This window comes from Mesorhizobium sp. B2-4-17, from assembly GCF_006441275.1.
In the GTDB taxonomy this organism is placed as follows: Bacteria; Pseudomonadota; Alphaproteobacteria; order Rhizobiales; family Rhizobiaceae; genus Mesorhizobium.
Genome location: NZ_VFUX01000016.1, coordinates 1 through 57,671 on the forward strand (window position 1 = coordinate 1; position 57,671 = coordinate 57,671).

Below are 57,671 nucleotides of genomic sequence, written 5' to 3' on the forward strand. Positions count from 1 at the left end.
TTTGGGTGTCAGGGGTATGCCGACGCGGGAGGGGGTCGACGTTTCGCACTATCAGAACGGAGCCGGTGGCGGCGGAGCTAGCGCAATCAAATGGGCGCGTGTTCGCAATGCTGGGGTCACGTTCGCGTTCATCAAGATATCCGACAAGACTGTCAAGGATGCATTCGCGGTCCGCAATGTTTCCGATGCCAGGGAGGCGGGATTGCTGGTGGGGGGATATCACTTTCTGCGCAACACCGCTGCGGGCGTCGACCAGGCGCAGGCCTTTCTCCAGACCGTACCATTCGGTAGCGGGGATCTCATTCCCTCTCTGGACATCGAACTCATTCCCGCCACGCCGGCGGCGCGGAAAGCCTATGTACAGAAAGCCCGGGACTGGGTCGCGGCGGTGCGGAACGCCCATGGCGGCCGCTGGCCTTTTCTTTATACCCGCGCGAACATCTGGCAGGCGCTGGGTAACCCGACCGGCTTTGGAAATTGTCCGCTCTGGCTTGCCCGCTATGGTTCAAATCCGCCACCGATCCCTCAAGGTTTCACCAGTTATCTAATCTGGCAATACAGCCAGTCGGGCACCGTCGATGGAATCACGGGCAACGTCGATGAGAACCATCTGGCGATCTCCTTCGCCGATTTTCGCGCACGCTACAGCCTGTAGTTAAAGGGCGGCGATCTGGCGTGAGATCGCTGATGGGGACGTCAAATGTTCGAGGTGACCAGACCGTGACAATGTTCCGTATCTATCGTTTCGCATTTATTTTCGCAACCGTGGCCGAACCGGCCTTCGCGCAACAAACCCCTGTCGTTCCGAATGTCGGTCAGTTGGGGATCGAGCTTGTCTCGCTCGCTGTTGTCGTGCTGGTGGTGGAAAGCGCGCTTGCCACCATCTTCCAATGGCGGTTGTACAGGATGCTGTTCAACAATCGCGCCATGAAGACCGTTGTCATGGTCGCCGTAGGGCTGACAGTCGTGCTGGGCTTCCACTACGATATTTTCGCCAGGTTGATCGTGCTGGTAACGCCAAACACCTCTCTGGAGACCTGGAGCGGCAAGGTCTCGACCAGCCTCTCATCCTTAATCATCGCCGGCGGTAGTGCCGGCGTGAACACCTTGCTGCAGCGATTGGGTATTCGTAATCCTGTGCAGGCCGAACCTGAACGGCCTGTGCTCAACAATGATCAGGCCTGGATTTCTATCCGGGTGAAGCGAAATACGGCGGTCGGACCGGTGCAGATCGCCTTGCGTGAACTGGCCGACGACGCGCAGGCGCCAGCATTGGCCGGCACCGTCGTCGAACGCAGTTTCTGGGAAACGGCAAAGGAGGCATTCATGGCCGACGCGATGCGGTTTCCCAGCTATGGCGGGCGTACGGTGACGGCCGGAAAAACCTACGAGATCGTTGCCATTGGCACGCGGCAAGTGCCGATCGACGGCGTCAGTCAAAAAGAGGAATTTTCGCAAACGGTCTACAAGGGCAGCTTTGCCCCTCGGGCGATTATCGACTTCAGCGCCACCCTGTAGCGCAACCCATTTGAGGAGACAGTCATGACCAGCGCTATGCAGGATGCGATGATCTGGATGAACAAGAATTTCGGCGCCGACATCGACGAGGCGGTCGTCGGCACACCGATCACCAAGAACCTGCTCATCTCCATCGGTATCCAGGAGACGTTCTACATCTGGGCAAAAATGTACAAGACGGCGACACCGGAGGCGGTGCTTGCTGTCTGCGTCGGTGACACAATCGACTTCCCCAAGCGCGCGTCTGCCTGGCCGAAAAACCGAGCTGACCTGGAAAGCCATGCCAAGGGCAAGGAAATGTTCAAGGTCGCGCGCGCCGCTCTGGTGCGCATCGCCGCAATCAATGCCGGCTACAAGACCGCCGTGAAGAACCCAAACAAGTTCTGCCATGGATTCGGGATGTTCCAGTACGACATTCAGTTCTTCGATGGTGACAAGGAGTATTTCCTCCAAGAGAAGTGGGCGACCTGGAAGGGGACACTTGGCCGGGGGATGTCGGAACTGACGGCGCAGACGAAGGTGCTCTATGGGGCGGGCAAGAAAAGCCTGACACATGACGAGAGTGTGTATGTAGCCATCGCCTATAACCAGGGCGCGACGAAAACCAAGAAGAACATGGCCACCAGGAAGTTCAAGCAAGGCTACAAAGACGAACAGGCGGTCTTCTATGGCGAGCACATCGACACCAATCTGAACGCCACGAAGGGGCTTTGGTGAGGACTACCCTGCCCTGGGCCTGCTGACACGCGGAGCGATCAAAGCGGAGGACGCGAAGATGGTGGATAACGTCGAGGCTGAAACGGCAACCGTCGACAGAAAGGCACCGGCACTGGCGCTTTCGGGCGGTGGATTTCGAGCCACACTCTATCATTGCGGTGCGCTTATTCGGCTCAATGAACTCGGCTACCTGACTAAGATCGCCCGCATATCTAGCGTCTCCGGAGGCTCTATCACCAGCGGCATGCTGGCGGCGGCCTGGCCGCGGCTCGAGATCGAGAACGGTATCGCCCGCAATCTTGACTCGGAAGTCATCGGACCACTGCGAGCCTTCTGCCGCCGGTCCGTCGATATGATGGCAGTCGGCTGGGGCGCTGTGCTTCCCGGCAAGTCGATCGGGGATGTGCTGGCCGACGCCTATGACGACATGTTCAAGGGCATCACCTTGCAGAATCTGCCCGACACACCGCAGTTCGTGTTCAACGCCACCAATCTGCAGACCGGCCGCCTGGTCCGGATGATGAAGGTACGGTTGGCCGATTTCACCATCGGCGAAATCGTTAGACCGAAGGTGCGGCTGGCCGTGGCAGTTGCCGCTTCCAGCGCCTTCCCGCCTGTCCTTTCACCTGTCGAGATCAAGGTCGATCCCGACAGCTGGGCAAAATTGAATGGCGCCGTGCACCATGGCGATCGAGCCTATACGCGCACGCTTTCGCTTACCGACGGTGGTGCTTATGACAATCTTGGGCTGGAAACTGTGGACGATTTCAACCCGGTCATTGTCAGCGACGCGGGTGCCCCCTTCGGTACCGAGGAAACGACGGCCGCCTTGTGGCCCACGCAAGCGCTGCGGGCGCTCGATATCGCCACCGACCAGGCGCGGGCACTGCGCAAGCGGCTCTTGTTTGCGCAATGCGCGGTTCAGAAGCGCGTGCCAGCCTTCAGCGGCATCGACTGCGATCCGGCCGAATATCCCGCCGTTCAGGTCCTGAAGGCCGATCTCAAGCTTACCAGACGGCTAGCGCGCATGCGCACCCGGCTCAACCCTTTCTCCGACAAGGAGCAAGGACAATTGATCAATTGGGGTTGGCTAATGATGGACGTGGCCATGCGCAGTTATGTTACGACGACCGCGCCGGCCCCGAACGCACTTCCCCTTCCCAAATTCGCACTGGTGTGATCGATGCTGCTTCCGGGCGATGATCCGCTGCGCAAGAATGGCCTTGTGTATCTCGACGCCGCGAATGCGGCCGGCCCGGCTGCCCATGTGCTGATTGTCGGCGTCGGCGCCTATCAGTCGCCGAAGTTCAAGGCGCCGTTGACGACGACCACGATCTCTGCCCGCGCCGTCGCCGACTGGTTTGTCGATGGCGCCAAGGCCGGATTCCGGAACGAGACGTATCCGCTCGGAAGCGTTGCGGTGCTTCTGTCGGAGCCTGCCGTCGCTGGGGGGGGTAACTTCACATCCTATGCTGGCGGCGAGGTTCCCAGAGCGACGCTCAAGGAAATCGCCGAGGCAGTGAAGGCCTGGGTGAGACGCATCAACACGAGCAAGGACAATCTCGCGATCCTCTACGTCGCCAGCCATGGCGAGAGCTTCCTCAGTCAGACAGCGTTCCTGCTCGAGGACTATGGTCTCGATGACCTCGACAAAACCTCGGGCATGTCGAGGATCGAACAACTCGCTGGGGCGCTCGAGAATGCGACGCCTGTCGCTCAGCTCCTGCTCTTCGATTGTTGCCGCGTCCCGACCGACATGCGCCTGCCCTGGAACGAAGAACTGGGCACAAAGCTGATCTCTCTGACCCGGGCCGATGACGACCACGGCGAGCCGAGGAAGCAGTGGGTGATTGCGGCCACCTCGCTTGGTGAGGTGGCGGTAGGGCGCACCAACAAGACCACTTTGTTTGCCGATGCCTTGATCAACGCACTTGATGGCGTGGCCAGCGATCCCACCGAGGACGGTTGGCCGGTGCGGCCCGGAACGCTTGTCGACAAGATCGACAGCTTGCTCGCGCTACACCGGCTGCCGAGCGAGAGGGCGCAGACGCCGGGCGGGAAGATGGCGGGATCGTTCGACATTACCTTTCCCGGCGAAAAGTCGGAGGTACCGGTCTTCGTCTCCTTCAACAATCCGGCCGAATGGCCGGACAGCGTGATCACTGTCACGGCCAGTCCCGGAGAAGGCGCTACTATAAAAGGCTTGGAGAACGAATCGCCGTATCGGATGATGGCAGTGCCGATGATGGCGGACGTTCAGGCCACCGCCGTCAGGGATGGTCAGTCTATCGGCAGCGCAAGGAAGAAAGCCTATGCGCCTGCCATTTTCCTTGAACTGAAGAACGTACCACAGGCGGCCGGCACCGTCGTCGGACAACTGGATACCGGGCGCAGCTTGAAAGGGCGAGGAGAGTTGGTCATCGCGCTGGACAGTGCGGTGCAGATCGGGGCCGGGGCGGTCGCCGATATCATATGGCGGGGCGAGGCGAAGAAGCCAGTCAAACAGCTCACCGTTCCGATTGGTGGAGAGGCCTCGCTGGAGGTCCAGGACGGAGACTATACGATCGTGCTGCGCACGCCAGATGGCCGCGCACAAACAAAAGATGTCAAGCTGGCCAAGGACGTGATCCTCAGGGTCGCGTTTTCGACACAGAGTTCGCCGCATGAATGGCTAACGACAGCGTCCGTGTCCGGATCCGTGTATGAAGCAGCCGCGTCCATATACCTGGATGAGGCGTCAGGTCCACCGCCGCCCATAGGTCGTGAGGATTTGCTCAAAGGCTTCAAGGATATTCTCAACAAGGTGCGGCAGAACCTAGACCAGTACCCGGGGCGTGACATAGATTTCGACGTTGAAGCTTCAACGGAAACCGCCCCACCAAACGAACCGGTCACGTCGAAAATTGTCGGTCACGTCGAGATCGACCTCCGCCAGCTATCGGTGCCGGACCCGCGGCTGGAAATGACCACTGACCGCGACGATGGGCGGTTGGTGCGGCTCGGCATCCGGGATCATTTTCGGGTGCGGTTCAAACCCGCCGGAACGAGGCCTGAAAATCGTCCGCTGTTCGCGCTGATCAACGTGGCGCAGCGCCGGGAACTTGTGGTGCTTCCAAGCCTGGGGTATGCAAGATTTGATGGCGCTCCTTCCGATGGTGGTTGGAGCCCTTACGTGCTCGTGGACAAGGCGGCGCCGAGCGAGGCGATGCTGAGCACCGTCATCGTCGAGGACCGTATCTGGGCGGGTCTGCTAGGCTTTATCGCCTCGCGCGACATGATCACTGCCGACAGATTGCTCGACAGCGGACTAACCGACATGGCCGTGGCAGCAATGTCTGGCAAGCGGAACAACCCTCTGGCAGCGCTGGCGGGCGGGCTGGTGGCGGTTGCGGCCTCCAGTTCCGACGTAGAGAAGCGCTGGGATCCATGGCTGAGGAACCTGGCCAAATGGTTCCCCGGCATCCCGGATGGACCGATCATACTTGGCCGCCGGCTCCTGGTGCGTGCACGCAATGCAGACGAGATCGCCGAGGCAAAAAACTGGCTGTTCGAGGGCTTCGGCCGGGGTGTCCCTGTCTATTCGCTTTCGGTCGAGTGGCTGGCCCGTGGGTTGGAAAGCCTGCCCGGCAAGGATGCAATGCTTGTGGAGAGGCGGCTTGCCACCCGCGGGCTCGCCAACCGCGTCGACCCAACGCGCGCCTTCACGGTAATCCGTCTTGACGATTGAGGAGAAGACCACACCGACGTTCAAGCTCGCCATGCATCCGGCATCAGAAGGTGACGCGCTGATACTGACATGGGGCCGTGATGCTCTGCATCGCGCGCTCGTCGATCTCGGGCGCACCGGCGACTACCGGGCGCTCAAGTCGCTGCTTGAGGATATCGGGACTTTCGATCTGTTCACGATCTCCCACATCGACGTCGACCACATCGAAGGGGCGGTTCCGCTGTTCAAGGAAAACGCGCTACCCATCCAAGCCAAGCATGTCTGGTTCAACGCGCATGCGCAACTGGTCGGTGCCAAGACCCGAAGCGCGCCGCAGGACCGCGAAGTTCTGGGGGCCGCCCAGGCGGAAAAAGTGACGGCCGGCATCGTGAAAAGCAAATGGCCGTGGAACGCGCACTTCAAAAGCGGCATCGTTTCACTCGATAGCCCCGAGGCGGCGGCACCTCTGGCATTTGAAGGCGGTCTCAAGCTGACCATACTGTCGCCATCCGATTTGAAACTGTCGCAACTGCTGCCAGTCTGGGACGCGGAGTTGGAGAAGACTGGGCTGCGAACCGTCGATCCGGACGAGGTGGCGGCTGCGTTGGTCGAAGGGCGTGAACACCTTGGCGGTCTCAATGTCGATGCGCTCGCGGCCCAGCCGTTCGCCATCGACAGCACAAAGCCGAACGGCAGCAGCATCGCCTTCATCGCTGAATTCGGCGGTCAACGGGTTCTGATGGGCGCGGACTCGCATCCCGATATCGTCGAAGCCTCGCTACGCAAGCTAGGCGCCAGCGAAACGGCTCGCTACAGGCTCGACTGCCTGAAGGTCTCCCACCATGGCAGCAGGGCCAACACCTCGCCGTCGCTTCTGAGCATCATCGACTGCACGCGTTTTGCCTTTTCCACGGATGGGTCGCGGCATGGTCATCCGCACGCGGAAACTATTGCCCGCATCCTGAAAGCCGATCCTACGCGCAAGAAGACGCTTGTTTTCAATTTCCGGCAGAAAAGTACCGAACAATGGGACGACGTCGAGCTCAAGAAGCGCTGGAACTACGAGTGCCTGTTTCCCGACGCAGGGAAAACTGGCATAGAATTTGACATCTGAGGGAACGAACGCGGGTGCCTATCCAGGAAGCAGGGAAAGCCAAGGCTGGCGCAGCGGACGAACGGCGCGTTGCGCTGGTGATTGGTAATGGCGGCTACCTGAATGCTTCCACGCTGACCAATCCGCCCAAGGATGCGAGCGCCATTGTCAAGGTATTGACCGACCTGCACTTCGAGGTGATCGAAGGACTGGATCAGACGGTCAGCGGTATGGACGAGAAGATCAGTCTCTTCGCGGACAGGATCAAAAACGCGGACGCCGCGCTTCTCTTCTACGCCGGCCATGGGCTGCAGGTAAATGGCGAGAATTATCTGGTGCCGGTGGATGCGGAACTGGACAACGAAGGTCAGCTCAACCGACAGACGATCAAGCTCCAGGACCAGCTTGACATGATGGACCAAAGGGCGAAGATCAGTATTGTTCTGCTCGATTGCTGCCGAGACAATCCCTTCGTTCGATCGCTCTATCGAGGCCAACCCGGCAAGACAAAGGGTCTTGGGATCACTCGCGGCCTGGCCAGGATGGAAATCACGCAGGGCTCTTTCATCGCCTTTGCGACCGCGCCCGGCACGGTCGCACTGGACGGCGAGGGTGGGCACAGTCCTTTCACCGCAGCGCTTCTCGATCATATCAAATCGCCTGGAATGTCGATCAACGACATCATGACCGATGTCACGTCGGCGGTTTTGGCCGCGACGGACAACCAGCAAGTTCCGTGGTGTAATTCGTCGCTGAGCAGAAGGTTCAGTTTCAACCCTTTGCCGTCAGGTCTGCTCCGTGAGACAGCGGTTTTACCACCGCCGGAGCCCACACCAATTGTGAAAGAGGTGATGCCTTCGCCATCGCCGGTGGGTAAGCTACTAGGGCATCCAGCCGATAGAACGATAGCGGGCGCGGCGGGCGCAGATACTGTCGCTGGTGGCGCGCTAGGGGAAGCAGAAGGGCCATTGACGCCGCCGTCAGTCATACCGGACATTGTCGATCCGCCCAAAGACGCAACCGGGACGTGGGGTGGAAAGGGAATCAGGATCGCGCTGTTGGCGGTGGTCATTGGTGTGGCGGCGGTACCGGCTTTCATTTTTTTGGATCGGTTGGGGGCGCGGTTGCGTACCCCATCACCTCCCAACTATGGCGAAGCTTCGCAAAAGCTGGTGGCGCGTATCGATTCGCCGGCCGGCTGGGATGATGGCCTGCGAAATGACGTTGTAAGTTTCCTCGTCAGCGCAGCACCCGACGATCTCACGCGCAATGTCATTCACACGCTGGTGGCGATGGCGCAGTTTCATATCATGCAGATCGCCCCAAGCGATCCCGTGCCAGACAATTGTCGCGCTCCCACTCCAGTCTTGCGCCCCGGCGATCTGATACGGACGGTGGTCTGCGCCGGCCTCGATCTGCCCGGCCAGCAACGGCTCGTGTCCATCCTAGCAGCCTTGCCGGCGACGCTTTGGGCCGAGCGGGTGTTTGGCGAGCAAATCAGAACCGCTCGTTTGGCCGTGGCGGATCTCGACGCGGAATTCACAGCAAAGCACATCATGGACCGCCAGGCTCTCGACCTGCTTAAGCGCAATCTGGGGCTTGGATCGCGGCGGGCGAACCCGGTTACGCTTCAGTTCGCCGGCAATTTCCAGCGCGGCAACGCGCAGGCGATCATGGACAGGCTGGTGTCGTTCGGCTGGCACTTGGGCGGTGTGCAGCGCGACGGCGGCGCGGCCGGCCTCAATGAAATCCGCTATGGGAGCCAAGCGCTTGTGATCTCGGATGCGGCGTGGTTGTCGGACGATCTCGTAGTGCAGGGCCTGACAGTCACGCCCAACCCCAATGCTGCGATCACCACCAACCAACTTGACATCTATATCTCGACGCCCTTGGCTCTGTGGGTTGACCAACAGCCGCAATTCGCTTGGTGCTATCAGGAATATGATCCATCGAAGGGCGCCGGCACACGCTATCTGGTGGCCTGCCACCCCTCACAATCGGCTTGCGCCAATGCGCGCGGCAACCCAACGGCAAAGCGCCAGTCACCATGCCTGTTTCGCGAAGATCTGGGAGCGGGCGGTTCGGTACTGAGAGCCGGCGGCTGGGCGAATTCCTGGTTCGCCGAAGGTAGCACCGAATTCGAGTCGCCCTTTCCGGCAGTGCCGCAATAGGCGTTCTCGTAGTTTCAGAATCTCATATTTGTAAGTGACGGAGGGAGAGAAGTGCTTACATATATGCTACATCGAGCGCAAATGACGCACATCTTACGATCAGCCGAACACTCCAAGTGCTGAACGAAATCCTCTTCGAGAGACAGCCGCGCCGGCGCAGCTTTGAATGGCTTCCTAAGAACGCTCGGGGAAGGGTATTCGTTGTATCGCGCTTCACGATGCAGCAAAACGTTGACGATATGTCTTGAAAATTACTTCGTATCTAGAACTTCGGGAGCTTGTGGAAATTTTGGCAAAGCGGTAATTTGCTATTGGAGGGGGATCACAAAGATGGCGAAGGACTGGGAATTGCGGATTACCCGCGCTGGTGAGCAGCCGCGGAAAAATCGGCGCAGAACAATCGGGAGATACGAAGTTTTTCATGACGGAGTCAAAGTAGTCGGTCTATCCGGCGCGATGGCCGAGACGAAGGGGCCTGGTGACAACAAAACAGCTGGCAATAACCGGTGCGTCGAAGCCGGCACCTACGGTCTGTTTACTCAGGACGGTGAGAAGTACGTGACGATCGGCTATACGGCGAACGTCAATCCGGCGGCGTTGAAACGGCCGGGCCTGCTTTTGCTGCCAACCGGCAAACGCGTCGGCATCCTTATCCATCCAGGGCGCGGGTTTCTTTCTTCGATCGGTTGTATAAATCCGGCATCCAAGCTTGGAGGGGCAGACAATGACATCGACTTCATCGACAGCCGCAAGCGCGTCATCGCCATCATTGATGACTTGAAGGCGTTTCTTGGTAGCGCTTTTCCGGCGAGCAACGGCAAGAAAATCCCAAACGCTTCGGTCGTAATACAATAGGCATCCGCCGAACTGCGTCGGAGGCGATGGGATTATCGCCCCGTGGCAATCGGGAGAGGCCATGACGGTCTGGGGAGAGAGCATGGGCAAGACAGGGAATCCCAACGGAGCGGCCGAGGGTACCGAAGCTCAAAAGCCGGACCGAAAGCTTCCGCGAGAGGTGATGATCGACCTCTACGCAGCGCAGCGCTACCTAGGGCTCGAGACCGAGATGGTGACCGGCCTACGCATGCCGGTGGAGGTCTACTTCAAGGACCCGCTTGTGGCCAAGCTGCACGAAGACATCGCTCTTGACAAAGATTTTACAACACCTTGGGAGCCGGGTCTGCGTGATGGTCCAACCAGCGCCCGTTTTACTGTCGTTGATTACGATTCGACAATGAACGTTTTAACGGCTCCCGCGAAATGGGATCGCGATCGGAACCGTTACCTCGCGCCCGGCGACACTTCGCTTGACGAAGCGGCAAAAGATCTCTTCCAATTCCACCAACTGAGCGTCTGGGCGATCGTCCAGAATACGCTCGATTTCTTCGAGAGCGGCATGGCGCTGGGCCGGCGGATCAGTTGGGGCTTTGAAGGCAATCGACTGATCTTGCTGCCGCATGCTGGCTACGGTGAAAACGCGTACTATGACCGAGAGAGCAAGTCACTCCAGTTTTACTGGTTCGACGGCGAGAATGGACGCGTCTACACCTGCCTTTCGAGCGACATCGTCAATCACGAGTTCGGCCACGCCGTGCTCGATGGATTGCGGCCCTATTTCTACGAGTCGACCGGAGCGCAGGCAGCCGCCTTCCACGAATTTGTCGGCGACCTCACCGCAATCCTCATGGCATTCAGCAACAACGAGTTTCGCATCAAGGTGCTCAGAGAGAGCAATGGCGATCTTGATACGGCAACCCTCCTGGCCGGCCTTGCCGAGGAATTCGGAAGCGCCGTGAGCGATGCTCCTTACTTGAGGAGCGCGCTGAACAACAAGACGATGCAGAAGCTCGCGGGCACCCTCGAACCGCACGTACTATCCGAGGTGATGACCGGAACGATGTTCGACATCCTCAAGGGAGTGTTCGCCAAACAACGTCAGGCAGAGCTGGATCGATACCAGGCGGACCCAACGAGGAAACCGAGCGACCGGCGCGCACTTGCCTTCACTGTCCCTAGAATGCAGTCGCTGGCGATTCAACCGCTCGACTTCCTCCCGCCCTGCGATGTCACCTTCAAGGACTATGCACTGGCCCTGTTGCGCTCCGAACAGGTGGCCAACCCAACCGACCCCAAGGGCTACCGGGCGATGATGCTCGACGTCTTCGTCAAGCGTGGCATACTCACGGAGGCTGATCGGACAGCGATGCTGGCGCGCGCGCCCGTGTTCAAGCGGCCAGCGCTCGATGTTTTCCATTCGGTCGACACCATCTCAGCATCCCGGGGCGGCGCATACCGCTTTCTCGACGATAACCGTGCGAAGCTATTGATTCCTCCCAATGCCGACCTCGTCGTTACCGAACTCGTGCGCGCCAGCAAGCTGGCCACTGACCGTCGGTCGCTCCCCGAGCAGGTCGTGCTGCAATATATCTGGCGCGAGGAAATGGTTCTGGAAGGAGAGCGCTTCGGCCGCTTTGCCAATGAACGGACCTCTATGCTGTGCGGCGCCACCATGGTGCTGGACCAGAACGGCAACCAGATCCATTGGGCCCGCAAGCCTGGCAGTGTCGCTGTTGGCACCAGCGCAAATGCAGTCGCAGAGCAGGCGGCGGGACAGAAGCGGCGTCAGGACGTTCTCGACACAATCGAGGCGCGCGTCAAAGCCGGCATGATCGGTGAGGCAATCGGTGGCGAGGTTGGCCTCATCGAGCGCGCCTCACCTCCCTTCGGAGTGAGCAAGGCCGATGGTATTCTGCGCTTCCGGCTCTCTCCGCATTTCTCGATCCGCGGCGATGCCGAGAACGATCACACCGGAGACCGACAATGGCAGATAAGCTTCTGATCCGTCTATTCGATGTCGGCCTCGGCGACTGTGTCTACTGCCGTATTCCCAAGGTGCACAAGAACGGCCGCGACTTTCACATCCTGATCGACTGCGGCACGCTGAGCGGCGCAGACAATCTTTCGCAGGCGATGGACAAATTGAAGCCCATGCTTCCGCTGATCGACGGCAAGCGCCATGTCGACCTTCTGGTCGTGACCCACGAGCACAAGGACCACATGACCGGCTTCGGCTTGAAGATTTGGGATGACTTCGCCTTCGGAGCAATCTGGATGAACGCGGCGATGGATCCCGATCACCCGGAGGCGGAAAAGGCAAAAAAGCTGCATAGCTTTGCAACTGAAGCCATGGGGCAAGCCCTGCGGCTCAACCTGGCGCTCGGCCCTCAACTGACGGAACTGGCGAGCGCAATGGCGCTCAACAACGACGCCATGAACACCCTGCGTGTAACGCTGCCTGCCGCGAGCAAGATCAAACCGACCTATGTGCACGCCGACTCGAAGGCTGATCAGGCCCTGCCACTCGAAGGAGCAAGCATCAGCGTGCTCGGCCCTGAACGCGACATCGATCATTTCTATCTGGGCGATCCGGGCAACCCATCATTGCGAAGCGCCCTGGGGTTGATCGACAAAGATCTGCCGCCGGTTGCCACCGCAGTACCCGATCCGTCCGAGGTCCCGACGCCGACCAATCTCGATCCGGCCGACTTCCGGCGGCTCCGTTCTCGGATGCTGTCGACGGCTCTTGCATTCGCTGACCTCGACGGCAAGGTCTGCAACAATACCAGCGTCGTTCTGTTGATTGAATGGAAAGGCAAACGGCTGCTCTTCGTAGGCGACGCTGAGTGGGATCAGGGTTTTAAAAAGGGTAAGGGCAATTGCGCTTGGAACGTGATGTGGAATCTTCGCAAGGAGCGGTTGAACGGACCGTTGGCATTCCTGAAAATCGGCCATCACGGCAGCGTCAACGCGACCCCATGGCAAATGCCCGGGGCGTCCAAGGGCGAACCGTTGGACATCCTTGATGCGATCCTACCGGTCCCTTTGAAGGCCAGGGCCAAGGCGGTCGTTTCAACGCGCCGGGGCAACTATGAGACGATCCCACGTTCCGACCTGCTGGCGGAGCTCGGCAGGCGCGTATCCAATACGAAGAACTATGCCGCAGCCTTTGCAGACGCAGGACTGAAGACTTCCGTCGTGCCAAAGTTCGATGACTTCGAGAGCGAGTCGTTCGCCAAGCCGCAGCCGTTTCGCACCGATCTCGAGCGTATGTTGGGTTCTCAAGGGTTCATCGATGTGGAGATCGACCCGTGACAGCGCGGAAACCTCAAGATGCCCAGAGGGCTGCCACTCATTCTTGAGCGTCGACCCGTCAGCGACAAGATCGCCTAAATTCAGGCAGAAGCAACGCTATTCCAAGAACCATGAATGGCAAGCAAAGTAGCTGCGACAAGGAAAGCAGGTGACCCGCCGATCGCAGCGGATCGTCATCCGTCCGCAGAGTCTCCAGCAGAAAGCGCAGCACTGTGTAGCCGCAAAGGAACATCCCAGTCGTGCGCCCCGGAAATTTAAGGTTTCCGCCCCACAACGCGGCTGGATAGAGCAAGAGAAAAAGCAGTGCACCTTCAAATAAAGCTTCATACAACTGTGTCGGATGACGTGCTGGAACTCCGGAGGTTACAGCTATAGCCCAGGGCAGATCCGTTTGCGGCCCAAACAATTCTCCATTCATGAAGTTGCCGATACGGCCAAGACAGAGGCCGGCCGGTGTCGCTGCCGCGGTTATGTCAGCGAGCCTCAGAAGTGAAACGCCCGACTGCCTTGTGTAGAGCACAAGTGCAAGGATCACCGCCAGAAGCCCTCCAAAAAATGACATTCCGCCGTGCTCGACGTTGAGGATCATCCAAGGGTTCGAAACGAATTCGCCGAACCGGTAGAAGAAAAGGTCGCCAGCTCGACCGCCGCCTACGACAGCGAGAGTGATCCAGAACATTACCGCATCAATGTGGGCAGGGTCGATGTCCGTGCGGGCCGACTGAGCCAGAGCGCGCATCAGTAGCCACGTCGCCGCGATCCCGCCGGCAAAGAGGATTCCGTACCATCGCAGTTCCAAGGGTCCGATGGTAAACGCGACTGGGTCAAGGAGAGTCATCAGCGATCCGGCCCCCTTTGCCGGGAAACGACGATCCGGCTTTTCCGATCCCTCGGCTGGCCTTCGGCCCTGCGCCGGGGTGCGGCACTTGGAAGATTCAAAGCAGATCGACGATCGTTGGTCTGTCGACCGTCGGGAACAACGGCCTGTATCGGGCCGACTTTGCTAGATCGGGCTCGCCCCATGCCCTGTTGAAACCGGTCTGGTAGTTGAAGACGATCTGCTTGTCGGGACAGGGGGCGAGCACGATGCGCGCGATCGCTTCGGGATCGGGATGGCCATGCCGTGACCCATTGGACGAAATCAGCCACAACGGGCTTGCCAGACGGTCTATCAGGGCGGATGTGTTGTTGGCCGCGCTGCCGTGATGAGCGACTTTAATGGCGTCGAAATAGACGCGGCCTTCGCCGTCGTAGTGTGCCACCGACGACGCCAGATCATCGGGATGAGCATCGGCACAGAACAAAGCACGCTTGCCCCCGTGCTCGACCACGAATGTAATGCTGGTGCCGTTCGGTTTAGCGGTATCGGGCGTGTCGCGGGATTTTGCGAAAGCCGCGAGCGACGTCAATGTCGGCGCCGTCTGGCCACCACCGCCAAGCGCCGGCGTACGTTGGCCAAGCTTGGCAAACCAGAATTCCCACTCCCGGGCGAAGGCGCCGAGTTTCGCCCGCGGTGGCCCGAGCAAGGTAATTCTCCCGCCACTCGACAGCGGTATCGCCGGTAGCGGTCCGCCAGGCTCGACCATGGCCACGCCACCGGGAAGCGATCCGTTCCAGCACCAGCCAAGTGCCTCGACCGCTCCGGTAAGATCCTGGCCCTGCCTGATGCTGAGAACCGGTACGGCTGGTCGCATTCGCGCGTCGACCGCGACAGTTTTGCTCGGCGGCTTCTGGCCATCGGCGATGCGTACATGCTGAAGGCCGTTGAACCAGATTTCGCCCACGTCGAGCTTGCTCATCTTGGGGATCATCGTCAGCAGACCTTCGATATGGTCGGCGTCGACGTGGGTCAGCACCATGAGATCAATCAGCGGTCCGGGACGTCTAGGAAGCTCGCAAAGAAGCGTCGCCAGATAGGCGGTGGCCGTGGCATTGCGGCCGCCATCGATCAAGATGCGGTGCGGCGCGGTCCCGGTCTCGACCAGGAAGCAGTCGCCATCCTCGGCGGGAAGCATATGGATGCGAAACATTTCCTGTTTCCTCCACGTCAGATGGCCGATCCGGAGGCCGGGAACCGGGCCGGTGGCGCAATGGCGCCGAGCAGCAAGTTTTCAGGGCCTGCAGGCGGCCTTTGGGGTTCATTGAAGTCGCCGCGAAGTGACAGGACGATGCTGCCCGTCAAAAGCACGGCGATCCAGACGGCGAGCAGGTCGAGCACCCAGCGCGATGGCAGCCGGGTGGGCGCGCGGCGCTCATCGAATTCCCTGACGAGCGCCGCGAGTTCCTGTTCCTCGTCGAAGGAATCGCTTCTCTGCTCCGTCTTCAGTCTGCGCAGATCGTCCTGCGCCTCGGCGAGTTGACGCTGGCGGGCGCCTTGCCCGCCGAGACCCCCCTGCAGAGCGTCGAGCCGGGCCTGGAAGGCAAGCATCGGCCCGCGCGCCGCGAAAAGGTAGAACCCGAAGGAGACGACCCACAGCGCGATGAACAGCACCCAATAGTCGATTTGGTAGCCGCGGCCATCGCCGATGCCGGGGATCCATAGGCCGACGGTCCAGACAGCGAACCATAGCGCGAACCAATGGCACATCCCGACCGTGACGAAGAAGGCGAAACGCAGCACGTTTTCCATCTGCGAGATCGCTGTTCGGGCCTGCTCGGTATCGATGCGACCGATCGCGATCCCGGTCTCGCGCATGACGATCAGGATCTGCCCATAGCCGAGGAGGCGCCCAAGCAGCATCCCGATCACGAAGCCGACGCCGACACACACGATGAGCAAGAGCGCGAAAAGATATAGGTTGTCGAACGGTTTGTTCACATTCGACCAGAACAGAAAGCCTCCGAAGCAGAGCGCGATGGCGGCGCCGGAGACCACCGACCAAAGCCTGACCCGCCGGTGGAGCGCCAGTTCGAAGGCGGCGATATCGCCGTTCAAATCGAGGCCGGCGCCGCCGCTTAGACCATCCACGGCAGTCTCGATCCGGCTTTTCGTTCGCAGGGCCGGCCATCCGGCAACGATAATCGGTACCCCGGCGGCGACCGGCAGGTAGTCGAACCCAACGAATTCATTGCCGCTGAGCTTGTCGACAGTTATGAATACCGCCCATGCAATGGTCAGCCAGCCGAAGCCGACGAAAACCCAATCTCCCAAGGTCGGCCACGTCAGCGGTTCGGAATAGCCTGCAGGCCGCGCCGCGTCGCGCAACTTCGGAACGGCTTGCAGGACCTTGCGAATCGTGGATGCAACCCGATAACGCAGCGGCGGCGATTCGGAACCAACCGGTGCCTCGCCCGTAGTCATCGGCCGTTGCCGCCGGCGGGGTTTTTCAGCGAATTTTCGAGCGCTGCCAGATCCACTTCCGCGAAAAGCGCCTGGTTGCGGAGCTGTTCGCAATGGAGATTGTTGGCCTGAAGTTCCTTAGCCAGCCCCGCCAATTCGACCGACGTCCGTAAGCCGTAGGTTGCCAACGCGAGCCAGCGCCAGAATTCATCGATCGTGTAGTTTCGACCGAGCTTCGTCCGTTTCACCGCTCCCCAGACGGGAAGCGCCGCGTCGATGATCGCCGTTTCGGCTTCGGCGACCGCTTTTTCCTCGGCCGGCTTGAGTGCTGGGCCTGACATCATTCGGACGACACTCATATGCGTGCTCAAGATCTTGGCGATCGTATCATCGTCCAGTTTGATTTCATGCTGTACGCAGCGCCGGAGAAACGGGTCTGGCAGTCGACGCTCCTGGTTAGAGGTTATGACGACGACGGGCCGCCTATCGTCCGGGCACACCACCTCACGGTCATCGTCCTCAGCGATGCGAAAGCGCATCTGGTCGAGTTCGAGCAGCAGGTCATTGGGAAAATCACGTGGCGCCTTGTCGATCTCGTCTATGAGGACGACCGCTACGCGCTCAGGCGGCTCCTTCCAGCCGAAGGCGCGGCCAAGCACACCGGGGTGGATGTGCTTTGTCTTGTCGATCTTTTCCTTCGAGCCGGCGGCGGCCGCGGCCTGCGATTCGCGGAACCAGGAGACGGCGTCGAAATCATAGAGAAGCTGCTGCGCGCGCGATTCCGACTTGACATTGAACTCCAGCACGCCCCCGAGATCGAGCACGTGGGCGAGCCAATAGGCGGCGAGCGTCTTGCCGCTGCCTGGCTCGCCAGTCAACAGCAGCGGCCGTCCGAGCGACAGTGCGACATTTGCCGCCGTCAGGAACGGAGCCGAGGCGACATAGCCGGGCGCGAAATCCTGATGACTTCTGACGAACGGCTTGTTGCGTTCGGAACGGCGGACCAAGGTTTCCCCGGCAAGTTTCGCCAGCCTTGCCAATTCGGCCTTTTGCGCCGGGCTGTCCTTGTTTTCCTGTGCCGCCTTCGCGGCAGATTCGTATAGGGGTCCGATCAGGTCGAAATCGTTCACTGCCGTCTCCTTGTTTCAGCCTTGCTTTAGCGTCCACCACTCGAATTGCAGCTTCTCTTCCAGCGCGAGATGGAGGTTTCGAAACGAACTTCCGTGGAGTTCGATCAAATCCTCGACCTCCTTGTCGATGTTGTTCTTCGAGACGCTGTACAGCGGATAGTATTTTTCGAGGTGCCAGGCGAGTTCGTCGCTCAACACTGGACCGAGGGGCACCTGCACGAACAGCGGGCTGTCGGTATCGAGCGAAACCGGAGGGCCCTCGCGGACGAAACGCAGGCCCAGCAGGATTTGTGCCCGTTTCGGATCCAACTCGAGGGTCGGAAATAGATCGTTCCAGAAAGCCAGATAATCCCGCAGCATCTCGATATGGCTGTGATCGAATGGGCCGTGCGAAAGTGTTACGAAAGTCGGCTGCCCATCGTTGAACTGCTGCAGCGTGGTCTTTATGTTTTCATCCCTGATCTTGCCGATGATTGCCGTTGCTGGAAGGTTGTTCAATGCCCGATAGACCGATTCCAGGAAGGGGATTTTCCCTTTTGACTGCGACTGGGCCTGCAGTTCGACGTTGTAGCTCACCGAAGACCAGTTGGAAAAACCCTCGGATGCATAGTCGACGAAGCGTTGCGCAAAGACATCGGTGCTGTCCTCCGCCGAGCCATGCCAGAGGATGGCATGGGCGGTGTTGGCCGGTGCTTGCAACGCCTTGTCCAGATATTCCCTGATCTTAAGGAGCGGAACCGTGCGGTCGAGCCGCATGGGGATGTCGCCACCGGATTCGGCGTCATCTATTTTTCTCTCTTCCGTGCCCAGTGGGGACCAGAGCTTGTATTGAATAGCGACGATGGTCGTCGCCCATCGCGCCGACTTGACGCTGTCTTGCGGAGCGTCTTCGACCAGTTGCGCGATGGCATCGCGCAATGCCAGCGGCGGCGCCTTGCCGTCGATTGCAATCATCGGCAAGGCGATGGTCCCGAGTTTCAGGCTGTCCTCGACGACCGCCAGCGTCCGCGTCGCAATCACGGCGGCGGTGGTCGGGCCGAGCGCGCGCAGGGCGCTGTTGCGCTTCGCCGCGGCGCCCTTGCATGCGTTTATCCAGACGATCGGCGGAAAATTGGTACGGGCGACAAGATTGAGCAATGGCTGTTGAAGGGCGTCGATACTATGCCAGCCGCTGTCGTCTTCCGTAGGACCGAACTGGAGAACCGTGTCTTCTCCCTGCGCGGTCGCATGGCCGTAAAAATAGATGATGTGCGGACTGAAGCGTGGCGTCTTGTTGAGACATGTCACGAACTCGGCAAAGGTCTCAACTTTCACGATGCGGTCCGAGCGTTCGGCGGGATCGTAATGCGACTTTAGGATTCTTTCGAGATCGGCACCATGCTGTTGTCCGCCGGTTGGCGGCACACTCTTGCTGGGGCAGATAAGCAATATCTTCGGATAAGGCGGCAGCTTTACCTCGGTGACCCTCGGTTCGCCGTTGGCAGGGGCTGCATCCACGGTTATGGCGGTCGGGTTTGGCTCGCATAAGGCCAGGAACCTGGCTGCGCCGTCGTTCCTGTCGGTGAGCAGCATCCAGGGAAGGCGCAGAAAAAGGTCGAAGAAGTTTTCGCTTTCCGCGCTTTCGTCGTCGGAAACGATCGGAACGAGATGAATGTGCGGGTGGCCGATGGGTGGGGACGCGGGCCCGAACAGGCCGGCGTTGAGTTTGCGCCCAATCGCCTGCTGCCGCCTGTATGGCAGGTCTCTCTCAACCTCCTCGATCTCCTCGATTCTCCCCAGCGTGTCGAGCAACTGCCCGAGCGTTTCGGCGGTGATGCCGTCATAGACGGTTGCGGCCGAGAGCCCGGTGTCCCGCCAGGTCTTCTGGTCGACGCTGCACTCCAGCGTGCCGCTGCGGGGCCGTATGTAAATCACGTAATGGTAGGGCGAATTCATGCCACCCGATCCCTGCCGGACGAAGCGGCCTCCAGGCTCGCCGCTTCGGCATCGGAAACGATCGGTGGAGGCACATCGCTTTCGGTCCGCTCGCCTTTTTTTGACAGCGTGCCTGGGGCGGTTTCCCGGCTCGGCAGCTTGTAGTCAAGCGGCCGAATTTCGATCCGCGCCGGGCCCCCGGCGATCCCCGCCACCATGATGGCGACGCGGCTGCTTTGCGCGGCGATAGCCAACGCGCGCCGCCTGTCGTCATGCGCCGGCACCGGCCGGTCGAGCAGCGACATGGCGGTGAAGACGGCCGATCTGCCGCTGGCGAAGGTCGGATCGGCGAGCGGCATCCCGACGATGTCGAAGGATCCGTCGCGGCCGAGCAACGCGACCGACAATCCGGCTTCCCTGGAAGGCTCGGCACTGCCGACAGGGATGACCAGAGCCGCCTTTTTGTCGGCGAAGGGAACGATCCTGCGGGGCACCGCGTCGATAGGTATTTCGGAAAGCCGGCGCTCGCTATCATGGCAGACCAGGACCCCATCCTCCCGTGCAGCGACAACGATGTCACGCGTTTCGAAACCGGCCGCGTCGCGGCCATCGGCCAATTCGCTTGCCGCGAGTCTTACGACGGCCATCGCCTCGGGATATCCACCGATATGGAATGGTTTACCCAGACCGCTTTCGCTAAATTCGGCCGCATCGATCGGCTGGCTGTGGATGGCGCCACCTGCGAGCCCGACGAAGATGGTCTCCTCGACAAAGGCAAACGCCGCGACAGCTGCCGGAAACCGCCATACCGTCGGCCTGTTGGCAAGGTCGCCGAACTGGCAGCGCAGGAGTTCACGCTGCCCCGGCCAGCCGACGAAGAGGAAGCGCCCGCTCGGATCGATGCCGACCTGCGGCGGCCGGCCCGCGCCGTCGCCAGACGAGCCGAACATACTCAGCTGGACGTTCAGGATTTCCGGTTGCAGTACGTCCGGAACAGTGGAAGCCTCGGGATCGAGCCGCAGCAGATACCATTGCCCGCTCGACGAGGCGAACACCGCGACGGGCACCCGCGCCGCGGTCGCGATCGCGGTGATCTCGGTCGAATCGGCGGGCGTGGCGACCGGAGTCATCGTCCCGAGCAGTGTATCGAACAGCCGCAGCCTTGCTTGCTCCCGTGGCCTGCCGCCGGCCAGCAGAACATGTCGCGCTCCCATATAGAAAGCACCCAAGGTCCACTCCGGCATTCCTAAAGATCCGTCCGGCTTGCCAGGGTCCGCAATGCGTATGCGCGTCGAGGGCAGCCCGAGCGACCAGCGGGCCGGCGTAATTTCAAAATTTCCCGACCGGTAGCTGTCGGTCTCGGCCGGAAGGATGCCGCGCGAGATGCCTGCCGGCAGGCTGCCGGGGTCACTGGTCGCGGCGAAGAGGCGGCGCCGGGTCGCCGCGCTGCGCGGCTCCCCCGGTAACAGGATCGATCCGGCGTCAGGTTTCGAGGCATCTGGCACGCGGAGCCTGGTCACGAAATTCCGAATTGGCGCCTCATACAACAGGCCCTCCGCTTCGATGTCCAAAATCGTTCCAAGCGCTGCATCAAGATCGTCGGCGAAGACATGGACCTGGCCGCGGGCATAGCGGTGAACGATCGTCGCCGAAACGCCGTCGGGCTTCGCCTCGGCAAAGGCGCGGTCCATCGTGGCGATGGTCCGCGCGCGGTCCGCGGCCTCCCGCTTCGAGAATTCGCTCAGCAGACGGCGGCGCATGGGCGGTTCGAAATGAAGCCCCTCCGGCCCGCTCCATGTTCCCGGCAGCGCCGCGAGGCGAGAAAATGCAAGCGAGGGATATGGGGTGGCGAGTTGAGGGTAACGGAGCCGGAGGCGTTCGGCCAGCGCAAACGAAATCGGCTCGATCAGCGCGCAATCGCTCGCCCAAAGGCGGCCGTCCTGACCAAGCGTGGCCAATGCGGTATCGTCGGAAGGCAGCTTTCTGCCTTCGAAGGCCGGTTTCAGCGGCGGCTCCACCGCGCGGGTACGGTCAGGCGCAAAAATGCTTGCCAGAACATCGCGCAGCCCGGCAGCCGTGGCTTCAGCCAGCTTGATGCCGGCCTGCTGCAATGCCCAGTGCCGCCTGTCCCACAGCGTCCGATCGCGAAGGTCGAGGAAGACCAGCGGGCCGTTCTCGGCCAACCGCTGCAGGAATTCGATATCACTGCGCGCCAGCCGGTGCGCCTCGCCGAACACCACCGTCACTGTCCAGCCCGAAGAGGTGACCGCCTTCTCCATGGCGATCGATTCCGGTCTTGGCGTAAGCATGCCGGATCGCCTCACGAAGAAGGTGCCCGGAAAGTCAATCCATTCCGCCGCGATGCCGCGTCCCTCCAGCACGGTACGAAACTCTGCAGCGAGCCTGTGCCATGTGCGGGCGCCTGCGCTTCGGTCGACGAGAAGCAGTAGCGTCGGAAGCTCGCGCCGCCGCTCACCGATGAGGAGCGACGAGTCGCATCCACGCACATGCGCCGCAATGGTCCGCCGCGCATCCAGCCGGCTCGGGTCAGGGCCGCCCTGGCGGTAGCCGATCATCTCGGCGATTTCCGTGCCGATGGCGGCCGGCAGGAAATCTGGCGGCTTTCCGCCAAGCGACCCAACGCGGAAGACGGTGCCGTCCGGCTGCGGTGGCGGCGCTCGTTCCGGTGCCTGTTCCTCCGCGCGGTCACGCCGCCACCACGCCAGGACGATGGCGCGCCAGACAAGCAGTGCGAGTCCGGTGACCGCGATCGCCGAGATGGCGGCGTCGATCCCGACGGATATGGCGATTTCGGTGGAAGGCGTCGATGGGTCAGTGAGATTGGGCTGATTATAACTGGGCAAGCCCGGTATGAAGGTAATAACCGCCCAGCCCACCAAACCGGCTGTCGCGAGGGTAGCCGCAATACCCAAGAGACGCGGATCCGCACGCGGGGCCTTTCCCCACAGTCTCACCAACGCCGCGTATGCCTTTTCTGTCAGGCCGCGAATACGCTGCGCCGAGCGTTCCAGCCAATCCGGCGGAGGCCGAGGTGGCGGAGGTGGCGGAGGTGGCGGAGGGTTAATCCGTGGAGCTGTCGCTACCGGTCCGGACCGTCGAAACAACTCCGCGAATACCTCGTCGAAGATTTTTGCGTCGCCTGGCCGCCGCACTAGCGCCGAGGCTAGCACCCCGGCGATTTCGTCGCGCGTCCAGGCGGTTTTGGCACACGCCAGGGTCAGGCATGCAAGCGCGTCTCCCGGCGATGCCAGCAAGCCGCGGGCGCGCAGGCGTGCGGTCAGAGCAATGACGAAAAAAACGGCATTGAAGGAAAAGCTGTTCTCGTCCTTTTCTCTCATGGCGATAAGACGCCCGCGCGCCCGCCCTCTTTGTCGGGACACGCCGCGCTCCTGAAACGCAACGGATCGCAGCCTAGTTGTACCATAGCGGCAACATCCTACAGTCGATCATCAGTAAGACCGTCATAGTCACAAAAAATGCGACAAGGCCGGTATGCGGAACGGCATCGGAACTGTCTGATTTCGGCTGCTCTGGACCGTATGGCAGAAAGGCGTCGAACCCATCGGCGAGAGCGGGTGCCAGCTGCGACGCCGTTGGCGAAACGCGACGCCTGGACAGCAGCCGCCACAGCAGTGGCGCAGCGGTCTGCGCGGCGACAATGAGGGCGCCCGCCAGGACAAGAACCTGATAGAGGGCATCCGGCACGCGATGGATCACGACGATCTCAGCGAGCATTCCGAAGATGACGCCAAGCCAGGTTCCACGGCGGCGCGGATCGAGCCAACTGGCAATGCAAAGCGCAATCGTCATGGCAAGGGAAAAGGGCCATTTGGTAATGACCAGCGCCTCTTTTACAGGCTCGGCTGGGGATTTCGCGACGACGCCTGGCTTGCCGTTGGCGGGGTTCTTGGTGCTATCTTTGGCATCGATGCCCGTAGCTGGCGCCGCTGGTGTCGCGGGCCGGTTCGGCTTCATAGTGCACCCGTAAACAATCATGGCGGTTACGAGCCACAGAGCAACAAGCCGCAGAATCCGACTGTATGAAGCGCGATCAGACATTCTCGTTACCACCACGTGGCAACCATTGGAAACACTCTGCGTTTGGTGCATCGATCAAGGCCAGCCAAACAAGCGTGGACAAATAAAGCGGACAGGCTTTATTTTTCCGTTCTTCCCCTTTCAATGTTTTTTTGTTTTCGAACATTCGAGTCGTGCGGAATGATAATTATTAAACGTGCCATCATCATACGCTATTTGAACGAAGTAAATATCAAGTGCCCAACTTTTCGGCGATGGTCGAACTGTCTCCTAGTCCCCGTCGCGCTGCTGTTGCGGGCGTTGTTCCCTGCCAGTTCGGCACTCGTCAAGCAGGGAACCTCCTCCGCGAACCTTACGCTCGCTCGGGTGTTGTCAGCCCCGATCTTCGAGCGGATAGCCGACATTGGATCGTTGGCGGGCAAGTTGCGACCTTACTTGAGAGCCAAATCGGCTCGTCGCTGTTTCCGTGGTACCGTGCACATTCATCCTCGCGGCGGCGGCGGTCAAGCTTGGCCAATTACCTGGTATCGAAATAGCGCCTATCGCCGGGCAGCGGATGCGTATTCGGCGATTGCGAGTTTAACCTGCTGTTGTTGTGCTACATTAATCCCCGCATTTCGACTGCGGATTTTACGGTCGAGTGAACTACCCCCATCGCTCATTCCCTTGGGTGCGGTAGAATTGACGACGGTGCCATCCTCGTCACGCGAACGTTCACCAGCAGTATCTCGAGATAAGAGAAAGGATGCCAAGCCTGTCGAATAGATTTCCACTCTGGGTCAACGCCGAGTCCCAGCTAGATTGGGAATGCTGTGAACCGCGGCTCGTTCCGATCGACGAGACGACTGGCAACATTCCACAACCAACGCAGAAATTCGCTCGAAGGCGGTCGAATTTACACCGTCATTGAGCTGAGAGTAAGGGGGCTTCAGGTGACCATCGCGTGCTGGAGTCTTGAGCAAATATCGCCGCAATCCCGGTCTGCCGGACTTTCTGCATGCGCAACGCGCCTTTGGTCAAAACAAAACCTGAAGCACCGTTGAATAGGCGGAGAAAAACTTTATCGTGCTTCTTGGCGGCACAAACTTGTGCCGGGGGGATTCGCCGTCACTTCCGGCGAGATCAGGGGCAAGAGTTACGTGCGCACAGAAATAAAGCACATGCAGGAAGCACTCGCTTCCTACATCGAAGCAACTTATCATCTTTCTCATCCCAAGATTGTGGATCTTCGGCGCGCCCTCTTGATGAAGGGTGGCATCGCTCAAGTCCCTTATATCGAGAGCACCCCAGCCTACGTTGGCGAACGTAAGTTTGCGTCGTTGGAACTCGATGGGCCGGTTCGCGACTTTCTAACAAGCCTGGCATCGAAGGGGTCGGACCAACTTCTCTTCGATCCAGCCTACTCCCACCAGGCCGACGCGCTTGAGGCGACGATGCGCCCCGATGCTGGGGGTACCGCCATTGTAGTCACAACTGGGACCGGTTCCGGAAAAACGGAGAGTTTCCTGCTGCCAGTGCTGGCGCGGTTAGCAGATGAGGCTGTCTATCGACCGACGCATTTCTCGGAACGGGCGGTGCGGGCACTGTTACTCTACCCCATGAATGCGCTGGTGAATGATCAACTCGGTCGCCTTCGTATGTTGTTTGGCTCGTCGGCTGTACGCAAATGGTTCACGAACACTGCCAGCCGGCCAGCAAAATTTGGACGCTATACTGGCAGGACGCTTTATCCCGGAATGCGCGATGGTAAGCGCGACCAGGTACGTCTTAAGACGCTAGAATACTACCTTAAGATCGAAGACGGCGCTCGTGACGGAAACGTCAAAGACCAAGAACTCGTTCGAACGCTCAAAGAAAAAGGACGGTGGCCGGGTAAGCCTGACAGTTTCATAGGCGCCTTCGATGGCCTGCGCAATTGGTACGGCAAACCCCACCAACACTGGGAAGATTCGAATGGCGATCCAATCCGCGCCATCGAGCGTGCCGACGACCCGGAACTGTTGACTCGTCACGAGATCCAAGAGGCGAGCCCCGATCTGCTCGTGACAAACTATTCGATGCTGGAATACATGTTGCTGCGTCCAATTGAGCGAAAGATATTCGCGGACACCCGGACGTACTTCGAAGATCACCCTGAAGAAAAATTCTTCCTGATCCTTGATGAGGCACACCTCTATCGAGGAGCCAACGGTACCGAAGTTGCCTATTTGATCCGTCGACTGCTCGACCGCCTAGGTCTTCCAAAGTCGCGCGTCATTGTCATAGCGACCAGTGCATCATTTTCGAACGCCGAGGCGGCAAAGATCTTCGTGGCCGGCCTCACCGGAATCGAAACGCATGCCATCACCACTCTGGTCGGTGAGAAGCGCGCGTTCGAGCCGGCGGCCGGTGGATCGGTCGATCTTGCAGCGGCATTTGCCGCTGTACCGCTCGGGGCGCTTCAATCGTCGTTGCCGCACGACCGCTCGGCCGTGCTCACCCCCCTTGCTGCGCATGCCGAAGGTGTACCCGTTGCCCCAGTTATCCTCTCAAGGATCGATAGCAGTGCGACCGAGATAGCAGTTACCGTTCAAGGACTCGATCCTCACGGCGCTCGCATAGAGGAGGAGGTGCTTGTGCCCAGTGGGGGCACCGTTCAAACCGAAACACACTTCCTCGTCGTCGACGATGTTCGTTGCCCGGAAGGTAGCGTCGCTTTCTCCCGCGCTTACGATCTCGGCACTGCTAACGAATTACAATGTGAGTGGAAGGAAGACGATCTTCCGTCGGCGCTGGCCGCAGTGCTCACCGACCTGCCGGTAATCGGTCGCCTGCGCAACATAACCTCGGGAGCGGCATCCAAATCTGATCCCATCTTTTCTCCTGGGGATGCCTGGGCCCTGACGCTCTTGCCGGAGGCACTGTTCCCAAAGAGCGATTTGGCGACGGGTACGGCGGCGGTCGACGCACTTCTCGAATTGGCGTCGCTCGCAAAACCTGTCCCGGGCGCGCCGCCAATGCTTCCCGCCCGCGTGCATATGCTTTATCGTGGGCTTCCCGGATTGTGGGCTTGTGCAAATCCACAATGCAGTGAGATTGGACCTGAGCAGCGAGGCGGCCCTACTGGGGCCCTTTATGCAGAGCCGAGGCAGAACTGCACATGCGGTTCGCAAATATATGAACTTCACAGTTGCCGCTCCTGTGGTCTCTCAGTTGCCCGTGCCAGCATCGGATCGCCGGCGGGAATCGAGCATCTCTGGCAAGATAATGGCCGTGCTTATGCGGGCGATACGGGTCTTATCAACCCGATTCATGTCTGCTTAGAGGATCCAATTCCGCAAGCGCCGGGAGTTGTGCGGCCCGCGTATCTCGATTTGGGGTCGGGCCGAATTGATGGATCAGGATCGTTTAAGCGCGAAGTTTGGTTACCGGCACAAATGGGGCCGAATCTCTTTGATAGTTGTCCTCGCTGCGGGGATGCATGTGGTCCCACCGCTTCAGGTGGCATTTCCGACCTACAGACGAAGGGAGAGCAGCCATTCCTACAATTGATCTCAGTCCAGGTACTCGAACAGCCTCCGCGACCGCAAATCCAGACACCGCTTCAGGGTCGCAAGGCGCTCGTTTTCTCCGACGGGCGACAGACCGCGTCGCGCCTCGCTGGGACGCTCAAGACTTTCTCTTTTCGTGACAGCCTGCGGCCCCTTTTGCTGAGAGGCATGGCTGAACTCAAGCAGCCAGCTTACAGACCTTCGCTTGACGATGCGCCGCTCGCAATCGCCCTCGGCGCCGCTAAGCACGAGGTTCGGCTTCGGCCGGCTGGCGACGACGACGGTAAGATGAATCGCGCCGGCCGGCTCGCGCTGGGGCTGGTCGACAATGAGGATGCTGAGACCGACGATTTCCGTGCGCTCAGCAACCAAACCTCCGAACAGACGCCTCTTTCGGTCTTCCAGAGCATCTACGCGGTCCTCCAGGACGATCACACAGGCCTATTTCCGCTCGCGCTGGCGATGCTGCGGCCAAAGCTCACGAAGACGGAGCAGCAGAAGCTGCATGAGGGGCTGAAACTCCCAGTACTTCAGGGCATGAGTGTCGAGGACACTCGCACTGCGCTCGTCGAACTCTGGTTGTGGCAAGCGATGCGCAAGCAGGCAATCAAGCTCCAGCATACGCCGGACAATGTTGTCGGTGCACGGGGGGCAGTCGGGATCCGCGAGTGGAACGGCCGCTTTTCGCAGAAAGTGTCTAAGCTGCTGGAAGAGCGCGGCTTGAAGGCCTGGCTGAAAGGCGACTATGTCAACGCCTGCGAACCTGCGCTGAGAAGCATTTTCAGCCCTGGGGCGACTGGGCCATTCTTCATTCAAGCAGCGAAGGTGACGCTCGATGTCGGCGACAAAGCCGAATGGATCCGGTGCGAGCGTTGCACGAGCGTTAGCCCACGAAACGCGCTACTGGGCAATCGTTGCGGCTACTGTAGCGGCATCGCAAAACAGATCGATCCCTTGACCGATAGCGTCTTCCGGAGCCGCAAGGGTCTGTATCGGCAACTCTGGGAGCGGTTGAGCGACAAAGATGATGCGTATGCGCCTCACCAACTTGTTGCCGAGGAGCATTCTGCTGCACTCAATGACTCAGGTATGGCAAACGCGATGTCGCGAAATGAAGCCTATGAGTTGCGCTTCCAGGACATCCCCATCGAGCAGGATGGGCAAGTTGGGTCGTCGATTGATATCCTAAGCTGCACGACGACGATGGAAGTAGGCATCGACATTGGCGGTCTGACCGCGGTGGCGCTAAGGAACGTGCCTCCCGGTCGCGCTAACTATCAGCAACGTGCCGGGCGCGCGGGGCGTCGCGGTGCGGGCTTGTCGACGGTGGTGATGTTCTGCGGCGCAGACAGCCACGACCAGAGCTTCTTTCGCAATCCTGCGCCCATCGTTGCCGGCCCTGCGCCCGATCCTATCCTTAACCTCGACAATCCCGTAATCGCACGGCGCCAGGCGCTTGCCTATCTGATCGGTCGTTTTCAGCAGGATCGGATCGAGACCGTTGGCGGCAGTTCGGACGTGTTCTCCTCGCTGGGAAGCGTCTCGGATTTTGTCGGGGGCTCTGATGATATGTTCTCGCTCGCTGGCCTAAAACAGTGGATCGCCGACGGGCGGGACGGTCTGCGCGACGACCTCGATCGTTTGTTCACCTCTTCGTGCCCGGCGCTTGATGCGGATGAGATGCTCGACCAGTTTCCGAAGGCTCTGGAGCAGCATCTTTCAACGTCCGAGGAGACCCAAGTAGCCGCCGCTTCGCCGTCAGCGTCCGTGGTAGACCACGGAGACGTCGAGGACGAGGTTATGGAGGATAGCAGCGATGACGATCACGGCGTCCTCGACAGTGGCAAATTGCTCGACCGATTGTTCGACGATGGCTTGCTCCCAAAATATGCTTTTCCTACTGATGTTGCGACATTCAGCGTGTTCGAAGAAGGAACTGATCCGTGGAATCCCAAGCGGCGCTACTCGCCGCAGCAAAGTCTAAATGCGGCACTCAGCCAATATGCACCTGGCCATGAGGTCTGGGTCGACGGCCAGCGATATCTATCGCTTGGACTGTACGCGGAGCGCGAGGACGACCGACTCGACGCTTACCGTGAGAAACGGCTCTATTTTCAATGTCGCGTCTGCAATTATGCGGACCTTAAGAACTGGGGCGACGGCTACCCTGAGCAGACGCGCAATTGCCCCGCCTGCAGCGGCCGCGCCACGTTGGGGCCAGCCAGGCGTTGGGTCCGACCGCCCGGCTTTTCGCATCCGCCGAGCATTACTGCCTTGCCGCCAGACTTCGATGCCGGCGTCCCCCTGCGTCCCACCAGAGCAACGCTCGATTCGCTACAGTTTGCTAACGAAACGCGAATTGGCGGCGAAAGTTGGCCGATTGGGACTGGTTGGGATGGCTGGAGCGACAGCACCACGCTCGTGATCACCAATCGCGGATCGCTCAGCGCGACCGAACCTGGTTTCAACTACTGCACTCAGTGCGGACGCATCGAACCGGGTGAGTTCGACGCAACGATCCGACAACTTGGTAGGGGCCAGCCGCACAATCGGCCGCGCCCTAAGGGGCCAAAGGAGCCCGATCAGTGTACCGGCACGGTCACGAAGATCGTCTTGGGCAATGAATTTCGCACGGACGTTTCGGTTTTCCGCTTGGCACTTCCGTCCAGTTGGCAACTCGACCCCGACAAGCCCTCAACTACCATCGCCGCTCGCTCTGCGGTCGAGGCCTTACGGCGTGCCGCCTGCACGCTCGAGGACCTCGAACCCAATGACATCGACGGCGACTTCCGTTTTGCACCCGGCGACGGTATGAGGCAGTTCATCGATCTTTACCTTTATGACCAAGCCGCAGGTGGCGCGGGCTTCGTGAAGGCCGCTGCGCGCGATCCCCACCGCTTGATCGATGCGGCACTTGACCTGCTCGACACCTGCGACTGCGACGATAGCTGCTACCAATGTCTGCGTTCCTACAAGAATCGGTACGAGCACGCGCTCTTCGATCGCCGGATCGGAGCCGACCTTCTGCGCGCCTGCTTCAAGGGCGCGAAGCTCTCGATCGATCCGGCCCGCGAGGATTACGCGCTGACGCGGCTTACAATTGATCTAGAGGAGAGCGGCGCTAAGGTGACACAGGCCGACGGTGGGCTGGTCAACGCGGACGGCCAAATCATCTGCCTCTCGCACCCGTTCGTTGAGAACGAACCATGTTCGGAACGCGCGCGCAGGCTTGCGGACGGGAAGGACACAGTCGCTATCGATATTCTACTTGTACTTCGTGCCCTGCCGATCGCGTCGAACGTCGCCCTCTCAGTCCCGAACGTCGATCCGGCGGCGGGCTTGAAGCCCGCTGCTGATGGCGTTCCCGAGCTTACGCCCGCGCAAGTAGCTGCCGGCGTCATGGAGCCTGGTGAGAGTGCGCCCAGGTTTGCCGTGCTTGGTTCCGAGGTTAACGACATCCTATTCCGGCTAACCGCCAACACTCTGAGCGGCAAGAGAGGTGACGGCAATGGTGAGGTGCCAAAAGGTACAATGTGCCTGTTCCGGCCATTCAGCGGCGAGATCGTCAAGACCGATGCGTATCTCGTCCGCCGCACAGATGACCAAGCTTTTGGTGCTACTGGCGCGGCATGGACCGTTGGCCTACTCCAGCCGGTCAGTAACGGCGGTATGCGTGTGCGTTACCGAGCCGCCTCACAGCACATGGAATGCGCTAGCGAACTTGTCATGCCGGCTGATGCCGTCGTCCCGATCGCCGTGTTCGTCAAGGCCGTGCACTGATGGCATTGTTCATCCCGCCGATTGACCCGGAAACGATGGAGCATGGGTCAGAGGCCGACATTGCGCGCGCTATGCAGAAAGGCTTGCCTGCCGGGTTCCTCGTCATGCATTCGCTGCCTTGGGTGAATCCGGCTCGCGATGACATCGGCGAGCCAGCGCGGGAGGGCGAGGCTGATTTCCTGATTCTCCATCGCCATTACGGCTTGATGATTTTGGAGGTGAAGGGCGGGGAAATCACACTCAAGGGCCGGGTCTGGTATCGCCACGTCAAATCCGGCCTAAAGGAGATCACTGATCCGGTACGGCAAGCTCACCGCAGCCTTTGGACATTCAAGAAGCGGATTGAGCATATCTGCGGCAAGGTCGTTGCGGATCAAACTTTTATCTCGGTTGCGGTTGCCTTTCCACACTGTCTCTTCAAAGACAATCCACCGCCTGATCTGCCGGCCGACGCCATTCTCACCATGGACGATATGGATTCGATCGAGGCAGCAATACTTCGGGCATATCGCGCGAACGGCGGAGGGAGAAAGCAGCTTTCTGTCCAGGAATTTGACGAGATCAGGCTCGCACTTGCTCCCGAGTTCCGCATTTACGAGCCGTTGCGCGTAAGCGTTGATGCAACAACTCAGACGCTCGCACGCCTTACCCGGCAGCAGCTTCAGGTGCTACGCGGTTTCGATGCCAATCCACGCGCAATCATCGAGGGAGTAGCGGGCTCTGGAAAGACGCTGCTCGCGATACAGCGAGCACGATCCTTTGCTACAAAATGCCCGGCGGTGTTGTTCACCTGTTTCAATGCTGAACTAGCCAAATGGGTACGCGAGGAAATTGCAGGCGATCTGGTGGAAAACGGTGGCAAGATCACAGTCTTGAACTTCCACAGGCTCGCCGCTGACCTTTGCAAACAAGCTGGGATCGACTTCATTGCCAATGCTCAAGACCCTGCGCGCTGGTGGGACGAGATCGCTTCCGATCTCCTGGCGCAGGCGGCGATGGACCTTTTTCCAGACAAACAACCATTTGCCGCGATTGTTGTTGATGAGGCGCAGGATTTTAGCCCGAGTTGGTGGGACGCCCTGGATTACCTTTGGGACAGCAAAGGTCCAATCTGGGCGTTTCTCGACAAAGCCCAAAGCCTTAGACGAGATCCCGTCGAGCCGCCGATCGAGGGCGCCTTTCGCTTCGCGCTCGATGTGAATTGCCGCAACACCCGCCGTATCGTCGCCTGTGCGAACATCGCGACAAATGTTGAGAGCGAGCCCTTCGAACTGGCTCCGCTGGGGCCGCCTCCCAAGGTGATCGTTCCGCAGAGCCCGGTGGCAATCAGCGGGATCGTCCAGCAAGAAGTCCGCGCGCTTTTGAGGGAGCATCGCCTTGAGCCGCGGCAGATTGCCATTATCGGCCCGGCGAGCAAGGCCAAGGGACCGCTCGCGAGCGTCAACAGCATCGACGGGACACTGCTTTTGGACGACGCGGTGGCCTGGCGGGAGGGCAAGGGCCTGCTTTGTAGCACCGCACGCAGTTTCAAGGGGCTCGAGGCGGACGTTGTGATTCTCTGCGACCTCTCGGGCCTCAGCAGTTTGTTCACCATCAGCGACCTCTACGTCGCGCTGACGCGGGCGCGATCGTACCTTATCATTGTCGCCCATGACCGAGCGGCTCGGGAAAGCATCGACGCGGCACTCGCAGCTGCAATTGCCGTGGGTGCGGGCGAATGAATGCGCTGGATGCCTGGGCGGAAGCAATCGAGTTCAAGCGCGACGAAGATGGGCGACCTTCGCTTGACACGGTTCTCAATCATATCCGTGGCGCGATTATCGAAGCCGGATTCGTAAGTCGCGGACGCATCACCAGCGGCCTCAAGGAATCGTATCGGCCCTTCGCTGTGGACGACACAGTCTTGCGTGAGATTACCGAAGAAGCGCTACGCATCCTTCTGCTCAGTGGCGACATCGATCAGTTCACGACCTCTCTTGGCCGTGGCTATGCGGCAACCCCGCCTCGTCGCATTGGTTGGCGCGGAGACAAGACGGCGTTGTTGGGCGCGGTCTCGGACGGCCGATTGAAAACGATCGTCAGACAGATCCCTGTCTCCGAAGCGCTGAGCGACGCGGTTGCATCGGTCGATCTTGCTGACGAGCTTGGTTGGGCGGAATGGCGCTCCATCTTGCTAGAACTCGGCGGCGCAGATTCTCCCTCAGGCAATGCTACCGGGCTGTTTGCACATGCTAGGTCATGCGCGATAGGAGGCGATCGTTTCTCGTTAGATGAACCCGACAAAATCGCAGTCGTAAGTGGCCGTGGCGAATTTTTCGGCAAGGCGGAAGATGCGCCGTCAGGTCGATGGCAACGCGTGACAGGTGATGGGTGCTTTCCAGCTGCAGTCCGCGCGGGTTACGCGATGCGGGGCGTGTTGCTTCATATTTCGGGAACGGAGGCGACGGCTTGGCAGCCGCCGACCTGGGACATCTGGCGGTGGCTTGTGGTCGGCCACACGCTCGAACAGGGCGATCCAGTGCTGCGTTATGATCGGGTTTCGTCGACCCTTGACTTCCTTACTCCACCGCCCCGACAAGCGGAACGTGCTGCTCTCATCACTGGCGCACAGCGCAGTGCTTGGTCCTGGACCGTTGACGAGGACGCCTATGCTGTGATCGCTGGGCTCATGGGAGTTCCTCGCTAGCGGCGCGCGGCACCACCCAGAACATCTTGGCCCTTCTCAGCGCTACCACAGTGCCAAGTGCGCCCTCGACTCCTCGCAGGCGCGCGGCACGCGCAGCCCATGTCGTTTCGGCTAAGTTGAGCATCAGTGCGGCGCCCCGCTGCGCAGCACGGTTGAATTCCAGTTTGGAATCCAGCGCCGCCGCCACCTTGATTTCGGAACGCGCGGCATCGGCAAAATTGGTGGCGTCCGCTTCTGCGGTGAAGCATCTGCGTTCGCCCGCATTGCGGATGGCGATACGGGCCTGCGCGAGTTTCTCCTCTCCTCGCTTTCTCAGTTGAGCGGCGACAGTTCCACGCGCAGCCTTCAATCGAGCATCTGAGAGGGTGGAGCGGCGTTTGCCGATTTGGCGCGCACATTGGCCGTCATAGATTGGATTGAAAATCGCGGCTGCGGCATCGGCGGCGACCACTTCCTCGCCGACTTCAACAAGGGTTGCGAATAGAAGTTCGGGCGGGCAGAGATCGATCATCCAACGCCGATCTGCCTGGAACTGGGTTAGCACTGCGCGCCCCGCGACGGTGCGTGCGTCCTGTTCGGCCTTGGATGCTTGGGGATCCGCAATGCCCAAAATCGCGTCAACATCGATGCTGAGTGCATCGCGCAAGTCAAACTCACTCACACAAAGCAACAGCCGTCGTCCCTCCCACCGCAAGATTGGATGACCGGACGGATATTCGACCGTGAACTCGGTGGTGATATCTGTTGCGGGAGTTTGTCGCTCGAACGCAGCGATCACGCCGTCGTGGAGACTGCTTCCATGGTCGAAGAAATGAAGGCGGCGCTTCCGCTCGTCACTTTGAGCGACATAGGTCCGTGGGGGGCATTCAAAAGCAGCCCGCCGAGAAATATACGCCTGGCGGTAACCGGAAGATCGAGCGTCTAGATCCGGAATGATCAGATCATTCTCCCTTGGCCGCGCTTTGTACCACACCGTGCTGAAGCGTTGATCCCCCATCTGTCCCTTTCGCAGATCAAGGTAGTCCTCACGCGAGACTTTCATCATTGCTTCTGCGGCCAATTCGCGAGCCTGAAACCAATCCCAGCCTTCGCTTCCTGCACCGACGATAGGCGCAGCGTAGGGCCGATTTCGAAACCGAGCTTCGCGCTTGAGCGCCAGCGTGGTCCGCGACGATGGTGGCAAACGAGTGACCGTAAGCCACGCGTCATATGCATCGCCGAGCGTCCGCGCTTGTTTAGCTGCATCGGTCCAACTTCCACCTGCCGAGCCATTGGCGGCTTCCGATATCGCGTCGCTAATGTCTTGCCATTCCGACTCATCGAAAACTTCACTGCGCAGAAATACCCCGGTCCCCTCGAGAACTTCGAGGATGTTATTCTCAATCGAACCGTCGACTACGATCGGGGTGATTGCGATGCGACGGTTGATGGGCAGTCCTTTGGCACCGAGGCGATCGATACGGCCGATCCATTGCTGGATGTCGGGAGGCGACCAAGGTAGCGCGAAGAAGATAATCTCGTCTGCGAATTGGAGGTTGTGACCTTCTTTCGCCGCGTCAGCGGCGACAAGGACCTTTGCCTCGCCATTGATAAAATCGTCGAGCGCCTCCTTGAGAACAGTGACCTGCACTTCGAGGTTTTCATCGGCGCCAACTAGTCGGCGCTTCCTCGCCACCTTAATGTCTGTGAGTTTCTCAATCGCGTCACGCAGATAGTCGGTGGTCGGATTGTCTTCGGCGACGACGACAACGCGAGCCTCTGGCTTATTGGCATGGAGGGCACGAAGATGATCAACAAGGGCATCGAGCTTAGCGTCGCCCTGCTCATCGCGCAGGCAAAGATCGATCTGCCGCCAAGCGGTTTGCATAGCGGCCGAGGACCGTTTCAACGTGCTCAGTCTATCGCGAAGTGACTGCCGCGACCTGCCGGCGACCTGCAGCAAAGCCTCGCGCCTAATGTCGAGATTGCTGGCGCGAGCCGCCTCCAGATAAGCACGGGTCGTGCGTGCGCGCTCGACATCGCCATCCGTCGGGGACAAACGGATGGGCTGGTAGATCCTCTTGGGCAGAGCATCAGGATAATCTGTACGGGCGGTGCGGATGAGGCGCCGATAGAGTCCATAGCCTTCCTCGACCGCACGTCGTTTGCTGGCATCCTGCAACTCGTGCTCGTAACGCTTGAGCGCCTGAGCCTCACGATCGGCGAGCACTTTCAGTATTTCGCGGTCTTCAGCTTGCGCAATCCGATCCGCTTCGGGCTCAAGCAAGGCCATCAATTCCCTGCGTGTTGTTGCTTGGTGCAGAGCGGGCGTCGCGGTCATTGCGAGAACGTTTGGGATGATGCGTGCCGCGGTGATGAGGTCGCGACGTACCTGTACTTGGAGCCTGGTAAACTCGTCGACCAGGAGCAGATCAATCTTTACCGCGGCGATTCGCCCCCCGGCAACTAGGCGACTTGGGCGCACGAGTCGCATGACGATATTTCCAACCACTTCGCCTTCCTCGCCGCTTTCAAGGGCGAGGACATGGCCGCGGCAGAGCAATTCTTCTTCCCATTGAGAAACGAGGTCGTCGGGCACGACGAGCGCAACGGTGAGAGGCTTAGGGCTCTGCGCCGCGAGCGCTCGCATTACCATAATTGCCTGGATGGTCTTGCCGAGACCGACTTCGTCGGCCAACAGCCAACGGCAGGTGGTTCCAGTGACCATTCGATGCACGCTGTCGATCTGGTGTGGGTAGGCGAAAGCTCCGACGCCAAGAGCCCCTAGTAGCGCTTGGTCTCGGTCAATGCGCCGCGCTTGAGCATGAAGTCCTAGGATGACGCGATGGAATTCACTCATACGGTTGTTCCCGCGGTTGCTGGTCCAAGCCGCAGCGCGGTGTAGCGGGTAGCGCGCGACACGAAAGGGTCGGCGACGAGCACACGGATTGCGGCGTCAACGTCATCGCAAGCGGCGGGCGATACCCAAAGCTGGAGTGAGGCTGCCGCGGCTTCCGCGGTCAATTGGCCTCGAGGCAGCGCCCATTTGCGGGTCCACCCGGACAGATCTTCTGCTAACTCTGCGATACCGAGTTCGGCGTAGGAGCGTCTGCTGAGCAAGCGTCCGCCTTCAGACGGTGCGATCAACCGAGCGAGTTCAGTGCGACGGACTCTGCGAAGTGCCTCGGCCGCGGCCGCTTCCCAATCTTCAGCAGGGCTTCCGAAATCGAAGTCATTCTCGACCTCAAGAAGTTCTCCCCTCGTGTGCAATTCCGTGACCACTTCCGAAAATGCGGCATTGAGTGCGTCATCCATCGCCCCATCGGCAGGCTCAATTCGTGCCCGAGGCCAATCCGGGTCGAACTGACCGGCATGATTCTGGAACGAGGCCGCGAAAAACTCTGCCTCGGCCTGCGTCGCCTCCTCCGGGACGATGACGAGACTTCGTTCAATCGCGACGGCCCAAAGTGCTTCATGGGGGTTCGAAGGAGTATTCTTAACTGCTTGCTCTGTGAGATACCAATTCTCGCCGCAGAGGTCGTACACCAATGGCTCTTCAAACTGGCGAACAATCCGCGTTTTCGCGCCGATAGCGGCGAGGGACGTACAAAGTGCGCGCGCCCAGGCAACGCGGCCGCGGGCGATGTCGCCCACACCCCGGCCATTGTCGAACATGCGACGCGAGCCCAAATCGCCGCTAAAATGGGAGGAGAGGTCGCCGAGGTCGAAGATGTTGGAGGTCAGGATCCTTATGGGATCGGCAATGCGTCCGTCGGCGAGTCGGAGGCCAAAGGCCGCAGCACCACGCGTGGGAACCTCTAGCAACGACGTGGCGGTGAAGCGATGGGGCGAGTTCGCGGTCGCACAAACAAGTTCAGCGTGGGAATCGGCCCCAATAAGATGCGGTACCAAATCCAGCCATTCGACCGATGCTGCCGCCCGTTCCAGCGTGATCCGCGCTGCAGCGGAGCGAGCGATGGCGAGTCGGAGAACGGCCTTGCCGGTCTCAAGCAGTTTGGTGCGGACCGCATCCTCGTAAAGAGGCGAGAGTAGCGGGGACGCAGCGGAGACGGTGAGTGGCAGCGAAGGCAAACGATCATGCCCTCGCGCTATCAGCACACCAGCGATCTCAAGTTCGACGGTTACTGGCACATCCTTTAGGGGCAGCCTGCTCTCTACACGGAGTTGTAGCCGCCGCTCAACCAGCGCCTCGAAGGCCCTATCTCGTTCGAACACGACGATGTCGACGACCGCTTCCGCGGCAGCAGGTGCGGGTTCGCTACACATGTTTGGCTGGCCGGCCAGTCCCGACACAGCCGGCCTCCGAGAGCCTGCCGCAAGCATCTGTGGGAGGTTCTGCCCATCTGGTGGCGCGCCTTCCATATAAAGGATGAATGGTCGGGTGGGTCGAACGACGCCCTGCGGCGCTCCGATCGAATCAAGCGGATGACGCGCGAGTTGCAAGCGTCCGTGCTCACTGAATAGGTCTTCGCGCGTTAGGACGGCCCGCTCGCCCTCGTTGCTAAGATCAGCTTCGAAGAAGTTATAGCCACAACTGCTGCCTAGCATGCGCAGCCCCACGAACGACGCTCCGCCCGGTTTGGTGGCGATCCACACATGTCCCGACGTGCCAGTCACGACATCAAAACGTTGTTCCGCGTGGGTACGGTCATAATTGGCGTCGAATAGCAGAATCTCTGTCCAATCGATCGTCCGTGCTGCAAGGGCCGCTGCACCGTCGCTACCAGGCCCAAAGATCGTCGCAGCATCGGGATATGCGGCATCGGTGGCGGCAGGTGTCGTCTGCAGTGAAAGCGCGAATGGGCCTGTGCTCAGCGCCATATCGGGATGAAGAAACCCGCCGCCGCCCCAGAGTTGCGGACGCCATCCCGCAGCACGCGCCGTGACACGAGCCTCATCGAATAGGGCGGTAGGCAGTGCGGGCCAACTGACAAAGAGGCGAATTCCTGATTGATCTCGGGAGGCGGCAAGTCGACCGAGGCTACGCTCGACCAGCGTGGACGGCTTCGCGGTGCGCGCGCGAAGTCGAGCAGACCGTGCAGCGAAAAAGGCTTCGGGTACCGTCGCTACAGCATCACGCAAACGGGTATAGCTTGTCGCGGACAATACGGACGCGCGATTTTCCGTGAGGAGGGCCGTGACGACGCGCGCGGCTGGCGCTTCGAAGCGTAACCAGTCGGCAAGTCGTGCACCCTCTGCTGCACTGGCCCATGCGCGAAGACTTGTAAAATTTGTGGATCGACCTGGGAGAGGAAGCGCACCGACCGGGCCTCGCGCGATCATCCGCGACACGGGCCCGACCAGATCAAGTGGCAACAGGGCGTTCGCGAGCGGCCATGACATGATCGAGAAATGAGCGCTGAAAGCGCTCTCGGACGGTCGCGATAGTTTGTAGCGCAATGCCAGCGTGTCGAAAGCCTCGCCGACTCGTTGGCGCTGCTCCATGCTGACAGGCAAACCTAGCGCATCGGTGAATTTGGCCCAGAAAACAGTTCCCACGCCTTCAAAACGAAATCCTATCTCCGATGCAATGGCGCAGACGAGCAATGGGGATCGTGCGAGAAGAGCGTCGAGAGTGGTGGAGGAAGGGGCCATCGGGGCCAATTCGTCGAAGGGAACCGGCCACAAGGAAGCGTGGTCTATCGCTTCGACTAGCGTAGGGCTCGCCACACTTGCCTTATTGAGTGCGACGATAGAAGCCTTGATCTGGCGTTCAAAGGCGTCCACTTCCCCCCAACTACACATTATTCGCGGTGCATGTTGTGAGATCGCCGCAAAAATGGATAGTTAAAAGACAATTGGGGGGTGTCGAAGACTCGCCCGTGTACACTGCGCTCAGGCAGAAAATTTAGCTCGCTCTGCCGCATGCTGTCCCCCCATCCGAAGTCTTAGACAGAAAGGTTTCTATATTCAACCTTTCAAAGCTCGATAGGCAATATGAATTGGCCATCGATATCTGCGTGTAGGGTTGCACGTACGCTGGTTACACCGAGGTGCCTGAGTTCTTCGAGTGTCTCGTCTCGGAGAATTCGATTGTTGAGCCACCGCCGACGCCAAGCCTTCGCCAAGTCACGCGCTGAGGGCGACACGGCCTTAGGCATACCTAGTCCAAGCAGGGCGTTGCGAGCCCCGAGGCTGAGTTCGCATCCATAGAAGATGCGGGGTGTCGCGTGATGCAGAATCGAGTCGCTCTTGAGACCGAGTGCATCAAGTCCTTCACGAATCTGCCGAAGTCGCGGACTTGTGCCCTCGCCAAAGCGGTTGTTAACGCGCCTTGAGTCGTGCCTCGTGATTGCCATACTGCGCAGCGCCTGAGCGGTTTCTCCGCCCAGGTGCAGCGTGCCGAATCCGCCGGTCAGGCTCTTTCCGATTGCTCCCCATTTCACATCATAAGGCAACTCGGGATGGTCTTTCGCCCGCAATTCGAGACGATTGTACTGGCTTGACCCGACGCCGTAGAGGCTTGTCGTTGTGAGGATACGCAGGTCGGCCGGCTTGGAGATAATTCGCCCAGCCATCTGCGAAGCGATGACACTGGTTTGGCCGCCGTATCGTCTCGCATATGCGTCGCGGACTTCCTTGGAGGTGAGCAGCAAGGCCACCAGTTTGCCACATAGCAACTCGTTGTACGGGTGCACGGCTCCACAGATAGAGACGTCCGCCACCTCGCTCGACAAGCCGGCTTTCCGAAACTCGGCCAAAGTTATATCCAAAGCCCGCTGCCCGCTACGCGTGGCAAATAATTGATCGAGCGCCTTTGCTGGCTCAGTAACTAGGCCAGCGGCACGGAAAATACCTTTGGCGAAGAGCAATTGCGCGAGGCTCTCGGCCCGTTTGCGAACGAATAGCAGATCTTCCGACGCCATCCGCCAGTCGGAGTCCGGGCGGGCACTTTGCAATTCGCCACGATGCGGCCTGACTTTTCCACCCTCTGCGCGGTGGGTCTCATAGTGATCGCGAAGTTGCTGTTCGCGGGCGAACGCGGCGCCCGCGGCCTTCTGTTCAAGGCGGAGTGCAACGGTCTCGGTCGGATCAGAGATTTCAATTGGACTGGCCAGATCGTCCCAGCGGATCGCGGCAATCGACGCGTCGACGCGCGCAAGGAGCGCCCCTCCGAACGCGATGGGATCCCAAGTGCCCTCCCGAACACGCTCTTCTGCGGACTCCCGAAGCCAACCGATCCACTTGTCTCTCGCCCCTAGACGCATCACTGGGCTCGCCAACATAGCGATGCCCATCACCGGGCGTTTCGGTCGCGCCGCATTCCGGATCAGGACAAGCATTTGCCGCCCGGGGATAGACCGGTACTCGTGCGCCCAAGTGTGCCGGAAGTACCGCCAGATGTCGTTTAGAGCGAGGCCGGTGTCGGGGCATTTGAGCCCTGTCTCGCAGACTTCAACGACTGGATCTACAATCAGGCTCAGGGCTGCGTCGCGCATGTCCTCCGGCAGCAAACGGATTTTTGCGAATTCCCGTGCGAGCACGGCGCCGTCATCGATGAGGTCCTTAATCGAACTCCTGCCCTGAGGCCTGAGGGTACGACGCTCCATTTTGGTCAGGAACGTCCGAACAGAGGGCTCTCGGAGTTGGCGCATACGGGCGCTTTGAAGTGCGCTACGGACCCGGGCCTTCACGTCGTCGACGCTCTGCTCGCCGTTCCGCGTGATGCCAGGGGGAGCGAAAGTTATACGATCGTGTTCGATCGCCACCTGCCAGCCTTGTTCGGACAGGTCTGCAACCAGCAAGCACACCGCGCGCAGTTTCACGCTGTCGCCGTCATCAACATAACGCCGGGCCAAAGCACGTAATTCTGCAGCGAAGCTGGGCGGAAGCCCCGCTCCGATATTAATCGCGTCGTGCAGGCGCTGGCGTTCCTCCGGCGCGAGATACGGGGAGAAAGCACGCAGCCGTCCTGGGCCAAAAAGCTCGTCGTTTGTGGACACCATCGCTCCAGAATCAAGCGGGCCGCGTTACACGGCCCGCTCATCGTATCGCAAAAACCGATCGCTTCGACTAGGCCCGACCGTTCGGCCAAGCAGGTTGTCCAATGTCTTGCTCATCACTGGAGCCAAGATGTTCTGACAGCGTCTGCAGGGCGCGGTCAAGTCGGCGGGACCAGGACAAGAGTTGGAGCGCGTTGCACGCCTGAGCTTCTTCGGCGCCATCAAGCATAACGTCGCCCAATGAGAACAACAGGATTTCCAGTGCTGTCCGCATTTCCGCGGTGGAAACCGCAGATTCGTACATCTCTTCAATGAAGCGATGTGCTGTATTGAGGTGCAAGATACGCGCGCCCTGACCTCGTCCGATCCGGAAGAATGACTGCTCGGGTTTGTACTCGAATTCTACGCGGTAGAGAGACGCTAAGAGCGCAGTATTCCTTTGAGGGTTGCTATGTTCGACATTGACCATATCGCTCGCCCGCTCTGAGAGTCGCCGTTGGCCCGGTTCCGGCGCTAGGCCTTTCATTCTTCGAAGTGCCTTGGCTTCCTTCACCTTATTTCGCAGTTGTTCGATCGCCTTTGGCAGGCCGGCCTCGCGGAGAAGGTCCCAGATGAGAGTTGAGACGGTGGTTTGCTGTTTCGACGTCGTCACGCCAAAGGCTTCGTCGAGGGTTGCAGAGAACTCGATCTCCACTTTGATGTAGCGGTCGTTGTTGATGAACGTCGTCCAGGGCGTGCGCGTCTGTACATCGATCAGCCTACCATTCCGACTGAAAATGATGCCGTGATAGTCCTTGAGGATAGAAAATCTGGCGTTTGCGTTGAGGCCCACGGCATCACGATCCTTGTCGACAGAACCGAAGCTCGGCGGCATCCATGCATAGCGGAGTGTCATTGCCCCAAGGTATCGCCCTGTATCGGGATCCCGGACTTCGACGTGTACCGGATCAAATGGGTGGGCGCGATCGTCATCAAGATCGTGCAAATGAAACTCCGGTGTCAGGAATAGCGGATCGATAGGCTTAACGAATTGGCCGTCAACGTACAGCGCTGCCTCACCACAGAGTTTGTGGTAGGCAACCCCGAAATGCCGACAAAGATTGTCGCGGAGGCCCTGGGTTGTCGTCCATTCCAGGCGATCCAGCTTTTCGATTAGGATGATTGTGCCCGAGGCCCAGCCGTCGGGAAAGGTTGACGCGATGTGATTTGAAACGAACGGTGGCAGATCGGTAGGTTGAGGCGCGGGAACGATGATGTCTCCGGCGCGATCGGTGTATTTGCCAGCAGTAATGTCGTCCAAGTCGAGTCTGACGGCGTGAAGGCCGCCGCCACTGACCTGAGACATCACTGTAAATCGCCGCCCGAGGCTGACAGATGAGCAGGGCAGCCCGTAGCCATACCTGCCCAGGCCGCCGCGGTCATTCTCACGGTGGGTGCCGCCCCACATAACCGCCATACGTATCATATCGGGCTCCATGCCATGGCCGTTGTCGAGAATGGCCAATTGCAGGGGCTTCTTGTTCGAAGTCGAACTCTCATAACCGAAGAGCACATCGATCCGATCGGCATAGGCTTGCAGAGAATTGTCAATCAGTTCCGCCAACGCGTCGCCATTGCTGCGGTAGCCAAGATCTCGGATGCCGCGAACGAACGCCTCCGGGACCATGAGTCCAAATCTCGATCGAGTCCGACTGCTTCGAACGTAGAACCGCTGGGCTTCGAGGAGCGGGGCAAAACCAGCACCTCGCAGTGATTGATGCTGCAGCGACATCTGCTAGGCCGCCGTCCGTGAGCCTATGGAGAAGGCTTTCAACTGCAGTACGCCGTCCATCTCCATCTGTTCGATAGCCATGGTCTCGCTCATATCTTCACTCCTTTCGCCCCGCTGCAGTGGGAGTAATGAAAGCAGAATGCACCACTCGGCGCACTTTCCATTGGGCATCTGCAGCCAAGCCTGGAGGCGGTTTGTAAAATCATTTTACCGGTTGCCGATTTCAGACTCCTGAGCAGTCGAAAAATCTTTCCCATCGCCGACCGACCAGGCAAGAAGCGGAAGCACGCCTGCGTACAGCCAAGGGACGAGATCCTCCCGTGGCCAACTGTCGCGCCCGCCCAGCACCCATAGCAACTCGGTTACCTCCCGCCATTTGCTGCCCTCGGGAAAACCCATCACCTGGGATGCCGCCGAATTGTTCGGGTTCAGTTCGACGAAGAGGGCAATGTTTTCCAGTTGAAAACGGGTGAGCCTCGCCCGACGCTCGATCTTGTCTGCCAGTTGGCCCTTCAACACCCGCTTTCCGTTCAATGCCGGAACGAGCGCGGCATCAACATCCGCGATGATCGAGGAGATATTTCTGGTGAACTCGGAAATGCCGAGCTTCAACTTCGCCTGGGCGTTCGCTTTTAGACCGGCGACGCCTCCGTGGTTTGGCAGGTCGATGTCAAGTTTTTCATTATCGCTACCGACAATTGCCTGGATCTGTTTTGCCGTTAAGGAGCGTCCGGCTTCGAATTCGGCGAGAACCTCGTCCACGTGCTCTGGGGAACTGGCCAGGTGGCCCATGGCGGTGGCGGACATGCGCGCTTCCACAAGCCGCGTCTTATGAGCCTTGAGAACGGTCGCTATTTTCATCAGGCTGAAAAGATGCTGGCGACTATATCGAGATACCGAGACGGCCCATTTTCCGAACATTCGGTCGGGGATGAGCGCTGCGGCTATGTTCAGTTGATCGCCGAGATCGAAGGTTTCTTCCGTCGTTCTTCGGCCTAGCAGCATGATCTCGGCCTCGCATTTTCTTATGCCTTGAGCTCGGCAGATCCCAGGCCGAGTTCGGAATGGTCGAATGTCGGTGCGTTCTTTCGCTGCGCTTTCTTCATCGTTGAACCTTCGGGCTTCGTGGAGCACCCCATGGCTAGCTTGCGGTCACAACCCTGCATGCCGCCGGCCAGTTGCCGTGCGCCATGGCTATGGCGCCGCAAAGGCGACGTCAAGCAGGCGGGTGGAGCTAAGTCATTGTCAACGATATGCTTTCTTCCGGGCCATTCTACCTTAAGAATGTCAGGCTCTGCAGCATCCGACTGTTGACCAGGACTCGAATCCTTGAGAGCCCGCGCCGCTCCAGGCTCCACAGGATCGGTCCGCGCGAGGCGCCGACGACCCAACTAGGATGCTGAAAGGGCCGCTGCCGCTGCGGCGCGCGCCCTGATCGTGGCGGCCGTCTGCGGGCTTGCGATAGCGGTGATCGGTATCACGTCGGGCGGGCTGACCTTAGGCACCGGCTACCGCCTATTCGACGATATCGGCAACCACAATTTTGTTCGGATTGATCTGCGGCCATTTGACCGATCAAGCAGCAACGCCCCAAGGGACGGCGCCGCTGCCTGGGCAATAATCAGGCTCGGTCATGGCAAGGCGACCCAACAGCAGCTTGGCGTAGCGCCATTAGAGCTGAACATCGCGAGCGGTAGCGTGCCACGCGCGAGGGATTCGAAGGACGCGAGTGCCAACGGGACAATCGGCGTGCCGGCCCGGAGAGCCGAAACCCCGATCGCGACGAAGGTGACCGACGCGAACTTGGTCCAGATCGGGGTGATGGGAAGCGCGCGATCACCATCCGGGCCAACGAAGCGCCCCTACTCACGACAGTTGCGACTATCAGGTCGGCAGCACGCGCATTCTCTGTAATCCGCGCGGCTACGATGTGAGAATTGCGCCTTTGATCCGCGCTGGTCGTGGGAGTATAGGTGCGAGGCCGCCATCGATGAATGCAGGTCGTGCCAGTTGGCGTTGGGCGCCCCGGCACGTGGTGCGCCTCTGCGCCTACGGCACACTGGCGCCGCTCTCCGGCCTCGCACTGATCAACGTCGCCTTGCATGCGCATAGGGCCATGGCGCAATCGACGGCGCGTGCCCGCTCTCGTGATCCAAGACCGATCCGCGCCCCGGCATCGGGGAGAAAACCCGCTCGTCCTGCTCCACCTTCTCAAGGATTGGAGCCTACGACAAACCCCGGTTCAAACCCTTGGTCGGAAAATCCCGCTCGCCTGGCAGCTTCGCGTCGCCAAACGACTTGGACCAATGAATCCATGCTGTGATCTATCAATCCTGTAATATGGGCGCCTTGCTCGGTACCGCGCCCTTAGTTCCAAGGCGATTTCGACGGTTCCATGAAAACTTCGACCTGACGAAACCTTCAAGATCCGAATGATAGATAATGACAGAGAGCATACTCAAAGGTTTTATTTGCAGTTTTTAAACGAGGAATTCTTACGTTTTTGGGAAGAATTCAATCCTCAAAGCTTACATTGAATCATTGTCTGTGAGAAACGAATCAGACAGCGCAGATGGTATTGTAAATCGTGGGAGAAAGCAGCGAGTCATGGTAGGTTAAGCTTCTGATGACATTCACGGCGCGGGCCAGAAGGCATCATGATTATTGAAACTCATTGACTCCAATCTAGTTTCTTTTAGAGTACCTATCCTCCAGAACGGAGGAAGTGTTTTCGGACGTGTTCGGAGTTGGTGAGATGATGCCACCAGGCCCATTCCCGCGCCGCTGAGAACCTACGGAAACGGTTCCCAGCGCAGCCGCCCCTGTTCTTTTGATGGAACCTCAACCGACAGGCGGGAGAACCCGCGCCTTGCGGACCACAGGCTGCAAATGTCGGCGCATCTGGAAAGAGTTGGCTTGTCCATTCCGGGACGATTCTATGGCACGAAACGGGAAATACCAAAAAGTACCGAATGGACTGCTGTCCCCCTCTGCAGCAGCCGCATTTCTGGGCGTGAGCACCAAGCATTTCGGCGAGTTGGTCCTCGCCGGCCTGATTCCGTACGTCAGCGTCGGATTGGGCGCGCGGCGGGAATGTCGGAAGTTCACGATGGACGCGCTTGCGTCCTTCATAACCGAAAGGACGAAGATACGATGTCAATCTATAGGCGCAAAGGCCAGAAGGTCTGGTCCTACGACTTCTGGCTGTCAAATCGTCGATTTTCGGGATCGACAGATACCGCGAACAAAAAGCACGCCAAATGCGTCCTCGAGGAGAAGAAGAAAGATGCGCTCCGGGTAATCGATCAGGAGGAGGCCGCACCTAACTCTTCTTCATCTCGGATGACCGTGGAGATCGCCGCCTCCCGGTATTGGAGGGAAGTCGGACAGCATCTTGCTAACAGGGCCGACTGCTTCACGGATATCGGGCGTATCGAGCGACAACTGGGAAAGAAGACCTTCCTATACACGATAGGTGACGAGACGGTCGCCGATCTGGTTGCGCAGCGCCGCGCCGAGGGGGTTGCCAACGCGACGGTCAACCGCACCGTCCTGGAACCTCTGCGGGCTCTTCTGCGCCGCGCGCGACGAACATGGAAGCAGACTGTCCAGGACATCGAGTGGAAGGATCATCACCTGAAGGAGCCGCAGGAGCGGGTCAGAGAGGCGAGCGTCGATGAAGAGGCCAAGCTGGTGGGCGCGATCCGAGCGGACTACGCTCCGGCGCTGCGCTTCGCCATTATGACTGGTTGCCGCAAGGCCGAGATCGTGGGCCTCGCTTGGGACAAAGTCGACTTTTTCAACCGGCAATTCAGGGTCACCGGCAAGGGCGACAAGACCCGGACGATTCCGATGACCAGGGCCATCTACGACCTTCTGTGGAGCCTGAAGGACCACCACAGCACGGCGGTTTTCACTTATGTCGCACTGCGGTCGCGTGACGGCCACTGCAAGGGACAGCGCTATCCCGTCACCTACAATGGATTGGGCACGGAATGGCGGCGATCGAGGGCGCGAAGCGGCGTGACAGATTTCCGGCTCCAGGACACCCGGCACACGGCCGCGACACGGCTCGTCCGCGCCACCGGCAACCTGAAGATGGCGCAGAAGCTGCTGGGCCACACCGAAATCGGCACGACGTCACGGTACAGTCACGTGACCAATGATGACCTCCGAGCGGGGATGGAAGCAACGGATCCCACGCGAGGCCCCACGCGCGAGGCCGGCGCGACCTGGAAAAGCCGAGAAAATGACGGAAACTAAGGACTTGAAGCCATGTTTGCGCGCTAAGCCACACCTGATCCCAAACCAGATGCGCTACCAGCCTGCGCTACACTCCGAACGGTCTGTTGCCTGTTCATTTCGGTGCTACATGGCAAGTGCAAAAACCTTGCCGCGGTCCCCATTGCGCAGTAATGACGGGCGAAAGGGCGGCGATGCTGCCTTGCACAGTAACGAGGTGGCCATGTCCGCGCGCATTTTCAGCCCAGCCAAAACCGCGATGCAATCCGGCAAGGCCAAGACCGGCCACTGGGTGCTGGAATTCGACCCCGAGATGCGCAAGAAAATCGATCCTCTGATGGGCTATACCACGTCGGGGGACATGAAAAGCCAGATCAGGCTCACCTTCGACACGCGGGAAGAGGCGGTGGCCTACGCGGAAAAGGAAGGGCTTGGCTTCCGCGTCGAGGAGCCGAAAGAGCCCAAGCGTCGCCAGATTTCCTATGCGGAGAATTTCCGCTATGACCGCAGGACGCCCTGGACGCATTGAACGCTGGCCCAAATGGGCTCCAGAGCGAACACCACCGGCTCCAAGCCGGCCAGCGGTCCCGTAGCTCAGCTGGATAGAGCACCGGCCTTCTAAGCCGATGGTCACAGGTTCGAATCCTGTCGGGATCGCCAACAATTTCAAAGGGTTATCCGTTTTATCTTGCCGAAGCCGCCGAATCTTCCCGCCGATTGCTGCCAAGGCTGCGGCGCTGTGTAACGGAAGCTGGGCGGGAATTTCAGGCCCTTCCGCGCGGCGACCGTGAAATTATTTCGTGATCTGCCAAGGCTGGAACCTTAGCGCGCACTGCGCGTTCGGGGCCTTGTATTCGCGGAGCCTCATAAAAGGCAATGTGCGGGCTGGCGAATGGGCGAGGCAAAGTAAGCGCGGGTTGGGGGAGGAGAAGCCAAGCCATGTCGAAACGTGAAATTGGAACGTCCCCTGCCTTGGGGCGGCGTATCGCCGAACTGAAGGCCAGAATGCGGGATGCCGAAATTTCCGATTATGAGATGAAGACCTTTCACAAGGTCGCCGCCATCATGGGGGCAGGCGACGGCTCCCTACAACTGGATGCCGACGACCTGATCGCGGCATCTTTCGTTGTCGAGGCGGGCGAATCGATGCCCAACCGCTGACGTTCAGGATTTCCCTGCATCCGCTTGAATTCGGTGAATGAGCTTTGCTTTCATCGCCGGAGCACGGTCGTCCACTAGCGAGCGTGCCCGGCTCCGGGTCATCTGATCTCGAATTGAAGGAAAGTCTTATCTGTTTGCGTTGGCACGTCATGGCAGGGACGGCTAACGGAGTGGAACAGGATGAAGCTTGACCTGTCGCCGACCAGCTGGGGCAGGGTGATCGCTGTCACGGCCGCCGGCACGGCATTCTTCATTGCTGTGGCGTTCTTCGTCGATTCGTTCAATTTCCCCTGTCTATCGTCCGACGCTGTTCGGCGCGAGGAACTGACCCACCTGCTGCTTCCTCTGATGCTGGGCGGTTCGTTTCTGTTTTTTCTCATGTGGAAGATCCGCCAGCTGGCCATAGCCCAGCGCGACCCTAGCGTCATTGCCGCGGCCGACAGTCTGACGGCGGTTCTGAACCGCGGCGCCTCTATGCTGCCAAATCGAATGGACAGGTCAGCTTCGATCCGGCGGAAGCCCCGCCGATGCCTCCGCCCGGCCCCGCCACCGTGCATTGACCACAGCCTTCGGCGGACAGACAGAACCGCTTCCTTGACGCTTTCTTGTCGGTGTGCTTCCTCCGGTAAGTGATGTATGGGGCACCGCCGGGGACGTTCCAGCCTTCTTGAGCTCCTCGACCGTCCCGGCCGACGGCACGGCCGGGACCTTTTCGGTGCCGGCGAATGAATGGCGAGACAGCCCCGGCAAGGCCAGATAAGCACAGCGATCATGATCCATTTGTTCAACGGCTTTCAAAACCCGTTTGGCGGCAGCGAACGCGAAACCCTGGAGCTGTATCGGCTGTTGAGCGCCGACTCGGCAGTACGTCTTTGGGCAACCTCCTGGCGCGTGTCCGACGAGTTGATGCGGCAGTTTCCGATTCGCCGTATCTCGCCGGCAACGCGCAACGTGCCTGACGGCGGCATCTATGTTTTCGTCGGCGCGCATTGGCGCAACAAGCTGTGGCCCTACCTGATCCGGCGGCCGCGCCGGCTGATCTATGTCTTCAACACCTTTCATCCGAAGATCATTGCGCTGACGACACGCATGCCGCGCCTGCTGGGCTGGCCGGAAGCTGAATTGGTGCTGATCTCCGATTTTCAAAAGCGCATGCTGCATGTCGAAGGCGTCGTGCATCCGTCGCCGATCGATATCGACCGTTTCTCACCACGGGTGGCAAGGCCGGATGGTCCGTTTACCGTGGGGCGGCTGAGCCGGGATACGGCGGACAAGCATCATGGCGACGATGTGGCGCTCTACGAGGCCTTGCTGGCCGATGGCGCTGCGGTACGGATTCAGGGCGGGATGCCGCTCAGGGACAAGCTCGCGCCGCACCCCCAACTCGAACTCCTGCCTCAGGGCCAACTGGCCGCCGAACAGTTCTTGCCGACGCTCGACGTGTTCTACTATCGCACCGGTTCGCATGTGGAGACATTCGGCCGCGTGGTGTTCGAGGCGATGGCCTGCGGTTTGCCCGTGGTCTGCCATTCGCATGGCGGCTACGCCGACCATATCAGGCACGGCGAAAACGGCTACCTGTTCGAAACGACGCAACAGGCGGCAGCGATTCTGGCCGAACTCAAAACCGACCCGGCGCTGCGGGCGAGAGTTGGCCGCAAGGCGCGGCAGACCGTCGAGCAGCTGTTTTCGCCGCAGGCATTGCGGCAGCGGCTGGACTTTTATCGCGGTTAGCGGTGCCACGTGGTCTGGTCTTCCAGACACTCTCGGCCAACGATCCACCCAGCTCGTTTGGCATCGATCTCCACATCGCGCTAAGGCTTTTATCAGGCGAATCGCGGGGCGGCCGGCATCGGTGCGCAAACAGATCGAGCAGGGCTTCTACCGATGACACTGATGGGCGCGGCGGCACTGCTGATCCTGGTCCTCACCTATGCCGGCGTCGCCATCGGCCGTATACCTGGCCTGCGCCTTGACCGGGCAGGCATTGCGCTGCTTGGCGGCGCGGCGATGATCGCCATCGGCACGGTCAGCATGGAGGATGCCTACCGCGCCATCAATTTCGACACCATCACGCTTCTCCTCGGCATGATGATCGTGGTGGCGCATCTGAAGGTGTCGGGCGCCTTCCGCGGCCTTGGCGCCATCGCCATCGAGCATGCGCATGCGCCCTTCATGCTCCTGGTGATGGTGACGCTGCTGACCGGCGTGCTCTCGGCCTTCCTGGTCAATGACGCCATCTGTCTGGTCATGGCGCCGATCGTCGTCCACGTCACCCGCGTCATCAACCGCAACCCGGTTCCCTATCTGATCGCCACCGCCACGGCGTCGAACTGCGGCAGTGTCGCCACCATTACCGGCAATCCGCAGAATATGGTCATCGGGGCGCTGTCGGGCATTTCCTATCCAGCCTTTTCGGCGGCGCTGGCGCCGGTCGCCTTGTTCGGCCTTGTCGCGGTCATCGTCATCGTGCGCATCGTCTACCGGGCCGAATTCACCCGCACCGCCCAATTGACGCCGCATCTCTCGCGCGGCCGCATGCATCGCGGGCAAGTGCTGAAGGCCGTGATTGTCTGCATCGGGCTGGCCATTGCCTTCTTCGCCGGCGTTCCCGTTGCCAAGGCAGCCTTGATCGGCGGCGCCATTCTCCTGCTCACCCGCGCTATCAAGCCGGAACGCATCTACCGTGAGATCGATGGCCCGCTGTTGTTCATGTTCGCCGGTCTGTTCGTGGTGGTGGCGGGCGCCGAAAGGACGCTGCTGACGCCCGACATCATTGCCTCGGCCAGGAATCTCGGCCTGGACGACGTCTGGCGCCTGTCCGGCTTCACGGCGGTGCTCTCCAACATCATGAGCAATGTTCCGGCCGTGCTGGCGCTGCGGCCGTTCATACCCGGCCTGGAGAATCCGGAGCGCGCCTGGCTGGTCGTCGCCATGAGCTCGACGCTGGCCGGCAATTTCACGTTGCTCGGCTCGGTCGCCAACCTGATCGTCGCCGAACAGGCGCGCAACGCGGGCACGCAGCTATCGTTCGGCGCTTTCTTCAAGGTCGGCCTGCCGCTGACGCTGGTGACGCTCGTCGTCGGGACGGTGTGGCTGGCGTTCGGATTCTAGACCCGGCTGCCTGGAATCCGCGATAGCGATGGATCAGCATGATCGAAAAGCTACCGTCGATCAGCAGCACGATTTTCCGCATGACCGGAGCAAGGATTTGCGCCAAGAACTCGACGCCAGGATTGAGCGGCGCGGGCCGAGCCATGATGACTCGTGGACGCATGCCGCCCGGCGCGACGAGGTCGGGTGCGGTTCCCTGTACCTCGAGCGGGCCCGCGGGTCAGGGCGATACGTCGACATGGCCTTTCATCTTGAGTTGGAAGCGGAAAAACATCGACCGCTCCCACCGTGGCGGCACCGCTATTTCAAGCCGCCGCCAATCCCTTGCCTGCCGTTTGCACGCGCGCGGCCGCCGCCAGAAGGTCGGTCTGGGTGATCAGGCCGAGAATCCGCCGCTCGCCGTCGACGATGACCACGGCATGGCTGCGCCCGTCGGTCAGCACCGGCAGCAGGCTCATCGCCGGCGCCTCGGGCGCGGCGGTGCCGGCTTTCGACATCACGCTCTTCACGGTGTCGGTGGCTTTCGTCAGTTCGCGCAAGCCGACGGCGCCAACCAGCCTTGCTTCGGCGTCGACCACCGGCAAGGTGCGGATATTATGATCGAGCAGTTGCTGGCGCGCCTCGTCGATCGTGGCCTGCTCGGGCACTGAAACGACGTCGCGGGACATAATGTCCTTGCACAGCAGCGTCCGGTGCGAGCGCACCATGGCCTGCAACTCGACTTGTCTCAGCAGCCGTTCGAGGTCGTCGCGGTCGATGTCGAACGTCTCGTCGAGCGTGGTCAGCGCCGCGTCGATATCCTCGGGCCGGAAGCCGACGCGCTGCTGCGCCGGCGGATCGGCGGTGCCGTGGCTGTTGGCGGCGGGGGCGGCGACATGCGGATAGTTGCGCCGCGCGAGTTTGTGGAAGAGGAAGCCGAGCGTGACCAGAATGGTCGAATTCAAGGCCACCGGCACGAACGGAAACAGGAAGCCCGCGCTGATGACGGCCGGCCCACCGAGCACCCCCGTCAGCGCCGCCGCGCCGCCTGGCGGATGCAGGCAGCGTGTGAACGACATCGCCGCGATGGCGAGCGCTACAGCCAGGCCCGACGCAATGACCGGATCATGGACGAAATGCGCCACGGTAACCCCCACCAGCGCCGATATCGAATTGCCGCCGATGATCGACCAGGGCTGCGCCAGCGGGCTCGCCGGTACGGCGAAGAGAAGCACGGCGGATGCGCCCATCGGCGCCACCAGCAGGGCTACGTGCGGGCCGCCGCCCATGGCCAGCCCGCTGATCACGCCGGTCAGCGCGATGCCGAGCGTGGCGCCGATACACGCCAGGATGCGTTCACGCAGCGTCGCGCCGGCGAGGATGGGGACAAAAAGACGAAAGGCCATGGGCAAGCTTGTGACGAGTGGGTTGAGCGCGGATTCCGGTGCGCCACGCAATGCAGCCGAACCCGCGGATTTGAAAGTCAAACAAATCCGGAAAGTCGCGACCCGGGAGAATAATATTGCGCGCCGCGCGTCGCCGGACTGCTGCGAGCGGCTCGCGCTTTGTCATCAGCGTCAAGACGTTGCGGTCGTTCTTGCCGTTCCGTCCGGCAGTCGGCCTCGTATGCGACGGTCAGGCAGCGGCTGCGGCCAGGCCGCGCATGATGTCGGTTTTCAGGTCGTCGACATCCTCAAGGCCGATCTGCAGGCGGATCAACGGACCTTCATAAGGGGCCGTTGCAACAACGCGGTCGCTGAGCCAGACCGGCACCGCAAGGCTCTCATACCCACCCCAGGAATAGCCGAGCCCAAATATCCGCAGCGCGTCGAGGAAGGCGTGCTGCTGTCTCTGGCCGCCTCCGGCAAGCACGATCGAAAAGATGCCGCTCGAACCGGTGAAGTCGCGCTTCCATAGGCCGTGGTCCGGGTGGCTGGGAAGGGCGGGGTGAAGCACGCGCGCCACGCCCTTCTCGCCTTCGAGCCACGACGCGATGGCGAATGCGCTGCGCTGGTGATGCTCCAGGCGCACGCCCATGGTCCGCAGGCCGCGCAGCACCTGGTAGACATCGTCGGGGCCCGCGCAGCAACCAAGCGTGCAAAAGCTCTCATAAAGTTGCTCCCAGCAGCTCTCATTGGCCGAGACCGTGCCAAGCAGCACGTCGGAATGGCCGGCCGGATATTTGGTTGCCGCATGGATGGAGATGTCGACGCCATGGTCGAGCGGCCGGAAATAGAGCGGCGTCGCCCAGGTATTGTCCATCATCACGATGGCGCCGGCCGCACGCGCCGCCTTGGCGATCGCCGGGATATCCTGCACCTCGAAGGTGTTGGAAGCCGGCGATTCCGTGAACACGACCCTGGTGTTGGGCTTGATCAAGGCGGCAATGCCAGCGCCGATGCGGGGATCATAATACTCCACCTCGACGCCGAGCCGCTTCAGCATCGTGTCGGCGAAATTGCGGGTCGGATGGTAGACGGAATCGACGATCAGGAGATGATCGCCGGCCGATAGGAAGGCAAGCAGCGGAACGGTCACCGCTGCCAGGCCAGACGGCACCACGATGGTGCCGGCGGATCCCTCCAGCGCGTCGATGGCGTGGGCAAGGGCATCCGTCGTCGGCGTGCCGCGCGTACCGTAAGTGTATTTCTGGCTGCGTCCCACCATTGCTTCGGCATTGCGGAACAGCACGGTGGAGGCATGCACAACCGGCGGATTGACGAAGCCGAAATAATCATGCGGGTTGTTGCCCGAATGGGCAAGCCGGGTGTTGATGCCCACCTTGCCGTAACCCTGCGCGCTGCCGTCTTTCGCCATTCTTCTTCGCCTTGTTTGATAGGGCGCTAGCCATAGTGCCGCGTCATGGGCCGTGCAACAGCCCAGCACCCGCCAGGAATGGACTTCGAATGTGCCAATTCTCAAGGGATCGGCGTCGCGGCCAGGCGCCGACCTCGCTGCCAGGTGCGTGGTGCTGATCGCCCTGCTGTTCCTCGTCGGCGTCATGAACATGGTGGGGGTCGCCGGCATCGCCGTCCTCGTTTCCCCGGGAAAAGGCAGTCACGGCCCAGTTGATCCCGCGCATTTCCGGCGCGTTGATGGCGGCGGCCGGAACGAGGCTCCTGTCTCGCGCGTTCCAAGGCCGCAGCCCTGGTGACAGTCTTCGGAAGGACCAATTCATAGCGCGTCCAGATCAGTAGCGCCAAAGCTATTGCCAAGACGGATTTCGTTACCGCGGCCTCGCATTGTGTTGAATGCGCTTTGCCGGCTTTATTTGCACACTGATCAAATTGCGGGTGCGTTTGTCTGCAATTCAGGCAAACAGGGCAATCGATTTTCAAACACGTTCGGATTCGGTCATTTCCCTTGACCTCACGGGAATTATCGCCTTCGATGCCGTCCGTGAATGGGAGGCAGCGCGTCGGTTGCGATGCGGGGTTCCGGGAATGGGCCGGGATGGGAACTGCGTTCACACGGGAAAAAAGATCAGGGTTTGCCTGAAAACAGAGAAAAGGGTCTGTGGGTCATGAAACATATTGCTTTCGGCATTCTTGGCGCCGCCACGCTGGGGATTATGGCGTCGGCCGCTTCGGCGAGCACGCTCGACACCGTCAAGGCGAAGGGCTTCATCCAGTGTGGCGTCTCGACAGGTTTGGCCGGCTTCTCGGCGCCGGATGACAAGGGTGACTGGCAAGGCATCGACGCGGATTTCTGCCGCGCCGTTGCAGCCGCTGTCTTCGGTGACGGCACCAAGGTCAAGTTCACGCCGCTCAGCGCCAAGGAGCGCTTCACCGCCCTGCAGTCCGGCGAGGTCGACGTTCTGTCGCGCAACACCACCTGGACCATCAACCGCGACACAGCACTTGGCCTGAATTTCGTCGGCACCACCTACTATGACGGCCAGGGTTTCATGATCAACGCCAAGAAACTGCCGGGCGTCAATTCGGCGCTCCAGCTTTCGGGCGCCGCCGTCTGCGTGCAGAGCGGCACCACCACCGAGCTCAATCTCGCCGACTACTTCAAGGCGAACAAGATGGAGTACAATCCGGTCGTCTTCGAGAAGCTCGAAGAGGTCAATGCCGCCTACGATGCCGGCCGCTGCGATGTCTACACCACCGACCAGTCGGGTCTCTACGGCATCCGCCTCACTCTCGGCTCGCCAGCCGATCACGTCGTGCTGCCCGAGATCATCTCCAAGGAGCCGCTCGGACCGGCGGTGCGCCAGGGCGACGACCAGTGGTACCATATCGTCAAGTGGACCTATTTCGCGCTGCTCGACGCCGAGGAACTTGGCATCACCAAGGCCAATGTCGATGAGATGAAGAACTCGACAAGCCCCGAGATCAAGCGCGTGCTCGGCCAGGAAGCCGACACCAAGATCGGCACCGATCTCGGCGTCTCCAATGACTGGGTCGTCAACATCGTCAAGGCCGTCGGCAATTACGGCGAAATGTTCGATCGCAATGTCGGCTCGGGCAGCCCGCTCAAGATCGCTCGCGGCATCAACGCGCTGTGGACCAAGGGCGGCCTGCAATATGCTCCGCCGATCCGCTGATTGAAATGTGATCCGGGAGGCATATCATCTGCCTCCCGGTTTCTCTTTCCAGGGGACGGTCGAATGGCATCGCAGGAAGTTCTTCGCGAGGAGTCCAGCCGGGCTTCCTTCGTCAATGATCCGAAAGTCCGCAGTCTCTTCTTCCAGACGCTTGTCGTCATCGTTCTGTTCGGCTCTGTGTGGTGGATCGTGCAGAACGTCATCGACAATCTGCAGCGCCTGCACATCGCCTCCGGCTTCGGCTTCCTCAAGGGACGTGCCGGGTTCGATATCTCGGACACGCCGATCGCCTACACGTCTGACGATACTTACGGCCGCGCCATCGTCGTCGGCCTGATCAACACGATCATCGTCGCCGTCGCCGGCATCATCACCGCCACCATCATCGGCTTCGTCATCGGCATCGGCCGCCTGTCGCAGAACTGGCTGATCCAGAAGATCTGCACGGTCTATGTTGAGATCTTTCGCAACATCCCGCCGCTGCTGGTCATCTTCTTCTGGTATTCCGGCGTGCTTGCCGTGCTGCCGGCGCCACGTGACAGTATCCATCTGCCGTTTGGTTCCTTCCTCAACCAGCGCGGCTTCTATTTTCCGCGCACCATCTGGGGCGAGGGTTCCTGGCTGATCCTGGTGGCGCTCGTCGTGGCTGTTGCCATGGCATGGTTCGTCGCCCGCAGGGCGCGCCAGCGCCAGATGGCGACCGGCCAGCAATTCCCGGTGTTCTGGACCTCCTTCGCGCTGATCGTTGGCCTGCCGCTGCTCGCTTTCCTGCTCAGCGGAATGCCGCTCACCTTTGATCTGCCGAAACAGTCGACCTTCAACCTGACCGGCGGCTTCCAGGTCAAGCCGGAGTTCCTGTCGCTCTATCTGGCTCTGTCCTGCTACACGGCAGCCTTCATCGCCGAGATCGTGCGCGCCGGCATCAGGGGGGTCAGCAAAGGCCAGACCGAGGCGGCCGGCGCCCTGGGCTTGCGCTCGGGGCCGATTTTGCGGCTCGTCGTGGTGCCGCAGGCCATGCGCATCGTGATCCCGCCGCTGACCAGCCAGTATCTCAACCTGACCAAGAACTCGTCGCTGGCGATCGCCATCGGCTATCCGGACCTGACGGCGACCGCCGGCACCGTGCTCAACCAGACCGGACAGGCGGTCGAAGGCGTGCTGATCATGATGGTC

General features: G+C 60.3%; 36 protein-coding genes and 1 tRNA gene (1 of these 37 running past the window's edge). 23 read left to right on the plus strand and 14 right to left on the minus strand.

The window, feature by feature from the left end:
• From FJ548_RS14230 to FJ548_RS14275, 10 genes are all read left to right on the plus strand, one after another.
• Positions 1–655 (plus strand): glycoside hydrolase family 25 protein (locus tag FJ548_RS14230; protein WP_210242669.1); only part of this gene is annotated, 655 nt, incomplete at its 5' end.
• Positions 656–726: 71 nt separating this feature from the next.
• Positions 727–1,518: a hypothetical protein gene (locus FJ548_RS14235; RefSeq protein ID WP_140778170.1), complete on the plus strand. Its 792-nt coding sequence runs from the start codon at positions 727–729 to the stop codon at positions 1,516–1,518.
• Between the two features lie 24 nt (positions 1,519–1,542).
• Complete coding sequence (locus tag FJ548_RS14240) at positions 1,543–2,235, plus strand: SH3 domain-containing protein (protein ID WP_140778171.1); 693 nt, start codon at positions 1,543–1,545, stop codon at positions 2,233–2,235.
• Positions 2,236–2,293: 58 nt separating this feature from the next.
• Entirely contained in the window at positions 2,294–3,415 is a 1,122-nt protein-coding gene (locus FJ548_RS14245; protein WP_140778172.1) for a patatin-like phospholipase family protein, read from the plus strand.
• A 3-nt stretch (positions 3,416–3,418) separates the two neighbouring features.
• The gene (locus FJ548_RS14250) at positions 3,419–5,962 is read left to right on the plus strand and encodes a caspase family protein (RefSeq protein ID WP_140778173.1); all 2,544 of its coding nucleotides are present in this window, start codon (positions 3,419–3,421) and stop codon (positions 5,960–5,962) included.
• The gene (locus FJ548_RS14255; protein ID WP_246678668.1) at positions 5,952–7,055 is read left to right on the plus strand and encodes a hypothetical protein; all 1,104 of its coding nucleotides are present in this window, start codon (positions 5,952–5,954) and stop codon (positions 7,053–7,055) included. The genes FJ548_RS14250 and FJ548_RS14255 overlap by 11 nt, the downstream gene beginning before the upstream one ends.
• Positions 7,056–7,069: 14 nt before the next feature.
• Complete coding sequence (locus FJ548_RS14260) at positions 7,070–9,205, plus strand: caspase domain-containing protein (protein WP_181168793.1); 2,136 nt, start codon at positions 7,070–7,072, stop codon at positions 9,203–9,205.
• 330 nt (positions 9,206–9,535) lie between these two features.
• Positions 9,536–10,060, plus strand: coding sequence for a hypothetical protein (locus FJ548_RS14265; RefSeq protein ID WP_140778175.1), 525 nt, complete (start codon positions 9,536–9,538; stop codon positions 10,058–10,060).
• A 61-nt stretch (positions 10,061–10,121) separates the two neighbouring features.
• Positions 10,122–12,044 (plus strand): serine protease, encoded by a 1,923-nt coding sequence (locus FJ548_RS14270; RefSeq protein WP_246678669.1) that lies wholly within the window; start codon positions 10,122–10,124, stop codon positions 12,042–12,044.
• Positions 12,026–13,357 (plus strand): metallohydrolase, encoded by a 1,332-nt coding sequence (locus tag FJ548_RS14275; protein ID WP_140778176.1) that lies wholly within the window; start codon positions 12,026–12,028, stop codon positions 13,355–13,357. Before FJ548_RS14270 ends, FJ548_RS14275 begins: the two co-directional genes overlap by 19 nt.
• Before the next feature lie 58 nt (positions 13,358–13,415).
• Here FJ548_RS14275 and lgt read toward each other — a convergent pair whose 3' ends face one another.
• The 7 genes from lgt to FJ548_RS14310 form a co-directional block, all read right to left on the minus strand.
• Positions 13,416–14,195 (minus strand): prolipoprotein diacylglyceryl transferase, encoded by a 780-nt coding sequence (lgt, locus tag FJ548_RS14280; protein ID WP_140778177.1) that lies wholly within the window; start codon positions 14,193–14,195, stop codon positions 13,416–13,418.
• A 97-nt stretch (positions 14,196–14,292) separates the two neighbouring features.
• Positions 14,293–15,387: a hypothetical protein gene (locus FJ548_RS14285; RefSeq protein WP_140778178.1), complete on the minus strand. Its 1,095-nt coding sequence runs from the start codon at positions 15,385–15,387 to the stop codon at positions 14,293–14,295.
• Between the two features lie 17 nt (positions 15,388–15,404).
• Positions 15,405–16,658: a hypothetical protein gene (locus FJ548_RS14290; protein WP_140778179.1), complete on the minus strand. Its 1,254-nt coding sequence runs from the start codon at positions 16,656–16,658 to the stop codon at positions 15,405–15,407.
• Complete coding sequence (locus FJ548_RS14295; RefSeq protein WP_140778180.1) at positions 16,655–17,767, minus strand: MoxR family ATPase; 1,113 nt, start codon at positions 17,765–17,767, stop codon at positions 16,655–16,657. The genes FJ548_RS14290 and FJ548_RS14295 overlap by 4 nt, the downstream gene beginning before the upstream one ends.
• Before the next feature lie 15 nt (positions 17,768–17,782).
• Positions 17,783–19,702, minus strand: a complete 1,920-nt coding sequence (locus tag FJ548_RS14300; protein WP_140778181.1) for a hypothetical protein — start codon at positions 19,700–19,702, stop codon at positions 17,783–17,785.
• Positions 19,699–22,545: a hypothetical protein gene (locus FJ548_RS14305; RefSeq protein WP_140778182.1), complete on the minus strand. Its 2,847-nt coding sequence runs from the start codon at positions 22,543–22,545 to the stop codon at positions 19,699–19,701. The genes FJ548_RS14300 and FJ548_RS14305 overlap by 4 nt, the downstream gene beginning before the upstream one ends.
• A gap of 568 nt (positions 22,546–23,113) precedes the next feature.
• Positions 23,114–23,761: a hypothetical protein gene (locus tag FJ548_RS14310; RefSeq protein WP_140778183.1), complete on the minus strand. Its 648-nt coding sequence runs from the start codon at positions 23,759–23,761 to the stop codon at positions 23,114–23,116.
• Between the two features lie 1,139 nt (positions 23,762–24,900).
• Between FJ548_RS14310 and FJ548_RS14315 the strand changes: the two genes are divergently transcribed.
• From FJ548_RS14315 to FJ548_RS14325, 3 genes are read left to right on the plus strand one after another with little or no spacing between them, the layout of a single operon-like run.
• Positions 24,901–31,050: a DEAD/DEAH box helicase gene (locus tag FJ548_RS14315; protein WP_140778184.1), complete on the plus strand. Its 6,150-nt coding sequence runs from the start codon at positions 24,901–24,903 to the stop codon at positions 31,048–31,050.
• A complete protein-coding gene (locus FJ548_RS14320) occupies positions 31,050–32,771 on the plus strand; it encodes an NERD domain-containing protein (protein WP_140778185.1) in 1,722 nt (573 codons plus the stop codon). The genes FJ548_RS14315 and FJ548_RS14320 overlap by 1 nt, the downstream gene beginning before the upstream one ends.
• Positions 32,768–33,736: a hypothetical protein gene (locus FJ548_RS14325; RefSeq protein ID WP_140778186.1), complete on the plus strand. Its 969-nt coding sequence runs from the start codon at positions 32,768–32,770 to the stop codon at positions 33,734–33,736. The genes FJ548_RS14320 and FJ548_RS14325 overlap by 4 nt, the downstream gene beginning before the upstream one ends.
• On the opposite strand, the gene FJ548_RS14330 is transcribed toward FJ548_RS14325, so the two are convergent.
• The 5 genes from FJ548_RS14330 to FJ548_RS14350 form a co-directional block, all read right to left on the minus strand.
• The gene (locus FJ548_RS14330; protein WP_140778187.1) at positions 33,717–36,575 is read right to left on the minus strand and encodes a DEAD/DEAH box helicase; all 2,859 of its coding nucleotides are present in this window, start codon (positions 36,573–36,575) and stop codon (positions 33,717–33,719) included. The two genes, FJ548_RS14325 and FJ548_RS14330, sit on opposite strands and share 20 nt — an antisense overlap.
• The gene (locus FJ548_RS14335; RefSeq protein WP_140778188.1) at positions 36,572–39,463 is read right to left on the minus strand and encodes a hypothetical protein; all 2,892 of its coding nucleotides are present in this window, start codon (positions 39,461–39,463) and stop codon (positions 36,572–36,574) included. Before FJ548_RS14335 ends, FJ548_RS14330 begins: the two co-directional genes overlap by 4 nt.
• A gap of 191 nt (positions 39,464–39,654) precedes the next feature.
• Positions 39,655–41,682: a Druantia anti-phage system protein DruA gene (locus FJ548_RS14340; protein ID WP_140778189.1), complete on the minus strand. Its 2,028-nt coding sequence runs from the start codon at positions 41,680–41,682 to the stop codon at positions 39,655–39,657.
• A 67-nt stretch (positions 41,683–41,749) separates the two neighbouring features.
• Positions 41,750–43,345: an ATP-binding protein gene (locus FJ548_RS14345; RefSeq protein WP_246678670.1), complete on the minus strand. Its 1,596-nt coding sequence runs from the start codon at positions 43,343–43,345 to the stop codon at positions 41,750–41,752.
• Positions 43,346–43,657: 312 nt separating this feature from the next.
• A complete protein-coding gene (locus FJ548_RS14350; protein WP_140778191.1) occupies positions 43,658–44,455 on the minus strand; it encodes a hypothetical protein in 798 nt (265 codons plus the stop codon).
• A 2,148-nt stretch (positions 44,456–46,603) separates the two neighbouring features.
• Between FJ548_RS14350 and FJ548_RS14355 the strand changes: the two genes are divergently transcribed.
• The 7 genes from FJ548_RS14355 (at position 46,604) to FJ548_RS14385 (ending at position 51,967) form a co-directional block, all read left to right on the plus strand.
• Complete coding sequence (locus FJ548_RS14355; RefSeq protein WP_181168794.1) at positions 46,604–47,713, plus strand: site-specific integrase; 1,110 nt, start codon at positions 46,604–46,606, stop codon at positions 47,711–47,713.
• 202 nt (positions 47,714–47,915) lie between these two features.
• Positions 47,916–48,221, plus strand: coding sequence for an ETC complex I subunit (locus tag FJ548_RS14360; RefSeq protein ID WP_140611365.1), 306 nt, complete (start codon positions 47,916–47,918; stop codon positions 48,219–48,221).
• Positions 48,222–48,275: 54 nt separating this feature from the next.
• A tRNA-Arg gene (locus tag FJ548_RS14365) sits at positions 48,276–48,352 on the plus strand.
• 279 nt (positions 48,353–48,631) lie between these two features.
• A complete protein-coding gene (locus tag FJ548_RS14370) occupies positions 48,632–48,853 on the plus strand; it encodes a hypothetical protein (protein WP_140611363.1) in 222 nt (73 codons plus the stop codon).
• A gap of 180 nt (positions 48,854–49,033) precedes the next feature.
• Positions 49,034–49,486 (plus strand): hypothetical protein, encoded by a 453-nt coding sequence (locus FJ548_RS14375; RefSeq protein ID WP_246671565.1) that lies wholly within the window; start codon positions 49,034–49,036, stop codon positions 49,484–49,486.
• A 138-nt stretch (positions 49,487–49,624) separates the two neighbouring features.
• Positions 49,625–50,587 (plus strand): glycosyltransferase family 4 protein, encoded by a 963-nt coding sequence (locus tag FJ548_RS14380; protein WP_140611361.1) that lies wholly within the window; start codon positions 49,625–49,627, stop codon positions 50,585–50,587.
• A 153-nt stretch (positions 50,588–50,740) separates the two neighbouring features.
• Positions 50,741–51,967 carry an anion transporter gene (locus FJ548_RS14385; RefSeq protein WP_140611359.1) on the plus strand — a complete coding sequence of 409 codons (1,227 nt, stop codon included), beginning with the start codon at positions 50,741–50,743 and terminating at the stop codon, positions 51,965–51,967.
• Between the two features lie 305 nt (positions 51,968–52,272).
• On the opposite strand, the gene FJ548_RS14395 is transcribed toward FJ548_RS14385, so the two are convergent.
• Both FJ548_RS14395 and FJ548_RS14400 read right to left on the minus strand, forming a co-directional pair.
• Complete coding sequence (locus FJ548_RS14395; RefSeq protein WP_140611357.1) at positions 52,273–53,352, minus strand: HPP family protein; 1,080 nt, start codon at positions 53,350–53,352, stop codon at positions 52,273–52,275.
• A gap of 229 nt (positions 53,353–53,581) precedes the next feature.
• Positions 53,582–54,763: a cystathionine beta-lyase gene (locus tag FJ548_RS14400; RefSeq protein ID WP_140611355.1), complete on the minus strand. Its 1,182-nt coding sequence runs from the start codon at positions 54,761–54,763 to the stop codon at positions 53,582–53,584.
• 91 nt (positions 54,764–54,854) lie between these two features.
• On the opposite strand from FJ548_RS14400, the gene FJ548_RS14405 reads away from it, so the two are divergent.
• The 3 genes from FJ548_RS14405 to FJ548_RS14415 all read left to right on the plus strand — a co-directional run.
• Complete coding sequence (locus tag FJ548_RS14405; RefSeq protein ID WP_140611353.1) at positions 54,855–55,100, plus strand: hypothetical protein; 246 nt, start codon at positions 54,855–54,857, stop codon at positions 55,098–55,100.
• A 369-nt stretch (positions 55,101–55,469) separates the two neighbouring features.
• Positions 55,470–56,498, plus strand: a complete 1,029-nt coding sequence (locus tag FJ548_RS14410; protein ID WP_140611351.1) for an amino acid ABC transporter substrate-binding protein — start codon at positions 55,470–55,472, stop codon at positions 56,496–56,498.
• Between the two features lie 63 nt (positions 56,499–56,561).
• On the plus strand, positions 56,562–57,671 hold the 5' portion of the coding sequence (locus FJ548_RS14415) for an amino acid ABC transporter permease (protein WP_140611349.1). 78 nt of this gene lie beyond the right edge of the window; the window shows 1,110 of its 1,188 coding nt (coding positions 1–1,110); its start codon is at positions 56,562–56,564; its stop codon lies beyond the right edge, outside the window.

Excerpts from the sequence above, each read along its gene's own strand:
- FJ548_RS14235 (WP_140778170.1), top strand. The coding sequence starts at position 727 with ATGTTCCGTATCTATCGTTTCGCATTTATTTTCGCAACCGTGGCCGAA.
- FJ548_RS14240 (WP_140778171.1), top strand. The coding sequence starts at position 1,543 with ATGACCAGCGCTATGCAGGATGCGATGATCTGGATGAACAAGAATTTC.
- FJ548_RS14245 (WP_140778172.1), top strand. The coding sequence starts at position 2,294 with ATGGTGGATAACGTCGAGGCTGAAACGGCAACCGTCGACAGAAAGGCA.
- FJ548_RS14250 (WP_140778173.1), top strand. The coding sequence starts at position 3,419 with ATGCTGCTTCCGGGCGATGATCCGCTGCGCAAGAATGGCCTTGTGTAT.
- FJ548_RS14265 (WP_140778175.1), top strand. The coding sequence starts at position 9,536 with ATGGCGAAGGACTGGGAATTGCGGATTACCCGCGCTGGTGAGCAGCCG.
- FJ548_RS14270 (WP_246678669.1), top strand. The coding sequence starts at position 10,122 with ATGACGGTCTGGGGAGAGAGCATGGGCAAGACAGGGAATCCCAACGGA.
- FJ548_RS14275 (WP_140778176.1), top strand. The coding sequence starts at position 12,026 with ATGGCAGATAAGCTTCTGATCCGTCTATTCGATGTCGGCCTCGGCGAC.
- lgt (WP_140778177.1), bottom strand. The coding sequence starts at position 14,195 with ATGACTCTCCTTGACCCAGTCGCGTTTACCATCGGACCCTTGGAACTG.
- FJ548_RS14285 (WP_140778178.1), bottom strand. The coding sequence starts at position 15,387 with ATGTTTCGCATCCATATGCTTCCCGCCGAGGATGGCGACTGCTTCCTG.
- FJ548_RS14290 (WP_140778179.1), bottom strand. The coding sequence starts at position 16,658 with ATGACTACGGGCGAGGCACCGGTTGGTTCCGAATCGCCGCCGCTGCGT.
- FJ548_RS14300 (WP_140778181.1), bottom strand. The coding sequence starts at position 19,702 with ATGAATTCGCCCTACCATTACGTGATTTACATACGGCCCCGCAGCGGC.
- FJ548_RS14310 (WP_140778183.1), bottom strand. The coding sequence starts at position 23,761 with ATGTCTGATCGCGCTTCATACAGTCGGATTCTGCGGCTTGTTGCTCTG.
- FJ548_RS14315 (WP_140778184.1), top strand. The coding sequence starts at position 24,901 with ATGCAGGAAGCACTCGCTTCCTACATCGAAGCAACTTATCATCTTTCT.
- FJ548_RS14320 (WP_140778185.1), top strand. The coding sequence starts at position 31,050 with ATGGCATTGTTCATCCCGCCGATTGACCCGGAAACGATGGAGCATGGG.
- FJ548_RS14325 (WP_140778186.1), top strand. The coding sequence starts at position 32,768 with ATGAATGCGCTGGATGCCTGGGCGGAAGCAATCGAGTTCAAGCGCGAC.
- FJ548_RS14330 (WP_140778187.1), bottom strand. The coding sequence starts at position 36,575 with ATGAGTGAATTCCATCGCGTCATCCTAGGACTTCATGCTCAAGCGCGG.
- FJ548_RS14340 (WP_140778189.1), bottom strand. The coding sequence starts at position 41,682 with ATGGTGTCCACAAACGACGAGCTTTTTGGCCCAGGACGGCTGCGTGCT.
- FJ548_RS14345 (WP_246678670.1), bottom strand. The coding sequence starts at position 43,345 with ATGGTCCCGGAGGCGTTCGTTCGCGGCATCCGAGATCTTGGCTACCGC.
- FJ548_RS14350 (WP_140778191.1), bottom strand. The coding sequence starts at position 44,455 with ATGCTGCTAGGCCGAAGAACGACGGAAGAAACCTTCGATCTCGGCGAT.
- FJ548_RS14355 (WP_181168794.1), top strand. The coding sequence starts at position 46,604 with ATGTCAATCTATAGGCGCAAAGGCCAGAAGGTCTGGTCCTACGACTTC.
- FJ548_RS14360 (WP_140611365.1), top strand. The coding sequence starts at position 47,916 with ATGTCCGCGCGCATTTTCAGCCCAGCCAAAACCGCGATGCAATCCGGC.
- FJ548_RS14370 (WP_140611363.1), top strand. The coding sequence starts at position 48,632 with ATGTCGAAACGTGAAATTGGAACGTCCCCTGCCTTGGGGCGGCGTATC.
- FJ548_RS14375 (WP_246671565.1), top strand. The coding sequence starts at position 49,034 with ATGAAGCTTGACCTGTCGCCGACCAGCTGGGGCAGGGTGATCGCTGTC.
- FJ548_RS14380 (WP_140611361.1), top strand. The coding sequence starts at position 49,625 with ATGATCCATTTGTTCAACGGCTTTCAAAACCCGTTTGGCGGCAGCGAA.
- FJ548_RS14385 (WP_140611359.1), top strand. The coding sequence starts at position 50,741 with ATGACACTGATGGGCGCGGCGGCACTGCTGATCCTGGTCCTCACCTAT.
- FJ548_RS14395 (WP_140611357.1), bottom strand. The coding sequence starts at position 53,352 with ATGGCCTTTCGTCTTTTTGTCCCCATCCTCGCCGGCGCGACGCTGCGT.
- FJ548_RS14400 (WP_140611355.1), bottom strand. The coding sequence starts at position 54,763 with ATGGCGAAAGACGGCAGCGCGCAGGGTTACGGCAAGGTGGGCATCAAC.
- FJ548_RS14410 (WP_140611351.1), top strand. The coding sequence starts at position 55,470 with ATGAAACATATTGCTTTCGGCATTCTTGGCGCCGCCACGCTGGGGATT.